A 57671-nucleotide genomic window follows, 5' to 3' on the forward strand; every position below is an offset into this window, starting at 1 on the left:
AGTCAATGGCAGAAAGCAAAGAATGCTGGAAACAGCTCCGAAGTGTTAAATAAGAAGATAAATGAAAAAAAGTATTTTAAATAGTGTTCTAATTATTGCGGCGGTTTGTTTAGCTACCGCTTGTAAGCCGAAGAGAGAAATCGTCGTTGTACCACAAACAAAGTCGGAAACGAAGGTTGATAATTCGAAAGCAGAGGCTTTAACGCTGTTGAATAACAAACAGCTGAAGTTTAATACACTTTCTTTGAAAGCAAAAGCAACACTCGATATTAATGGCGACGCGAATGATGTAACCATGAACTTTCGGATGAAAGACAAAGAAATCATTTGGATAAGTATTACTGCATTGGGCGGCCTGGCAGAAGTTGCGAGGGCTTTAATTACGCCTGACAGCATTAAAATCCAAAACAAGCTAAAGAGCGAATACCTTAAAAAACCGTTTAGTTATATCTACAATTTTACGAATAAGCAGGTCAACTTTAACACGCTCCAATCAATTTTGACTGGTAATGCGATGGGCGAATTCCTTACAGATAAATCAGATGTAAAACAGGAAAATGGTGTTTGGGTTGTATCGGGTACTAAAGAAAATTTAGATTATAAATTACTTTTTAATACCTTATTTAAAGTTGCGGAAACAAATCTTAATGATGCAAAAGGCGGTCAAGCTTTAAAAGTGACATATTCAGATTATCAGAAGCTCAACGACTCGCTATTTCCAGGTGCTTTAAACATCAATACGTTATCTGGTAATAAGAAAATAAATATCGAGTTACAGTATGTAAAAATAGATGGCAATGTTCCTGTCGATTTTCCGTTTACTGTACCAAAGAGATATACATTGGTAACCAGATAGTTTTCTGTTTAACCGTTTAGCTAGGATTTTTAGCTATAGGATGAAGTTTTAGTGAAGAAGCTTATCCATCAGGTATTTGTGCTCCCAGTATATCAATTTTAATATATTTTACTGTAAAATTTTTATACTTTTGGCTTAATGAAGCTACACAAATTTGTATTTATTCTGATTATTAGTGTGTTTTCCGTTGCGGCTTCGGCTCAAACAGCAAACGAACTCAGAAGAAAAAAGGAGGCAATCGAACGCGATATTGAACAACTTCAAAAAAGTCTTACCAAAACTGCAAATGGTAAAAAACTTACATTGCAACAAATTAATGTAATTAATGCCCAAATCAGGTTACGTCAGGATAAAATTGGCGCCATTAATTCCGAAATAAAAAACCTGGATAATCAAATCTCTCAGAACACAAATACCGTACATACATTGCAAGGTCAGTTAGGTGATCTTAAAAAGGAATATGCCGGGATGATTCGTTTCGCACAAAGGAATCGAAATGCTTACGAAAAAATGATGTTCATTTTTGCCGCAAAGGACTTCAATCAGGCGTATAAGAGAATAAAATATTTACAACAGTTTAGTCAATACCGTAAAAAGCAGGCTGGTTATATTGAAAATACACAACAAGACCTGAATGGTAAAATCAAAGTTCTGGATAGGACATTGAGAGAAAAAAGTGATTTATTGAAGGAGCAGGAGCGTGAAAGGGAGCGTTTAGGTAAAGATAAAAGCCAGCAATCGGCAGTTTTAAATAATTTAAGCAAGCAGGAGCGAACTTTTAAAAAGGATATTGCTTCAAAGCAGAGGCAAAGAGCTCAGTATGATAGAATGATCAGGGCGGCGATTCAGCGTGCAATTGAAGAGGCACGAAGAGAAGAGGCTAGGAAAAGGGCTGCAGAGGAAGCCCGGTTGGCTGCGGAAGCCAAGGCTGCTGCAGCTAAAGCGAAAGCTGAAAACAGACCTGCCCCTGCTGCCCCGCCTGCAGCAAAGGTGAAAACGAATAGTGAAGCACTTACAGCAACACCAGAAAGTGCCAGATTATCTGAAGGATTTGAAAATAACCGTGGACGATTACCCTGGCCGGTTGCTACAGGTCAGATAACCGAACGTTTCGGTATGCATAAAGTAGATCAGGCAACATACACAAATGATGGGGTGGATATTACTACTTCTGAAGGTGCAACAGTTAGGGCAGTGTTTAGTGGGACAGTAAAATTAGTGCAGAATTATTTAGGTAAAAACCTGGTCTTAATCAGTCATGGAGAATACTTTACCGTTTATCAGAATTTAAAATCGGTTAATGTAAGTGTTGGTAGTAAGGTTGATACTAAAGACGCAATAGGCACAGTTGCAAATACAGAAGGTTCAGCAGTTCTAAACTTCCAAATCAGAAGGGTTTCAACACCTTTAAATCCTGAAGCTTGGATAAGTAAATAACATTAGGTAATTAAAATGTTTATATTTGTATAAAATAGATTAGTGATGTATCAAGGCACGTTATTAGAGTTTTTAAATATGGGTGGATCTGAGATCGTACTCATTTTAGTAGTCGTACTTTTGTTATTCGGAGGTAAAAAATTGCCTGAATTAGCGAGGGGATTAGGTAAAGGAATCAGGGAATTTAAGGATGCTTCTGATGGTGTTAAGCGTGAAATTCATAGAAATATAAATGCTATGGATTTAGATAAGGAAGAAGAAACTCATACAGTTACAAATAATAATAACTCACATGAACCTGCTGAAAGCCCGGCAACGGAAACCGCAGCACAACACGGAGCGGATGTTCCGTATCCATCAAGCACGCCCATCGACGATAAAATAGTAACTGACAGTCAAAAAGTTTAAACAAAAAATTATGTTAAATACAACAATAGCAGCAATGCTCGGCACTCCGGAAATTATCATTATTGCAGTAGTGGTATTGTTATTATTCGGTGGGAAAAAAATTCCTGAACTTATGCGTGGCTTAGGTAAAGGTGTAAAAGAATTTAAAGATGGTAAAGATGGTGTTGATGGGGAACAAGTGGATCCGTCAAATCGCGATAAAACCGTTTAATAAAGATAGTTTTTAGTTTTGAAGAAATACAATTCTCTAAAAGGGATTCAAGCGCTCATTTCGCAAAAGCAATTAACTTTACCCGATTTATTAGCTTACTATTTTAAGCAAATTAAGGAAAATGAACACCTCAATGCATTCAACGAGGTGTTTTTTTATTCGGCAGAAGTTCAGGCGCAAGCGGTACAGCAGAAGATAGAAGAAGACAGAGCAGGTAAACTTGCCGGGATGGTTATCGGTATTAAGGATAACATCTGTTACAAAGATCATATTGTAACAGCATCATCAAAAATGCTCGACGGTTTTGTGTCGCCCTATTCCTCAACTGTTGTACAACGTTTATTACAGGAAGATGCCGTGATAATCGGTCGTTTAAACTGCGATGAATTTGCTATGGGTGGTTCAAATGAAACTTCTTATTTCGGACCCGCCAGAAATGCGGTAAATCCGGACTTGGTTCCCGGGGGATCTTCAGGCGGTTCGGCTGTAGCCGTTCAGGCAGATATGTGTTTAGCGGCTTTAGGAACAGATACAGGTGGCTCAGTACGACAACCAGCGGCTTTCTGTGGGCAAATTGGCTTAAAGCCTACTTATGGCAGAATTTCCAGATATGGCGTAATTGCTTATGCCTCCTCTTTCGATCAGGTCGGTCCGATTACCTCTTCAGTTGAAGATGCGGCGTTGCTTTTAGAAGTTTTAGCTGGCGCTGATGAAAATGATTCGACAGTTTCTTCTATAAAAGTGCCTGAGTATTTAGTGCATTTAAGCGAATCAAAGCAAAGAAAAATTGCCGTTCTGAAAGAAACACTCGAAAGCGAAGCACTCGATCCGGAAATCAAATCAGCAATATTGAAATCAATTGATGATTTAAAAGCTCAGGGCCATACCGTTGATTACGTTTCCTTCGATTTGCTGGATTACCTCGTTCCGGCATATTATATTTTAACGACTGCCGAGGCTTCATCAAATCTCTCGCGTTACGATGGTGTACACTATGGCTACCGTAATACGGAAGCTAAATCATTAACGGAGTTATACAAACTTTCTCGTGCAGAAGGCTTTGGTGAAGAAGTGAAACGAAGAATTCTTTTAGGAACGTTCGTTTTAAGTGCGGGTTATTATGATGCTTATTATCAAAAAGCGCAGCAGGTGAGACGGTTAATCAGAGCGAAAATGGATGCCTTATTTCAGGAATACGACTTGATTTTGTCGCCTGTTGCACCCACACCGCCTTTCAAAATCGGTGATAATGTTCAAGATCCATTGGTGATGTATATGGCTGATATTTTCACCGTTTTGCCATCGTTAAGTGGTCATCCGGCTATTGCTTTGCCATTGGGCAATAATAAAGCTGGTTTGCCGTTAAGTATTCAGTTTATAGCCAAACATTTTGAGGAAGAACAACTGCTGTCTTTTTCTCAGGCATTTTTATCATAAGTTTTCTTTTCGGGTAGGTAGCAAGCTGGATTTTAGTTTGTGACTACGAAAACCGGTCGCGGTTAACGTAAAGAGATGCTAATCAAGTCAAATAGCCCATGGTTAAAAAATTACTTTTTACTACACTTTATGCTTTAACCGGATTTATTTCCATTTCTAATGCGCAGCAAATTCTAAAAGCCGACAGCCTTTACAAAAAGTCAAATAATATTTTCGTTAACAATGATACTGTAACGGTTCCGCTTGCTATTGAAAATCCATTATTACTTAGCCAGAATTATATTTACAAGCTTCGTTTAGATTCTATTGCTAAAACAGTTCCGCTCCCTCATAATGAATATGTGCAGCAATACATCGATATTTACGCAAAACGTAAAGATATGTTCGGCAAAATGCTCGGCTTATCAAACTATTATTTCCCCATTTTCGAAAAAGCTTTAAAAGATTATAATATCCCGCAGGAGATAAAATATTTGACCATTGTAGAATCCCAAATGAATCCGCATGCGGTTTCCAGAGTTGGGGCAACAGGTATATGGCAGTTTATGTTCGGTACCGGAAAAGCCTATGGATTGAAAATGGATAATTTTGTTGATGAACGTAAAGATCCTGTTCAGGCAAGTTACGCGGCTGCTGCTTATTTTCGTGATGCTTTTGAAGAGCTGGGTGATTGGTTACTGGCCATTGCAGCCTACAATTGCGGCAAAGGAAATGTAACCCGGGCGATTGATAAAGCAGGCTCCAGAGATTTTTGGGTAATCAGACCCTATTTACCTAAAGAGACACGAAATTATGTTCCTGCCTTCATTGCTGCAGTTTATGTGATGAATTATTCTAGTAAACATCAGATTACGGAGCAGGCCTGCAATTTGTTCTTAAAAACGGATACCATGCAAGTCAATCATTTTGTTTCACTGTCTGCGCTTGCGAAAGTTTTAAATCTTGAGGATGAATCCATTTTTGCATTAAACCCGTCCTACAAGAAAAAAATTATCAACGGAACGGTTGATGCGCCTAAAAGACTGGTATTGCCGAAAATTAAAGGTGCTGATTTAGCTGCGATGTATGATGTACTGAACAATGAAGAATTGGAAAACAAAATACAGGTGATACAGGCCAGTACAGACGACTTACGTGAGCTTAGAAAAAGAATGCCTTCAGCGGCAACTCCTTCATCTGTTCTATACCACAGCGTAATCCCAGGCCAAAGCTTAAACGCCGTTGCTAATAAATATGGCATCGAGGTGCAGGATTTAAAGGTTTGGAATAGCCTCAAAACTAAAACCATAGTCCCGGGGCAAAAATTAAAAATCTATAGCAGCAAAGGGAACGTTTTAAAAGTACCGGCGTCTTTTTTAAGTTATAAAGTAAAACGTGGTGATACGTTATCCGAAATCGCAGAAAAATTTGATGGTGCTACAGTCCAAAATATCAAAAGAGATAACCGTTTGGGTAAAGCAGGTTTGCAGGTTGGTATGATATTAAAGATTAGTAAGGGTTAATCATTTTCTGATCGGAAAATATTAAGTTATAATGGTATCGTTTTCTATGTATCTCAGAAACAAACCTACCACTTTATTCATTTTCCTATTTGGTTTCTTATTTATTTCAACCCTCTGTAAAAGAATAGTACCTTTGCGTTGTCACTAGTTTTACAATTAATGAGCAATATAAATAGAAAGCAAGATGCGCTTGATTACCACTCGAAAGGGCGGCCCGGAAAAATACAAGTCGTACCCACCAAACCAACAACTTCACAACGCGATTTAACGCTGGCTTATTCGCCAGGAGTTGCAGAGCCTTGTTTAAATATAGCAGAAAATAAAGAAGACGTTTATAAATATACCGCAAAGGGTAACCTGGTTGCAGTAATCAGCAACGGAACCGCCGTTTTGGGTTTAGGCGACATCGGTCCCGAAGCCAGCAAACCAGTAATGGAAGGTAAAGGGCTGCTTTTTAAAATCTTTGCCGACATCGATGTTTTCGATTTAGAATTAGATACAAAAAATGTTGATGATTTTGTCAAAATCGTGAAAGCTCTGGAGCCAACATTCGGCGGTGTTAATTTAGAAGATATTAAAGCTCCGGAGTGTTTTGAAATCGAGCGTCGCTTAAAAGAGGAAATGAACATTCCGGTCATGCACGATGACCAACATGGAACGGCCATTATTTCTGGTGCTGCATTGCTGAATGCCTGCGAAATTCAGAAGAAAAAAATTGATAAAATTAAAGTCGTGGTAAGTGGTGCCGGTGCTGCTGCTGTATCCTGTTCGAAAATGTACTTATCGCTAGGTGTGAAGCGCGAAAACCTGGTTATGTTCGATATCAATGGGATAATTGACAACAATCGTACGGATTTAGATGAAATGAGGATGAGTTTTGCGACTTTCCGAACCGATATTAAAACCATTGGCGATGCGATGAAGGGTGCCGATGTATTTATTGGTTTATCTGCAGGAAATGTTATTCAGCCTGAAATGCTGGTTGGCATGGCAAAAAACCCGATTGTATTTGCAATGGCAAATCCTAACCCGGAAATTGCCTATGAACTTGCTATAAAAACCCGGAAGGATTTAATCATGGCAACAGGCCGTTCTGATTATCCTAACCAGGTAAATAATGTTCTTGGCTTTCCATATATCTTCCGTGGTGCCCTGGATGTTCGTGCCACAACGATTAACGAGGCTATGAAGATTGCCGCTGTAAAGGCAATCGCGGAACTGGCAAAAAAATCCGTTCCTGAAGCCGTTAACCTGGCTTATAATGCCCGTAATTTAAAATTCGGGCGTGATTACATTATTCCAAAACCGGTCGACTTCAGGTTGATTACAGAAGTCTCTATCGCTGTTGCTAAGGCGGCGATAGAAAGTGGTGTTGCCCGTAAGGCAATTACCAACTGGGATGCCTACAGCGAAGAATTGAGAAAACGCCTTGGTTTGGACGATGCCATCATGCGATCAGTCACCAACAAAGCCAAATCAGATCCGAAAAGGGTGGTTTTTGCAGAAGCCGATAATTACAAAATTTTGAAGGCTGCGCAAATTGTTCGTGATGATAAAATAGCCATCCCTATCCTCTTAGGAAACAAAGAAAAAATTCAGGCCATAATTGATGAACATGCACTTGAATTAGAAGGTGTTCAAATCATTGATCAGATGCAAGAACCTGAAAAGACCAAAACATATGCCAATGCCCTGTATAAAAAGCGCCAGCGTAAAGGAATCTCTGAAAGGGACGCCATAAAATTGTTAAGAGATCGTAACTACTTTGGTGCGTCTATGGTTGAGTTCGGCGAAGCTGATGCGATGATTTCTGGTTTAACAAAGGATTATGGCACAACGATAAAGCCTGCGCTTCATGTAATTGGCGCTGACCCAATGGTTAAACGCGTTGCCGGTATGTACATGATGATGACTAAAAAAGGCCCGGTCTTTTTTGGTGATACTACAGTTAACGTAGATCCAACTGCTGAAGAATTGGTAGACATCACTTTACTGGTTGAGAAATCTGTAAAACAGTTTAACATTAAACCAAGGGTAGCCTTACTTTCATATTCTAACTTCGGTTCAAATGACGGGGTGGTTCCTGAAAAAGTAAGAAAAGCGGTAAACATCCTGCACAAGCAATATCCTGAAATTGTGGTAGATGGTGAAATGCAGGGGAACTTCGCTATAAATAATGAACTGTTAAAAGATAATTTTCCATTCAGTACCCTGGTAAACGCGCCTGCAAATACTTTAATTTTTCCTAACTTGGAATCTGGTAATATTACTTATAAGTTGTTGCAGGAATTGGGTGGTGCAGAAGCTGTCGGACCTATTTTATTGGGATTAAATAAGCCGGTTCATATTGTGCAGCTGGGTAGCTCGGTTCGTGAAATTGTAAATATGGTAACAATTGCCGTGGTGGATGTTCAGGCTAAAGAAGAGTTGGCTGGAACCGCTAAACGGAAGGGGATTTTTGGAAAAACATCAACAAAAAAATAATATATTTTAGATTTTTAACTTAAGGTCTAAAATCGTAAACCTAATCTTATGTACGCCTATATTGATGGTAAATTAACGTTTAAGAATCCGGCCTATGTTGTATTAGAAGCCGGAGGTGTAGGCTACCACATCAACATTTCATTAAATACATATAGCAATCTTGGTGATGCCGAAAGGTGTAAATTGTATACCTGGCTTCATGTAAAAGAAGACGGCCATACTTTATACGGATTTGCTGATGAGGGGGAACGCCGTTTGTTTTTGCACTTGATTTCCGTTTCTGGTATAGGTCCAAATACCGGACGTATGATTTTATCATCCATTACGCCTGTCGAAATACAAACGGCTATTGTAAAAGCGGATTATCCACTGATACAACGAATTAAAGGGTTGGGCTTGAAGACAGCGCAGCGATTGGTACTGGAATTACAGGACAAATTAAAAAAGGAAGGTGTAGATTCGTTAATTTCTATGCCTCAGCACAATACAGTTAAAGATGAGTCGTTATCAGCTTTAGTGATGCTCGGTTTCGCCAAACAAACAGCCGAAAAAACCATTGATCAGATTTTGAAAACAACTGAAGGAACACTTTCGGTAGAGCAGCTAATTAAACAAGCTTTAAAAAATTTATAGACATAACAGCCTTTGAAGAGAATATTTACCCTACTAATTCTCATTCTTACCTTATTTGCTGTAAATAACGCCTCCTCACAGGTCGTTACGGGCAAAGCAGATACCGCCGTGTCGAAAAATAATTTCAGCCTGCGCGAAAAGCAGTTACTTGGCTTAAGTCCAACGACCAATCCCTTCTACCCATTACCAAATGGCATAAAAAGAGTGGTTGAGTATGACGCGAAAAACAAACGTTATATTATCAAAGATCTTATTGGGGATAAATATGTTACTGGCACACAATATTTAACCGTTGATGAATACCAGCGGCTGGTTAACAGTGAAATTAAAAGAGGTAACTGGCGTAGCATTTCGAATGCCGAAGTAAGCGATTTCCGCAATACCGGAATTATTCCGCAGATACAAATAAATAGCAAGGCTTTCGAAAAACTATTTGGTGGAACAACAATCGATATCCAGCCACGGGGTGAAGCTGAACTTACTTTTTTAGGTCGGGTTAATAAAAATGAAAACCCGCTGTTTAATGAAAGGCAAAGGGTTCAGACAAATTTTGATTTTAACCAGCGAATCCAGATGGATTTGATCGGTAATATCGGTACGAAACTTAAAATCAAGACCAATTATAACACAGAAGCTCAATTCGATTTTGAAAATCAGATTAAATTGGATTACACCGGTGGGCCAGATGATATTATAAAAAAAATAGAGGCCGGTAATGTAAGTCTGCCGCTCAATACAAGCCTAATTACAGGAACACAAGCACTTTTTGGCTTAAAAACACAACTCCAATTCGGGAAATTAAATGTAACAAGCGTTTATACGCAGCAGAAGTCGCAGTCGCGGGAAATAAAAATTACAAACGGTGCCCAGTCGAATGAGTTTCGCTTGAGTGCTGATGGTTATGAAGCCAACCGCCATTACTTTTTAGCACAATATTTTCGTAATAATTACAATAAAAACCTGGCGAATGCACCGGTTATCACTTCGCCAATTCAAATTACAAAGATAGAAGTATGGATAACGAATAAATCTGGAAGTACGGCTGATTCAAGGGACGTTTTAGGACTCTTGGATTTGGGTGAGAATACCCCTTACAACACAGCTCAGATAAGCGGCGGCGGCTCCACTCTGCCAGGGGGAACAACTGCTACCGGTTTTACACAGCAATCAAATAATTTACTGCAAAATTTACCGCCAGGCGCCAGATTTACTAATACAAACGATGTAATTGCCTATTTTCAAGCCAATGGTGGTACTGATAACTTCGCTAAATTAACCTATGCCAGAAAGTTAACCGAAAGGGAATTTACCTTTCAGCCACAGCTTGGTTATGTTTCGTTAAATAATCCATTAAATTCAGATGAAGTTTTAGCTGTTGCTTATCGGTATACCTATAACGGAGTAGAATATCAGGTAGGTGAATTTTCTACAGATGTAACTTTTGATGCCGCAAACCCGAAGGTTTTATATGCAAAATTATTAAAGAACGAAACGACGAAAATAAACCTGCCGACCTGGGATTTAATGATGAAAAACATTTATTCCATTGGCGGTTATCAAATAAGCAGTCAAAATTTTAGGTTAGATATTTACCGGATTGATAATGAAACCGGTGTTGAAAACCCGGTAATGACGGAAGGCCAGAATACAGCAAATAAACAGTGGATAAATTTGGTCGAATTTGATAGGTTAAACCAGCAGAACGAGCGTAAGTCCGATGGCATTTTTGATTTTGTCCCAGCAAATAATGCCTTTGGTTCTGCCACGAATGCTTACACAGCGAACAGTTCTGGTACGTTCGGTTCAAATCTTTCAGCCTCAGGTTTATCATCACTAATTACAAATACCAATACAGGTTATATAACCATTGATCCGGCAAATGGGCGCATTATATTTCCTATTATCGAGCCTTTCGGTAAAGATCTCGCTGCTAAATTTCTTCCGTCTGAGCAGGCGTTAATTGATAAATATACATTTACGGCATTATACGATTCAACTCAGGTCATCGCCAGACAGTTATTTCAGAATAAAAACAGGTACATCATCAAGGGTAATTATCAATCGGATGTATCATCAGAATTCAGTTTAAACTCAATTAACGTACCCGAAGGTTCCGTTAAAGTTTTTGCAGGTACAATGCCTTTAACCGAGGGGGTCGACTTTACCGTCGATTATCAGGGCGGCCGGGTGAGCATTATTAACCAGGGGCTTCTAACGTCTGGCCAACCAATTCGAATTACGACCGAAAATAACGAGCTTTTTGGGCTACAGCAACGTTCGCTGTTTGGAACCAGATTGGATTATAGGGTGAATAGCAAGCTTAATCTGGGTGGTACAATCATGAACCTGACAGAAAAGCCTTTAACTCAAAAAGTAAATTTAGGTGAAGAACCTATTTCCAATACCATTTGGGGTGCCGATATTAATTATAGCTCCTCATCAAGATTTTTAACAAAATTGGTCGATAAGATTCCGTTTATTTCTACAAAGGTACCATCCAGTGTAACTTTCTATGGCGAATTTGCACAATTAATTCCCGGCCATCCGAGCGCATTAAATTTTGCAGGAAGTAAGAATGGTGTCAGTTATCTTGATGATTTTGAAGCCTCAAGGTCGGTCATCGATTTAAAAAGTGCTATTGCCTGGCAATTATCCGGTACGCCGCAGCTATTTCCCGAGTCACAATTGGTTAACGATTTAGCTTATGGATACAATCGCGCAAGGCTGGCATTCTACAACATCGATCCGACTTTCTATAATTCCGCAGCAACCACAACGCCGGCTAATATTCGCAACAATCGGGCTGAATTGTCGAATCATTATGTAAGAGAGATTATTGAACAGGAAGTCTTTCCTTTTAAACAAACTGCAACAGGCCAGGCGTTAAATATTGCAACGCTTGATGTTGCCTATTATCCAACAGTTCGCGGTCCTTATAACTTCAGAACGACTGGTTTTAACAGAGAGGGAACATTATTAAATCCACGGAATAATTGGGCCGGTTTTCAGCGAAAAATAGAAACAAATGATTTTGAAGCTTTGAATATCGGGTTTATCGAATTTTGGGTAATGGATCCATTTATTTACAAGCCAAATTCTGCCGGAGGCGATCTTTATTTTAACCTGGGTAACATCTCCGAAGATATTTTAAAAGATGGAAGAAAATCTTTGGAAAACGGGCTTCCTGCAGACGACGACCAGTCGAAATATGACGAAACAAACTGGGGCCGTGTACCAAAATTACAGCCTGTTATACAGGCTTTTGACAATAGTCCGGGCGCGCGTAAAGCTCAGGATGTTGGTTTAGATGGCTTATCCAATGAAAATGAACGGGCAAAGTTTGCGGCTGCAATAAATGCAATTAAGAATCAGTTGAGCCCCGCTGCTGCCGGTTTAATTGATGCAGATCCTGCGTCAGACGATTATAGTTATTTCAGAGGCCCGGCGCTAGACCAGATTAATGCCGGTATTTTAAAGCGATACGAAAGATATAATGGACCGGAAGGGAATTCAAAAACTTCTCAACAATCTCAGGAGGAATTGGGACTTGAGAATTCAGCTTCAACATCTTTGCCAGATGGGGAGGATATAAATCGCGATAATAACATGACCCAAAGCGATGAATACTTTCAATACAAATTTTCTATGCGTCCGGCAGACCTGGTTGTTGGCCAAAATTTTATTACAGATAAAGTAACCTCGCAGGTTAAGTTGGCGAATGGAAATACGCAGGCCGTTTCATGGTATCAGGTTAGAATTCCCATTGGTGATTATCAGCAACGGGTTGGGGGCATTCAGGATTTTAAATCTATTCGTTTCTTTAGATTGTTTATGACAAATTTCGCTGATACTGCCGTGATGCGCTTTGCAAAACTTCAATTAATTAGAGGCGAATGGCGAGAGTTTAATGCGACAAATACAGGCGACCAGGTTATTGTAGACCCATCATTACCACAGCTGACACCCGATAATTCTACCATTGAAGTATCAACCGTTAACATTGAAGAAAATGGCAAACGTTCGCCGATTCCTTATGTCACGCCGCCCGGCATCATTCGCGAAAGGGATTACAGCAATTATAGGGGAGATACCCGTTTAAACGAACAATCTTTATCTGTTACGGTTAAAACCTTAAGAGACGGTTATGGCAGGGCCGCTTTTAAAACAGCCTATAGCGATTTTCGTTCTTACAAGCATTTGGAAATGTTCGTCCATGCCGAAGCGGTTAATAACCAGATTTTAAATGACAGGGATGTTTCCGCTTTTTTAAGAATAGGAACAGACAACCAGGATAATTATTATGAATACCTGATGCCTTTAAAAGTGACCCCGCCAGGTACAACAGATCCTGATGCCATTTGGCCTGAAGTAAACCGAATGGATATTGATTTAACTTTATTTCAGAATGCCAAACTGGCCCGTAATTCTGCAAGACTTGCAAACGGACAACCATGGCCCATCAATGTTCCATTCCCTTATTCCGATGGCGTAAGAACCATTCTGGTTAAAGGTCAGCCCGATATGAGCAAAGTTCGGGTTTATATGCTTGGCGTTAAAAATCCGTTGAGGAGCCAGGTAAACCCTGAAGGTGACGATGGGCTCGACAAAAGTGTATTGGTTTGGTTCAACGAACTCAGGTTAACTGAATTTGATGAACGTGGTGGTTGGGCAGCTACAGGAAGGTTAAACCTGAAGCTCGCAGATTTTGCAGATGTAAATATTTCCGGCAGCAAATCTACAATAGGCTTTGGATCTATTGATTCAAAAGTGAGCGAACGTAACCGGTCCGATAATACACTTTTGGATGTTTCTTCTTCAGTAGAGCTGGGGAAATTCCTCCCTCAAAAATCAGGGGTGAAAATACCAATGTATGTAAATTATTCCAAACAGGTTGCAACGCCTCAGTATAACCCGAAAACGCCTGATATAGAATTGAAAAATGCCCTAAACCAGGCTACAAAAGAACAGAAAGATTCCATCTTAAATTTTGCACAGGATTATACCGTTAGAAGGGGTATCAACTTTACCAACGTTCGTAAAGAACGCACCAACAATAGTAAGCCGGTAAGGCTTTGGGATATCGAAAATTTCTCTGCCAGCTATGCTTATACACAATATAGCCATCGCGATTTTATCAACCAAAGCAGCATTCAGAATAATTACAGGGGCTCATTGCAATACAGCTATTCTAAAGAAGCGAAAAGTTATGCCCCTTTTGAAAAAGTTATAAAATCGAATATGCTGGCGATATTGAAAGACTTTAATTTCAGTATTTTACCAAGTGCCATTAATTTCAGAATCGACGTAGACCGGCTTTATTCGGAAAATACGCTGAGAAATAATGACCCAAATAATGCAATTCCCATTTTTCAAAATGGTTACGGAACTACATTTAATAAAAATTTTAGAATGAGCCGGGTTTATGGAATTGCATGGAACCTGACCCGTTCATTGCAGTTGGATTTCAATGCCACGAATTATTCTATTATAGATGAGCCTGATGGTAGAATAGAGGGATTGAAGCGCGATACAGTTTGGGAAAATTTAAAACGTTTAGGGCGCACAACCGACTACAATCATAACTTAAACGTCACTTATGCAGTGCCTATAAATAAAATTCCGGGTTTGAACTGGATTACTTTGCTAACCAAATATGGTACTAACTTTAACTGGCAAACTGAACCATTATCTACGTTGTTAGATCCAACAATTAATTTAGGTAATACCATTCAAAACAGCCGGAATATTCAGGTAAATCCAACTTTAAATTTAACGACGCTGTATAACAAGTTCGGCTTTATAAGAAATACCTCAAATAATCAGAACGGTGGCCGGTTAACAAATTTCTTCATCAATCTGGTAACAAGTTTGAAAAATGTGAACGTCAATTATGTACAAACAAAAGGTACATTTTTACCCGGCTATTTGCCAAAGACCAGATATCTTGGGATCGACAATGTGAGCGGGGCACCCGGACTAGGTTTCGTTTTTGGAAGTCAGCGCGATATTCGTGATATGGCATTGAACAACGGCTGGTTGACTACGGACACTTTACAAACACAATTATACGTGAATACTTTAAGGGAAGATTTTCAATTGACCGGCCAATTGGAACCAATCAAAGATCTACGGATTACCTTGAGGGCAAACCGTGCGCAAACCAGGAACTTTTCTTCGAACTTCAGGTATATGCCAAGCGTTGCTTCTTTTGAAAATCTGAGTGCCATTACAACGGGTGACTACAGTATTTCATACATTACCTTGGGAACCGCTTTTAAAGAGAGCAACGCAAATACAATATCAGCTCTGTATAACACATTCATGTCCAATAGATTGGTTATATCTCAGCGTTTAGGCGCAAGAAACCCGAATTCATCCGGTACCGCGAATGGATATGCTGATGGTTATGGTAAAGAGAGCCAGGATGTAATTATTTCTGCTTTTCTGGCCGCTTATTCAGGTAAAGATGCAGGAAGTTCCTCAACGAATTCTTTTCCCAGAATTCCGCTACCAAACTGGAGTTTAACTTACAGCGGTTTAATTGGTATTCCGTTTATCGCTGATAGATTTTCTTCAGTTGATATTAAACATGGTTATCGTTCAGCTTATAATATAAACGGCTTTAACTCCCTGCTCCGTTATCAGGAAAATAACGGCTTCTCCAGCACAAGAGATGCAAACAATAACTTTCTACCTCAATACCAGTTTGCACAAGTTACCGTTTCTGAGTATTTTTCCCCTTTGATTGGTGTAGATACAAGATTAAAAAATAACCTGACAGCTACATTCGAATTAAACCGTGCGCGCTTACTAGGCTTGAGTTTGTCGAATAGTCAACTGGCACAGTTATCGGAGAATAATGTAGTTTTGGGTTTAGGCTACCGGACCAATAAATTCCGCTTCCCTTTCGGTTTATTTAAAAGCCTGAAGATGGATAATAACATGGATTTTAAACTCGATGTGGCTGTGCGGGATAATAAAACGGTTATTTACCGTCCTGACGTAACGGAAGCGGAGATTTCATCGGGGGCGAAAAATATTACCTTAAGACCCAGCGTAGATTATGTATTGAATCAGAAATTTAATGTCAGGTTATTTTACGATTCTAATATTACAAAGCCCTACACGTCGCAAAGCTTTAATACTTCATTCAGTAATTTTGGATTTAGTTTAAGGTTTACCCTCAATTAGTATCCGTACAGGTTGTGAAACTGAAATTCCTTCATTTTGCCTTAGTTTACAGAAACCTTTTTGCTTCATGTAATGTTTATAGCTGTATGAAAGAATACATTTACATTCCATTTAACAAGGTCAATAAAAATTATTTAGAAGAAATACAAGCCATCTCCGCTGTTCAGTTTAAAGTGGATGCCGTATTCGGTGCAGATAAAAAATCGCTTAGAATAGACCTTGAAAACCAGAATCTGGTATCCGTTTTTATAAATCCGGTTTATGCTATAGTGAAATTAAGTACAGAGTCCGAACTGGCAAAAGAGATATATAACCTGGTCACTTTACAAACCAAAAAAATCTGTAACTGATAATTGATCATGATAGAAAAAAAAGAACTTCTTTCTGAGAATCTTAAGGATTACCTGGATTATTCGATGGAGGTGATGAATGCTTTAGATGGAGCGCCACATCATAATCAGGAAGAAACTAAAAACGTTAATGACAAGATAGCAACGTTAAAAGAATATCTAAAAAACCTGGAGTTGTCTTATAACGAGACATCGCCATTTGGAAATTCGTTGAGTAATGAAGGGTTGAGCGACGTAATTCTTTAGAAACTTGTTCATAAGACTGTTTTCTTTCCCCTTTCAGCTCAGTTATCTGCTACTTCCCAAAGGTTATGTGACTATTTGGCTTGTTAATCGTATCCATATTGTCCGCCATGTCTTTAGATAAGGTCAGACCAGGTAACTAGTCTGAACGATAGTATGATCATACCTTTGGATTCTATTTATTATACTATTAATTTGGGTCTGCGATTTTCTCATTCAATTATCAAAAAGGGCTAATTTATAGCTTTATCGGTAATTTGGTTAAGTTTGCACTACTGGTTTTGGGGCTGCCATCATCAATTTTCTGATACAATAAAAACTTTCGATTAAGTTCAACCTTATCTTACGCAACATTCATTGCTAATAGCAAAACTAAATTGTATTTTTGGAGCTGTAAACGTTAGCACATATAAATATTTGCAATTTTGTGTACAAGCGACTAGCTACGGATGACTTATCTTATTGACAGACAAATAAATACAAACAAATGAATTTTCCATCAGAATTAAAATATACCAAAGACCATGAGTGGGTTAAGGTAGAAGGCAGTGAAGCATTAATTGGCATTACTGATTTTGCTCAGCGCGAATTAGGTGATATCGTTTATGTCGACATAAACAGTGTGGGTTCGGAAGTTGCGAAAGAAGAGGTTTTTGGTACGGTTGAAGCTGTTAAAACGGTTTCAGATTTGTTTATGCCAGTAACTGGTACAGTTTTAGAAATTAATGCTGAATTAAACGACAATCCTGAACTGGTAAATTCTGATCCTTATGGTAAAGGCTGGATGGTAAAAGTGTCTTTGACTGATTTGGCAGAAATAGAAGACTTGTTATCTGCAGATGCTTATCAGTCTTTAGTTGGCGCTTAATAAAAATACCTTGTTCAAAGCACTAAAACATCAAAAGTGGGCCATTTTGTGGACCTTTGTAATTTTAGTGCTTTGTAACATGCGAATGTCTAACGGGAAAGGCATAGGATTTTTCTTTGAAGGCTTTGATAAGATGGCCCATTTGGGTTTTTTCTTTATCTTATCTGTATTGCTTTTTTATGGGAAGATAAAATATCAGCATAATTTCGGCTTCAGGACATTAACAATCTTTAAAATTATCCTGATAAGTGCTATAATTGGCGGCAGCATTGAGATATTACAATGGAAAATTTTCACCTACCGCTCCGCCGAATGGTGGGATTTCGCATGTGATATGCTGGGTTGTTTTATGGCAGTATTTAGTTACGTTTTGCTTCATAAATTAAATTTTGATGAAAATAAAGATTAGTTTAATCGGTTTAATAGCGCTTATTTCGCTAAGTGGCTGCGGTATTTTCAAAAAAAGCTGCAATTGCCCAAAAGTATATTACAAATCCTATCCTGTAATACGTAACTAGATTTTTTAACTTGGATTTACGGCATAACCATGGATTTTGGCGCTGTATTTAAAATGTTACCTAACTTTCTTTGCTCCACGACAAACCTTTCGACATTCCTGTAGTCTGATAGCATAGTTTGTAATACTTATATTTATAATTTGATGAAAATTTACGTTCAAAGAGCAATATTTCTTGCTCTTCTTTTTTGTGGATACTTCGCACAAGCCCAAAATACAGGTGCTGTTAATGGCCGGGTAATTAATGCCAAAGATAATAAACCTGTTGACTACGCAACAATTGCTATTAAAAGTTTAAAAGATTCGAGTATAGTTGCCAGTGGCCAGTCTAACCCTGATGGTACATTTTCATTTAAAAATATCCCCGCAGGTAATTACAGAATTATTGCCGCCTTCATAGGTTTAAAGACAACCAATAAGAATATAACTATTGCGAAAGCGGCGGTAAATGCCGGCGATATTTCAATGGCAGATGATGGTCTGGATCTTAATACGGTAAATGTTACAGGTCAAGTTCCCACCGTCGTGGTTAAGAAAGATACTTTAGAATACGATGCCAAATCCGTGAAGGTTCGTGAAAATGCAGTTGTCGAAGATGTCCTGAAAAAACTTCCAGGTGTTGAAGTTGCCAAAGATGGTAGTATTAAAGCAGGCGGTGAAACTGTAACACGCGTAAAGGTAGATGGTAAAGAGTTTTTTGGTAGCGACCCGCTTTTGGCGACTAAAAATCTTCCTGCAGACATGGTCGATAAAATTCAGGTAATTGATGAGCTATCCGAACAGGCACAGTTTACCGGTGTTGATGATGGTTCCAGAAGTAAAATATTAAATATTACAACCAAAAGTGGCATGAAAAAGGGCTATTTTGGAAACAGCACGGTTGGATACGGAACAAATGATCGTTACGATGCTAGTTTGAATGTGAACAAGTTTAATAACGACCAGCAGTTTAGTTTTATTGGGCAATTTAATAATGTAAATAAGCAAAACTTCGGTGGCGGTGGTGGGCAGGGAAATGGGTTTGGCGGCGGTGGTGGTGGCGGCCGAGGTTTCAATATTGGTGGAGGTAATTCTTCTGGCGGTGGCGGTATTACAACCACTAATGCTGCCGGTTTAAACTTTGGAGATACTTATAAAGATGGCACACAAATCCAAGGAAGTTATTTCTTTAATAAAGCCTCTGTATTTAATGAGCAAACCAGCAATACCCAAACACTTTTAGGTAACTCATCTCAGAATGTAAATAACTACTTAAACAGCAACAGTGATAGAACGAACCATAGGTTTAATTTCATGATTGATACCAAACTGGATTCTTCTACAAGTATTAAAATTCAACCAAACGTTGCTTATACAGAAAATGATGGCTTAAGTCTTCAAAATTATGTCAGAAATAACGTGCTGGGTAATGGAACTACGAACACAGTCGGTAATCAGAATTTTACAACTAATAATTCTACACCAGCTATCAGCAACAATATCTTGGTTCGTAAAAAGTTTAAACGCAGGGGCCGTACGCTATCATTGAACATAAACACTTCGATTAATGATAGCGACTCTGACAACATAAACTATATTTTAGAGAACAGTGCTGTAAATGGGGTTTCTACTCAGAAACTTACCAATCAGTTAAATGATCTAAGCAGTAGTAATGTTACCAATACCACACGAGTTGTTTATACAGAGCCCTTATCAAAAACAACCAGTTTAGAATTGAATTATCAAAATGGCATTAACAATAGTACTTCTGATAGAAATATCTTGAACTTTAATTCATTAACGGGGAACTTTGATATCGTTGATAATACCTATTCAAATCATTATGAAAATCAAACTTTAACCAATGCAGCTGGTTTAAGTTATACCGTAACGCAGAAAAAATACAACTGGAATATTGGTGTTGCCGGACAACAAACAAACAGAGAAAATACCAATTTAACTACTGGCGTTACTTTTACTCAAAATTTCATTAACCTCACACCGTCAGCACAATTCAGATATAATTTTAGCAACAGCAAAAGATTATTTATTAACTATAGAGGAAATACTCAACAACCTTCTATTGATCAGATTCAGCCAATTCCGGATAATACAAATACACAATCCGTAATTTTAGGTAATCCTGATTTAAAGCCAGCGTTTAATAACACTTTAAGTATCCGTTATAACAATTTTGCATTTGCAAAAATGAGGTTCTTTGCAGTGTTTCTAAATCTAACACAAACATTTAATGCATTTGCATCCAGTCAATCTGTTATTTCTAATCCGAATGACATAAACTTTGGTAAAATTGCATCTACATTCATTAACGTAGATGGTAACTATAATGGTAATGCAAACATTGTACTAGGACAGCCAATATTGCCTAATAACAAGCTAAACTTAAATGCTACGTTAAGCGGTAATTACTCAAGAGGCACGAACATTACGAACGGGATTGACAACATCACAAACAACTGGAGTTTAAATAACAATTATAGGTTTGTAACTAATTTAGATAAGCTTGATTTAACTGCAGGAATTGGAGGTACAGTAACAAGAGCAACCTATTCTGCTACTCCAAATTCAAATACCAGGTTCTTTACTTTAAATCCAAGTTTTGATGTTTCTTACCTTTTTCCTGGAAATATTCGTTTAGCGGTCGATTTAGATTATATTAAGAATACCGGTAGAGGTGAAGGTTTTAACACTGATTTTACTTTAGTGAATGCATACATCAGTCGTCAGTTCTTTAAGAATCGCGGTACATTTAAGGTAGCTGTTAATGATGCATTAAATCAAAACCAAGGCATTAGTCGCACGGCTACAGCCAATACAATTACAGATTTAAATTACAATGTGTTAAAACGTTATTACATGTTCTCCTTTACGTACTCATTAACCCGTATTGGAGGAAGAAACGTTGGGAATGATGTGCCAATACCTGGAATGGGCGGTCAAGGCGCACCCCGGATGAGATTCTAGAAAATTATTTCAATCCTGTAATAAAGGCTTCCCGGTTGTCCGGGGAGCCTTTATTTTTACCTTGTGATTTGTATTTCAAATGTTACCAAGACTGAACAAACCTTCTTTTGTGTTCAGAGTCTTAAGTACAATGCCAAATGTTTTAGCTAAATGAAGATACTTTTTACTTGCTTTTTACTCTTTTCTTTTTCCCTAATATACGCTCAAAAAACCGGCTCTGTAAGCGGTCGTATTCTTCAAAAGAAAGATAAAACACCAATTGACTATGCATCAGTGGCCATAAAAAACCTTAAAGATTCGAGTGTGGTGGGTGCCACAACTACGGTTGCGGATGGTAAGTTTATATTTAAAAATCTTCAGCCAGGTTCCTATCGTTTGTACGCTGCTTTTATAGGTTTGAAAAATGCAAATAAAGATTTCGTAATAACAACAGATAAAGCGGACTTAAACCTTGGTGATATCTATTTGGAAGGAGGAATTATCGACTTGCAAACTGTAGAAATCAAGGCAGAAATCCCTCCGATTGTGGTAAAAAAAGATACACTGGAGTTTAATGCAAGTTCTTTCAAAACGGTAGAAAATGCTGTTGTTGAAGATTTGCTCAAGAAATTACCGGGCGTTGAGGTTGATAAAGCAGGGGCCGTAAAAGCGCAGGGTGAAACCATTACAAAGATAAAAGTTGATGGGAAGGAGTTCTTTGGTAACGATCCGCTTCTGGCTACTAAGAACCTTCCTGCCGATATGATTGATAAAATTCAAATCATTGATGAACTTTCAGACCAGGCACAATTTACCGGTGTTGATGATGGCAGCCGGACAAAAATTATCAATATCACGACAAGAAAAGATAAAAAGAATGGCTATTTCGGCAATACCAGTCTTGGCTACGGTTCTGATGGCAGGTATGATGTGAATGCCAATGTTAACCAGTTTAATAAAGACCGGCAAATGAGTGTGGTTGCACAATTTAATAATGTGAATAAACAAAATTTTGGTGGCGGATTAGGTGGAAACGGTGGTGCAGGTGGCCGAAGCAGTGGTTTAACCACTACAAATGCTTTTGGCTTTAATTTTGCCGACACTTATTCAGATCAAACTCAGATTAATGCGAGTTACTTCTTTAATAAAACAGAAAACTTAATTCAGCGAAATAGTTTAACACAGAATTTGTTAGGAAACATTACCACAGTTTTTAATAATAACCAGAATAATACCTCCGAACGGCTAAACCATCGGCTAAATTTTATGGTCGACACTAAAATCGATTCTTTAACCTCTTTAAGAATACAGCCAACGATTAGCTATACGAATAACGAAAGTGTCAATAGTAGCATTTATACGCGCGATTATAGCACCTATAAAACCAATGGTACGCAGTTGCTTAATAACCATGGTACTGCCCCTTCCATTAACAACAATATTTTGTTAAGGCGCAAATTTATGCGGAGAGGAAGAACACTTTCTTTGAATTTAAATACAAGCATCAACAACAATGACGGAGGCAATTATAACAACATAACGGATAACACAGATAACGGCGGAGTCATCACCCAGAAAATTACCAATCAGTTTGACGATCAAGAATCTGAATCTATTAACCATAGTTCGAGAATTGTTTACACCGAGCCTTTATCAAAAAAGCTCAACATTGAGCTAAACTATCAAAATGGATATAACCACAACACTTCCGATAGGTTTACCTACAATTACAATCCGGTTACTTTGCAATATGATCTGCTCGATTTAACCTATAGCAATTCTTATGAAAACACCATTTTAACCAATAACGCTGGTTTCAGTTTTAGCGGCAATGGTAAAAAATACAATTGGAATATAGGCATGGCCGTGCAAAATACCGATAGAACCAACAACAATTTAACACAAGGCTATGTACTTAATCAAAATGTGTTTAATTACACGCCATCGGCGATGTACAGGTATAACTTTAGCAACAGTAAACGCCTGGTTATAAATTACCGCGGCTCAACAAACCAGCCAACCATACAACAATTGCAGCCTATACCAAATAATACCAATACCCAAAGCATTCCTGTCGGGAACCCTGATTTGAAGCCGGAGTTTAATAATAACCTGCGCATTGCATACAATACTTTTACTGCAGGTAGAAACAGATCCTTATTCATTAATCTAACGCTTACACAAGCATCCAACAGAATTGCGAACAGCAGTAGTCTGATAGAAAGTGGAGTTAATCAGGGTAAGCTAGCGGTGGTACCCGTAAATGTAAACGGTACTTATGCTGGCGGCCTTTCGTCCTCGCTGAGTCTACCCCTGATGGCTGAAAATAAGCTTAATTTCCATATTAACGTGAATGGAAATTACGACCGAGATGTCAATTTTACCAATTCGCTAAAGAATATCACGAACAGCTGGTCAGTTACAAATGGTTTCCGGCTGGTCTCAAACCTCGATAAGCTCGATTTAACAGCAGGTGTAAGCGCTTCGATAAACCGGGCCACTTATTCTGTTCAGCCGACATCGAATACGAAATTTTATACTTTTAGTCCAAACATTAATGTCAGTTATCTTTTTCCGGGCAATATTCGTTGGAGCGTAGACGCCGATTATAACCAAAATACCGGGAGGGGAGCAGATTTTGATACCCATTTCACTTTGGTGAACTCTTATGTAAGCAAACTATTTTTCAAAAACCGGGCTACTTTAAAAGCTTCAGTTAATGATCTGTTAAATCAAAATCAGGGCATAACGCGTACAGCAAATAACAATACGATTCAAGATGTCAGTTATAATGTTTTGAAACGCTATTTCATGTTTTCGTTTACTTACGCTTTAAACAGGATGGGTGGTAAAAACAGGGGTGATTTGCCCGGCAATGGAAATAGGAGAGATGGATTCGGGAGAATAAGAAACTAAATTCATTTTCATGTAAATCCTACTGAATAATCAATAATAGCAACCTTTCTTATTTGGAATAAATCTAAAGAAAGGGTAACTTGCGTCAAATTTAACAGATGAAACTTTCGCAGTTAAAAGTTGGAGAAACAGGTACAATAGTTGCCTTTACAGACTTAGATATGTCGGTAAAGTTGATGGAAATGGGTTGCCTTCCTGGCGAAATCGTTGAAGTCGAACGATTTGCCCCACTGGGTGATCCCATGGCGATTCGGGTGGCGGGTTATCAGCTTTGCCTACGCAAAAGTGAAGCTGCAGTTATCATTATTCAATAAGCTTTTGAGTTTGGATATTAAAGTTGCATTAGTTGGTAATCCCAATACGGGTAAGTCTACGTTATTTAACCGGTTAACCGGTTTAAATCAAAAAATAGGAAACTTTCCTGGAATAACGGTTGACAAAAAAACAGGCTATACCAAACTCGTTGATGGCAAAAATGCCGAGATTATCGATTTACCTGGCACTTACAGTCTTTACCCAAAAAGCAATGATGAAAGCATCGTTTTCCAGGTATTGGCCGATAAAGCCAACAGCAGCCATCCTGATGTTATTGTTTTAATTGTTGATGCTTCTAACCTGAAAAGGAACATGCTCTTGTTCTCACAGGTTGCAGACTTGGGTATTCCCATGATTCTGGCCTTAAACATGACCGATTTATCTGATAAGCAAGGAATTTATATCGATGTAGAGAAGCTGTCAAAAAAGCTTGGTGTGCAAGTGATACCAATTTCAGCACGAAACAATGTCGGTATCGATAAGCTAAAAGCCGCGATTACTTACACCAATAAAGTCGCTACTCAGATCAATGACGTAGAGATAAATTATCTGGCGCCTGAAGCAATCGATGCTATAAAACAGAAAATTAATTCGGATAACGATTACTATGCTTTGCAGATTTTGCATCAGCATGAGCATTTAACTTTCTTTTCAGAGCAAGATCAAATCGAAATAGAAGAAATTGAGCAATCAAATCATTTCGAATCTTCTAAAATTCAGGCCGCGGAAACGATTGCCCGCTATAAGCACCTTAGTACAATTTTAGCTGATGTTGTTATTGACAAAGGCACGGCAGAAAAATTTTCATTCAGCGATAAACTGGATTCAATACTTACACATAAGGTGTGGGGCTTTACAATTTTCCTGCTTGTTCTTTTTATTATTTTTAATGCAATTTTCGCCTGGTCGTCCTACCCGATGGACTGGATCGAAAGCGGTTTTGGATTTTTAACAGAAAAAGGCCACGAATATCTTCCTTCTGGTATGCTTACCGATCTAATATTGGATGGTATTATAGCCGGCTTAGGCGGAATCTTTGTCTTTATTCCTCAAATTGCTATTTTATTTGCCTTTATATCCATTCTGGAAGATACTGGCTATATGGCCAGGGTTACTTTCATGATGGATAAAATTATGAGTAAGGTTGGCTTAAACGGCAAATCCGTTGTGCCTATGATTGGTGGTCTGGCTTGTGCAGTTCCGTCTATTATGGCCGCCAGAAATATTGAAAACTGGAAAGATAGGATGATCACAATAATGGTTACGCCATTAATAAGTTGTTCTGCCCGTTTACCGGTTTACATTCTGTTAATCTCACTTATTATTCCGTCGAAAACTATTTTTGGTATCATCAGCCTACAGGGTTTAGCCTTAATGGTGATGTACCTCATCAGCTTTGTTGCAGCGATTTTGGTGGCATGGGTCATGAAAATTATAATTAAGGCGAAAGAGAAATCTTACTTTATAATGGAGCTCCCTGTATATCGGATGCCAAGATGGAAGAATGTTTTTTACACCATGTATGAGAAATCAAAAACATTTGTTTTTGAGGCAGGGAAGGTAATTATAGCCATTTCGATAATTCTATGGGTGATGGCATCCTTTGGTCCTGGTAATCGCTTCGAAAATATCGAAGCCAAATATCGGAAAGCTTTACTCGATACTACTAAAACCGAACACGTAAAAACCCTTATTGCTACCGAAAAACTTGAAAACTCCTATGTTGGCATCTTAGGGCATTGGATAGAGCCGGTAATCAGGCCGTTAGGTTACGATTGGAAGATAGGCATCGGTTTGATTACTTCTTTCGCTGCCCGGGAGGCGTTTGTAGGCACGATGGCTACTATTTACAGCGTAGACGGTGGCGATGAAGATACGTCAACAATTAGAGAGCGGATGGCTTCATCAGTAAATTCTAAAACCGGGTTACCTGTTTATTCTTTCGCAACGGGTATTTCCCTGATGCTTTTTTACGCATTTGCAATGCAGTGTATGAGTACAGTTGCAATTGTATACCGTGAAACAAAAGGTTGGAAATGGCCGGTTATACAGTTGGTTTATATGACAGCCATGGCTTATTTTGCGGCCTTAATTGCTTATCAGTTGTTAAATTAAATAGTATCAAGTAGCGAGAACCAAGTATCAGGATGTGATCCATTGCTAAATTGTTCCTTAGATAAAGTACATTCTGAATACTCGTTTTTATACCTTAAACTTCCAGGACCTTGTACTCACTAAAATCGCATTTATGCGCTAAAAAAATGATACTATTTAGGCTATTACTTCAAAACCTACTTTGCATATGTGTTCTTTACGCTTTGGCCTTTTAGCTTTAGTCTATTATCTTTGATCTTTATTCTTTTATCCTTGCCCCATTACCCTAATTCAATCTGCCTTTTAATACTTTCTTCCAATGAGATTAATGTTTCTGTACGCTGAATGCCGTTTACGGCTTGTATCTCCTCATTTAAGACATGACGAAGGTGATTTGTATCCCGGCAGATGATCTTTGCAAACATGCTATAGGCACCTGTAGTATAATGCAGCTCAACAACTTCTTTTATTTTGCTTAGTTGTGCAACCGCATCCTTATATTGAATTCCTTTTTCAAGATAAATCCCCAGAAACGCACAAATATCGTAACCAGCTTTTTGGGGGTCAATGATTAGATGCGATCCTTTAATAATGCCCATCTCCTGTAATTTCTTCATCCTGACATGAATTGTACCTCCGGAAACAATCAAATCTTTTGCAATTTCCGTATAAGGTTTTGTAGCATCATGCATTAATTGTTTCAAAATATCGATGTCGAGGTTGTCAATTTCTAAATTGGAATTGTCTTTTTTAAGCATATTTTCTGATTTTGATAAGCAAATTTAATTAAAATTATCAATATTATAAAAATAAAATTAAATGTTTAAAATATTTGCAAGATATTGTGTGTTCCTTTACATTTGTATTAAGCAATTAACAAAAAGAAACGTTCTTTAAAGTTGCTAACATAATGTAGGGTGGTGAAACAGGCAGACACACCTCCTTGTCTCGGTGGTGGAGAATTTGGGAAACCGGCAACGGCTAACTACTCCTTGAAGGTTCGATTCCTTCCCCTACAGCTGTTTCAGTTTGCAGTAGCCAGTATACAGTTAGCAATAACTGATAATTGAAAACTGCTTACTGAATACTTAAAATGTTGGGTGGTGAAATTGGCAGACACGCCTCCTTGTCTCGGTGGTGGGGAATCATGGGACAAACGCAGTTTATTGGGTTGACCACAATTAATTTTTTGAACTGTAGCTAACTACCCCTTGAAGGTTCGACTCCTTCCCCAACAGCATTTTTTATGAATAATAAGTTAGTTAATTGAGCAATCCCGGATGGGTTGCTCTTTTTCTTTTTCAAGTTTTTCCGGAAAATTCTAAAAACAAAAAAGGAGCAAATTTCTTCGCTCCTCAATAATATTCTTAATGTAATTTAAACAGTCATTACATCTTTTTCTTTAGCTTCCGCGTGCTTATCAACTTTAATAATGTAGGCGTCAGTTAATTTTTGCACTTCGCCTTCGCCGGTTTTGATTTCATCATCAGAAACGCCTTCACCTTTTAGCTTTTGAATTTTAGTGTTAGCATCTTTACGTATGTTACGCACAGTTATACGTCCACGTTCTGCTTCTTCTTTGACTTTTTTAACCAGATCTCTTCTTCTTTCTTCGGTTAGTGGGGGTACAACCAGACGAATGACGATACCATCGTTTTGCGGATTAATGCCAATGTTAGCAACCTGAATTGCTTTTTCAATAGCAGTTAAAAGAGATTTTTCCCAAGGTTGAATAACAATTGTTCTCGCATCAGGCGTGTTGATACTCGCTACCTGGGATAAAGCCGTAGCCGCTCCATAATAATCTACGAAGATGCCATCCAGCATTCCTGCCGATGCTTTTCCTGCCCTGATTTTTGTTAATTCAGACTCACAATGATCGATGGCTCTGTCCATTGCAGCTTGAGCATCCATTAATTGTAATTGTATGAGGTCGTTCATAATTGTGTGTATTTCTACAAAAATAATAAATTATAATGCTATTTTACTAAAGTACCAATGGCTTCTCCATTGGCAATTTTCATGAAGTTACCATGCTTATTCATATCAAACACAATAATAGGAACCTGGTTTTCTTCACATAAAGTAAATGCAGTCATGTCCATTACATTTAAGTTTTTTGCATAAACTTCTTTGAAAGAAATTTCTTCGTATTTGGTCGCTAAAGGATCTTTTTCCGGATCAGCAGTATAAATACCGTCTACTCTCGTTCCTTTTAATACTGCATCTGCTTTAATTTCAATGGCACGTAATGCTGCTGCAGAATCTGTTGTAAAGTAAGGGTTACCTGTTCCTGCTCCAAAAATAACAACGCGACCTTTTTCTAAATGGCGAACGGCCCGTCTGCGGATAAATGGTTCGCAAATCTGCTCCATTTTTATTGCTGTTAACAAACGGGTTTTAATACCAACTTTCTCAAGTGCATCTTGTAAAGCCATAGAATTGATTACAGTAGCTAACATACCCATATAATCGGCTTGCGCTCGGTCCATCCCACTTTTTTCGGCACTTAAGCCTCTAAAAATATTCCCTCCGCCAATTACGATTGCTATTTCCAAACCTTTGTCGTGTACTGCTTTGATGTCTTCAGCATATTGCTTAACACGTTCGTTATCAATACCGTATTGTTTGTCGCCCATTAGCGATTCGCCGCTAAGCTTTAGTAGGATGCGTTTGTATTTCATGACCTCAAAAATATTAACAATTTTTTAATACCCCGCTATGGTTTCCAACAAATGATGTAATTATTTAGATTGACAAACTTTCTCCATTAAAGAATACCGTTATTAAATTCAGTTCATTATCCAGCAAGATCATATTTGCCCGTTGGTTGATCTCAATTTTTCCTAAATAACCCGCTTTACCAATTAAATTGGCAGGATATAGCGATGCCATATTTAAGGCCTCCTGTAATTCGATATCACAATGTGAAATACAATTTTTTACCGCCTGTAGCATGGTCAATGAAGAACCGGAGAGTGTGCCGTCAGGCATAACAAATTTATCCCCGTCTTGAATATGCTGATATGGCCCATTATTGCATGCAGTAACTGCATCCGTAATCAGAAATAATCTTTCTTTAACAAGTTTTTTAGCAAATTTTACAACTTCAAAATCTAAATGGCGGCCATCTACTATTATACTGGCCATAGCCTTATCGTGGTTAAAAATAGCTGTTGGAATTCCAGGTTCGCGATGGTGGATCGGACTCATCGCATTAAAAAGATGCGTCGTTGTTTGAACACCCTTATTGTATGCCTTCGTTGCTTCCTCAAAAGTAGCATTGCTATGGCCTAAAGAAACCACCACATCATTATCCAGTAAGTATTGGATAACATCATCATCCTGACATTCCGAAGCAATTGTCATCATCTTAATTACCCCATCTCCAAAATCCAGTAATTCTTTAATTTCGCCCAGAGTCGCCTTTCGCACGAATGACGGAACATGCGCACCCAGGCGTTTTGGATTTAGAAATGGGCCCTCTAAATGCAGGCCTAAGAAATTCCTTGCAGAGGATCGGTATTCCTTCGCTGTCTTTATGCAATCATTAAAAACATCTGGTGTGTTTGTTGCCATGCAGGCTAAAAATCCTGTGGTACCTTTCTTCAGTAAATCCTCTTCCATAATGGTTAATGATTCAACCGTTGGTTTGGCCGAGAACAGGCGGCCACCCGCGCCATATATTTGTAAATCTATAAACCCGGGAACAAGAAAATTCTCCTCAGATATATTTGAATCGCTGGTTTTTATAGAAGAAATCAAGCCATTATGTATTTCAACATCCTGATTTTTGATTAAAGTATCGTTCCTGAAAAGATTTACGTTTTTTACGGTTGTCATATTCTAAGTTTATGCCTCGCTAAATTATGGCTTAAGTGGTCGAAAAAAAAATAGGGCAAAAAAAAAATCCCGATTTTCATCGGGATTCCAGTACTATTTATGAATGCTTATGCACCTAATTGTACACGTTTGAAAGCAGATACAGTTAAACCTTTAGAAGTGTTATCTAAAAATTTACGAACATCTACTGAACTGTCTTTAACAAATTCCTGGTTTAATAAAGTACTGTCTTTGTAGAATTTGTTCAATTTGCCTGCAGCGATTTTCTCAACCATTTCTTCTGGTTTGCCTTCAGCGCGGATAACGTCTTTAGCAATTTCAATTTCACGTTGAATAGTAGCAGGATCAACACCCTCCTTATCAACAGCTACCGGGTTCATTGCTGCAATTTGCATTGCAACATCTTTACCAGCTTCAGTAATATCGGCGCCGTTAGTGCCTTCAAATACTACTAGAACGCCCATTTTACCATTTGAGTGGATGTAAGAAACGATTTTCTCACCAGAAATATTTGCGTATTCCTGAATAACGATTTTCTCTCCGATTTTACCAGTCAATTCAGTAATTGTTTCAGCAACTGTACGTCCGTCTTCCAAAGTAATTGCTGATAATTCTTCAGTGTTAGCAGGATTGTTGGCAACCGCAGCAGCTAAAACAGCTTGAGCAAGATTACGGAAATCTTCAACTTTAGAAACTGGTTCAGTTTCACAAGCCAAAGCAACTAGTTTACCATTTGTGCCATCTGCTGAAACAGCGATTGATACCAAACCTTCAGAAGTTGCATTACCAGAACGAGCGGCAGATACTTTTTGACCTTTTTTACGCAATAAATCAACAGCGGCTTCGAAATCGCCATTTGCTTCTACTAAAGCTTTTTTGCAATCCATCATACCAGCGCCAGTTTGTTGGCGTAGTTTATTTACATCAGCGGCAGTAATTTGTACTGTAGACATTTTATCTTGTTTTTACTAACAAATCCCGATTAAATCGGGACTTGCGAGTGATTAAATAATTTTATGAATTTGAAATTGTAACCTTTTACTCCCCTTTAGGGATTGGGGGTTATTCTTCTGTTTTAGTTTCTTCTGATGAAGGCGCTTCAACTTCTGCTTCTGCAGTTACCTTTTTAGTAGTTGGTCTTTTTTCGCCAGCTGCTCTAGGTTCTTTAACTTCAGGAGCATCAGCTGCAACTTTCGCTGCTACTGCTTCTTTTTCTGCTTCATCATCTTTTTCGCGTTTACGCTCATCTAAACCTTCTTCAATAGCTTTGATAATTACATCAGTAATTAAAGAGATTGATTTTGTAGCATCATCATTCGCCGGAATCGGGAAATCGATGTTAGAAGGATCAGAGTTTGTATCAACCATCGCAAAAGTTGGGATGTTTAATTTTAATGCTTCAGTTACTGCGATATGCTCTTTCTTAACATCAATTAAGAATAAAGCTGCAGGTAAACGGTTTAAATCAGCAATACCACCTAGAAGTGATTCTAATTTAATACGCTCACGCTGAATCATCAAACGCTCTTTTTTAGATAAAATAGCATAAGTACCGTCTTTAGTCATTTTATCGATGGTAACCATCTTTTTAATTGACTTACGAACTGTAGCGAAGTTGGTTAACATACCACCTAACCAACGTTCAGTTACGAAAGGCATATTTACTTTTTTAGCTTGCTCAGCTACGATTCCTTTTGCTTGTTTTTTTGTTGAAACAAATAATACTTTACGTCCTGATTTTACGATTTGTTTAATCGCAGCCGCAGCTTCTTCAGTTTTAGTTAAAGTTTTATTTAAATCTATAATGTGAATTCCATTACGCTCCATGAAAATGTAAGGAGCCATTTTTGGATTCCATTTACGGGTAAGGTGACCAAAGTGTACACCTGCATCCAATAAGTCTTGATAAGTTGTTCTTGCCATTGTTCTTGCCTCCTGTGATTAACGTTTACTGAATTGGAATTTCTTACGAGCTTTAGCACGTCCTGGTTTTTTACGCTCAACCATACGCATATCACGCGTCATTAGGCCTTTAGCACGTAATGCAGGTTTTTTCTCCGCATCTAGTTCAACAATCGCTTTAGCAATAGCTAAACGAACAGCTTCTGCTTGTCCTTTTACTCCACCACCTTGTACATTTACAGTAATATCATAACGACCAGTAAGCTCAGAAACTTCTAAACTTTGGTTTACGATGTATTGCAATGGTAAAGTAGGGAAATATTCTTTGTGATCTTTACCGTTAACGGTAATTGCGCCAGCACCATCTTTTAAGTAGATGCGTGCAACAGCTGTTTTTCTTCTTCCTGAAGTGTTAGTAACTGACATTTCTTAAAGTTTAATGGTTTTTGGAGACTGAGCTGAATGAGGGTGGTTTTCACCTGCATACACAAAAAGATTTGTGTATAATTTTTTGCCCAATTTAGTTTTCGGTAACATACCACGTACCGCTTTCTCGATTACACGTTGAGGGTGTTTTGCCATTAACTCCTTAGGAGAGATAAAACGTTGACCACCTGGATAACCAGTATAAGAAACATATTGCTTTTCGCTGAATTTGTTTCCTGTCAATTTAACCTTGTCTGCATTGATAACAATAACGTTATCTCCGCAATCTACGTGTGGGGTGTACTCAGGCTTGTTTTTACCACGGATGATCATAGCGATCTTCGATGACAAGCGCCCCAAAATCTCGCCTTGTGCATCAACAACAATCCACTGTTTGTTAACAGTTTTCGCATTGGCAGAGACAGTTTTGTAACTTAACGTATTCACTTGCTTGTATTTAATTTATTAAACAATTATTTATTCCCATTAAATTTGGGACTGCAAAGATAGATAGAAAACTTTTATTATCAAATAGTTGACGGGAAAAAAAGTTATGAGTTAAGTGATAAGTTTTATTTCTTCAAGAAAATCGTCCTGCTGAATTTATCTCAACATCTGATAGACTTTGTTTTTTAAGGATTCATAAAGCAAAATCCGCAGTTCTTCTGGCAACTCAACCGGTTTTCCGCTAATTTCTTTGGTTTTCAGCTTTGAAAACTTTCTTTTTACGTCGCTATTGAAGTTGCATAAGCTATAACAGAAAACAAACAGGATACAGCTGTATGGTGATATCGAATGGAATGATTTTGAAATGTGTTTTCGGATTTGGGATTTACATAATGGCAAGCATAAACTCAATCTACAAATCATCAGGCATATAGCCCATTCTTTTTCTCGGCCCGATTTTCTTATCCATCAATTTATCAAGGTAACTGAAAACCAACTCAATATTTTTATCTTGGTTATTCAGTTTCCGCTTAATGTCCTCAATCTCATATTTTAATTCGCCATTTTCGGTTAACCATTGCCGTAATCTTGTAAATATTCTTACAATCTGAATATTTACCTGAATGGCCTGCTGACTTTTTAAAATGCTGGAAAGCATAAGTACGCCATGTTCGGTAAAAACATTAGGTAGATAAGTTCTTCCGCCTCTTCCGATCTTTGAGGTCACAATTTGTGACCTCAAAGATTCCCATTCACTTTCAGTAAGTTGAAACATAAAATCTTTTGGAAATCTTTCGAAATTTCTACGAATGCTTTGATTCAAAACTTTTGTTTCAACTCCATAAAGTTCTGCCAAATCGCTATCCAGCATAACCTTATGACCGCGGATTTCATAAATTTTGTTTACTAGAATATTTTCAGGGATGATAGAGCGCGTTTCTTTAGCCGCCATATCAAATTGGATTTAAGTTCAATATACGAATAAATTTGAGTGTTGTTGCGTAAATTATTGATTTCAAACAATAGCTAAAGCGTGTTGTTATCTACGCAGTTCCTTAACCAACAAATTATTTATGCAATACCTTGATAATATTTTCGGTTATCCAATTCCACTATTCGTAAAAAACATAATTATTGGTTTTATTGCTATTTTGACAGGCATTTTAATCAAATTTATCATCCATAAGGTGTTTATACTCTTATCTCGCTGGTGGGATTTTATCATCATTAAATCAATCATCAAACATTTAAGAAGGCCTGTTGATGTTTTCATTCCTTTATTGTTGCTAAATTTTTCTTTTGATTTGATGGTAATGCCAACTGTAATTCGCCTGCCTTTAGATAAATTGCTGGAAATAGCGTTAACCGTAAATTTTGCATTAATTCTGATAAGGATTATAAATGTTCTGGAAGATTATTTTTACCTCAAGTATGATCTGAATAAGGAAAATAATTTAAAAGAACGTAAAATAAGAACGCAACTTCAATTTGTCCGTAAGTTTATCGTTTCGCTGATTATTTTAATAACAGCTGCTATCATTTTATTAAGCTTCGAAAGTATGCGTAAAATTGGTGCAGGTTTGCTTACTGGTGTCGGTATAGGTGGCATCATTATCGGTTTCGCAGCTCAAAAGTCGCTTGGTAATTTACTGGCTGGTTTTCAAATTGCATTTACCCAGCCCATAAGAATTGATGACGTTCTTGTTGTAGAAGGCGAATGGGGAAGGGTAGAAGAAATTACGTTAACCTACGTTGTAGTAAATATCTGGGACCAACGCAGGTTAATTTTGCCCATAACCTATTTTATTGAAAAGCCCTTTCAAAACTGGACAAGGGTTTCAGCAGACTTATTGGGTACAGTATTTCTTTACCTTGATTATACTATTCCGATTGAACCACTACGACAGGAAATGACAAAGCTTCTAAGCTTGAATCCACTTTGGGATAAACGTGTAAACGTTGTTCAGGTTACGGATAGCACGAAAGATGGATCGATAGAAGTCCGTTTTTTAATGAGTGCTTCTAATTCATCTCGGGCTTTCGATTTGCGCTGTAACATCCGTGAAGCGATGATTGCCTATATTCAAACCAATTACCCTGAAAGTTTACCAAAGAAAAGACTGGAGTTTAAGGATAAGTTTGAGAATATATAATAACCAACTTAGGCACCTAAGACCATTTAAGTACCTTGTTCAGGTTCACCTAAGGTGCCTAAGGTGGTAAAAACTATTTAAACATACCTTTCAACTTCGCTAACTTTTCCTGTAAATCTCCATCAGCATTTTTAGGTTCGTTACGTGGCTTGAAGTTTTGCTTTTGATTATTCGGCTTAAAATCTTGTTTAGCTTTTTCTTCTCCTGGCTTTCTTCTTTGGTCTTTCTGTTTTGGTCTTTCTTCCGTCTTCATCGACAGCGAAATTCTTTTACGCGCGGTGTCAACTTCCATAACCGTAACCTCAACTTTCTGGTGAACTTTAACAATATCATTTGGATTTGCAACAAAACGATTAGCCAACTGACTCGTATGAACCAAACCGTCCTGGTGCACACCAATATCTACAAAAGCACCAAAATTGGTAATGTTTGTTACAATTCCTGGCAATTTCATCCCGATTCTTAAATCAGCGATTTCATTTACACCATCAGTAAAACTAAAAGCTTCGAATTGTTCCCTAGGATCGCGGCCAGGTTTGGCCAATTCTTTCAAAATATCGGTGAGTGTTGGTAAGCCTATTTCATCAGTAACATATTGTTGTGGCTTAATTTGTTTTTGCAGTTGCGTATCTTTCATCAAAGCAGAAACGGTTGTGCCCAAATCTTTGGCCATTTTATCAACTACGGCATAGCGTTCAGGGTGAACGCCGCTGGTATCCAAAACATTTTCTGCGTTGCGGATTCGCAGGAAACCTGCGGCCTGCTCGTAAGCCTTATCACCCAGGCGAGGCACTTTTTTCAAGCTTGCGCGGTTTTTAAAAGCACCATTTGTATTTCTATAGTCAATAATGTTTTGTGCTAAAGTTGGGCCTAAGCCGGAAACGTATGCTAAAATTTGTTTCGATGCCGTGTTTAATTCAACACCAACGGCATTCACAGCACTGATTACGGTATCATCTAAACTTGCCTGTAGTTTACTTTGATCAACATCGTGCTGGTATTGGCCAACACCGATGGATTTCGGATCAATTTTAACCAGTTCAGCCAAGGGATCCATCAGCCGGCGGCCAATCGAAACTGCTCCCCGAACGGTAATGTCCTGTGTCGGGAATTCTTCGCGGGCAACTTCAGAAGCCGAATAAATAGACGCTCCGCTTTCATTTACCATCACAATCGTAATATTTGGTAAGTTTAAATTGCGAATAAAAGTCTCAGTTTCTCTACCGGCGGTTCCATTACCAATAGCAATCGCTTCAATAGCATGTTTTTCACAAAGCTGCTTTATGGTGATTTCAGCATTTTTTATGTTCCCCTGCCCTGTATGCGGGTAAATGGCGGTGTTTTCTAACAACTGGCCTTGTTTATCTAAACAGACTACTTTACAGCCGGTACGGAAGCCAGGGTCGATAGCCAGTACATTTTTTTGGCCCATTGGCGCGGCCAGTAATAACTGACGGGCATTTTCAGCGAAAACACGAATGGCTTCCTCATCGGCTTTCTGCTTGGTTAAAACTCTGAGTTCAGTTTCCATCGCAGGTTCCAGAAGTCGTTTATAACCATCTTCCAAAGCTTGTTGAACTTGTTTTGAAGCTGCATTGTTTCCTAATATGAATTGCTTTTCCAGGATTGATAGCGCATCCTCAGTGGGAGGTAGGACATCTAAACGTAAAATCAATTCTTTCTCGCCACGGCGCATCGCTAAAACGCGGTGAGAGGCGGCCGCTTTCACTGGTTCGCTCCATTCAAAATAATCTTTGTACTTAATACCATCTTCTTCTTTCCCTTTAATTACTTCTGACTTAAAGACTGCTTTTTCTTGAAAATAGCTGCGCATTTTGGTTCTGGCTTCTGCATTTTCTGAAATCATTTCAGCAATAATATCAAGAGCGCCGGCTAATGCTTCTTCCAGGTTATTTACACCTTTTTCTACATCTATAAATTTATCTGCCGAGGCTTCCAAATCAAAATTCTGTTGTTCGAAAATTTGAATTGCGAGTGGTTCTAAGCCTTTTTCTTTCGCTGCCGATGCGCGGGTTTTGCGTTTCGGTTTATAGGGCAGATAGATGTCTTCCAAAAGTGAAATGGTCTCGGCTTCGTTTACTTGTTTTTCAAGCTCAGGTGTCAACTTCCCGAGATCGGTCATTGATTTTAAAATCGCTTCACGGCGCTTGTCTAAATCGCGTAGTTGTAAAACCCTGTCGCGTATTGCGGCAACTTCAACCTCATCTAAACTACCTGTCAGTTCTTTACGGTAACGTGAAATAAATGGTATGGTTGCACCTTCATCCAGCAGGTTTACGGTTGCAGTTACTTGTTTTTCTGCAACTTTTAATTCGGCTGCAATTATTTTATGGTGAGCTAACATATTCGAAAATTAAAGGAGCAAAGCTAATCATGATTTTGCGAAGATTTTTAAGATTCTGGGATTTTATGATGGAACGAATAATGCATTTGCCAGTCTAAGCTGCTGCCCGAAATAAAGCTTCCGGCTGTTAAAAAATAAAACATAACTGGTTTCTTTCGGTTAATATAGTAACGCTCTGCAGAATGATTAACTAAATTTTATAATTATGAAAAATGTAAGCACACCTAAAAACAATCCGACAACACAGGGAAGTTCGATAGCTGACAGAGCAAATCACGATGTTAAAACTGATAAGAAAATGCAGGGCATTACGAATGGCGGCGGGCAGCGGTCAGACCAGACTTCAAATAAGGATAATCAACGTAAACAAGATAATAAGAAATAGTTTAAATATGGAAGATGTTTATGTATTCATTTTTCTATATACATCTTCCATTTTACATTTTTATAAGGGGTTTGCAGCCAAATTAATGATGTCTTTTCCTTCTAAGATTTGCCGCTTATTATTGTGGCTTAGCGCATTTATCATCGCATCACCAAGTTCTGTCATTTTACAAAATCCATTTGGGAAAAACTTTCTTCCAATTGGAAACAGCCAGTTAATGTATTTGTAAAAATTGTGCGCAAATTTTTGTCCTTCAATCGGTTTAATGAAACCTGGTCTAAAGTTGAAAACCTGTTCGAAAGGTAATTTCATTAAATCATTTTCAGTTTTACCTTTAACTCTTTGCCAGTTTAATCTGCCTTTTTCGTTAGTTCCGCTTCCAGATACATAACAGAAAGTCATGTTTTCATTCAACTTACTTAATGTTTCTGCTATATGCATCGTAAGCGTGTAAGTCATTTTGTAATAAACCTCATCGCTCGCACCTACAGAAGTAATTCCTAAACAGAAAAAACAAGCATTGTAACCTGTCAACTGGTTCTCAATTGCCGAAAAATTAAAGAAATCCTGGTGAATAATTTCCTTCAATTTAGGGTGTGTGTAACCACAGGATTTACGGTTGATGACTAATATTGAATTAATCTCAGGACTATTCAGGCATTGTATTAAAACGCCTTCACCAACCATCCCCGTTGATCCGGTAATAATTACATGATTTTCTTTTCTTGTTTTTTCCATGAAATGTCGTATTATGGCTGAATAACTGTTAAAGTTAATCTTTGTTTGGTCTAATAAATTCGGTATAACTTTTCCTTACGTACATCAGTAGTTGATAATCGTTCATTTTTCTGATTTCTGTAGCAGAAGGGCGATATCTTTGAATGAAATTTTGCAGATAATCGCCTTCGAGGGTTGTAATTGAAGCTATTTTTTCAGCGTTAAACCTATGGTCGATATACTTGGTTTCTTCGGCCTTTAATTGTTCTTTTTTTAGTTTTGATAGTGATGATTTGTTTTTTGTGAGCAAACCAATCGTTTTCAATATATCAAAACTCACAATGGAGGATGTAGAATTTGAGACTAAGTTTGAGCCAAAAGTTGGATAGCGCAAACCTTTTTTCACGACAACATCTTTAATTGTTGGTGCTTTATAAGCGAAAACATTTGCGAACTCCTTTCTCATTTTTAGCGAATCGGCAAGGTAATCGCGTTTGGGGAAAATCAGCACATCATCTAAGTTTATAGACGACGGTTTAAGGTAAATCGTAAAGTCTTTAAAATTGCTGGCTAAGTTTAAATCGTAATCCTGATAACCCAGCTTCTTTAGCTCGACAATTTCAATTGAAGCAATTTTTTGAAACGAAAATTTCCCTGTGATTGTGGTAATTATCGTTTGTTGCCCATAGGTAATAACGACATTATCTACCGGTAATTTTGTGTTATAATCTAAAACCAGACCATTAATCTGCTGGGCAGAAATTTTGCTCGTTACAACGGCTAGTAAAAACAGGAAGTAGATTTTCATTATCCGATTGGCTTTCAGCTAAAATAAAACATAATTGTTCGGTAATAGAAAGTTTAACAGAACTTAACTTTTTCCTAATTTGATTAAAAAAAAGGTTCCGATTTTCATCGGAACCTTCGGTCAATATTTCTGATTACCTCATTGTCGGAGGTTTCATCTGGTAATCGTAAGGGGGTTGAGCACCTAACAAATTTTGGACAAAATAATCCCATCTTCTTCTCATCATATATGGTGAATAAGAGCCGTAGCCATGAGCACTATTCGGGAAAATAACTAAATCGAAAGATTTGTTCGCTTTTTCTAACGCCTCAACCACTAACAAGGTATTGTAAGGCGGTACATTATCGTCCATCATTCCGTGAACAAGCATTAGTTTTCCTTTTAAGTTTTTTGCGTAATTCTGATTGGCCTGTGCTTCGTAGTTGGCATTTTCGACTAAGCCATTGTAACGTTCGCCCCAATCGTCCTCATAATTTCTGTTTTCGTGGTTTCCGGATTCAGAAATGCCGACTTTAAAAAAATCAGGGTAACGGAACATGGCTGCTGCTGTTGCGAAACCACCTCCGGAGTGGCCCCAAATCCCGACCTTTGTGGTATCCATCGGGTATTTTTCAGCAAGTTGTTTAATTGCTGTAATTTGATCAGGAAGGGTGTTTTCAGCCATGTTTCCATAACTCATATCGTGGAAGCTCTTTGAGCGGTTGGGATTGCTTGTGCCTTCCATTACCACAACGATAAAGCCTAATTCAGCTAAGCATTGATTATCGCCGCGAGACGCTGCAAACGACCAGCTGCCTACACTTCCGCCTTGCGGACCGGGATAAATATAATCGATAACCGGATATTTCTTTCCTGTTTCAATCTTCGTTGGGGTAAAGACCAATCCATAGATTGCTGTTTTACCATCCGCGGCCTTAACCGAAACTGGTGTTGGTGCTTTCCAACCGGTAGCAGCTAACCTCGAAACATCTGTTTTTTCCAATTCAGTAATTAGTTTACCATCCATGCTGCGGAAAACGCTCGTTGCCGGAACATTTGGTTGAGAGTAAGTGTCGATAAAATATTTACCCGATGGAGATATTGTTACATTGTGGTTTCCTGCTTCAGGAGTTAGGTCAGTTAATTTTTTTCCATCAAAACCAATCTTGTAAAAATGCCCGAAATAAGGATTTATTTTATCCTGACCATTTGCAATAAAATAAAGCGTACGGCTTTTCTCATCTACTTTTAACAAGCGGGTAACTACCCAGTTTCCTTTTGTAATTTGGTTTTTCACTTTGCCTGTTGTCGCATCATATAAATATAAATGCCCCCAGTTATCCCTCTCAGAATACCATAAAATTTCTTTTGTCGCAGGTAAATACCTCCAGTTAATGGCACCCTGCCCGGATTCGTATTGTGTTTTTACGGTTTCTTCAAATACCTCGCGAACGGCACCAGTTGCTGCATTTGCGATGCGGAATTTTTCATTTTTATGATCACGTGAAGTAGATACGAAAGCAACCTCTGAACCATCGGCTTTCCAGTCGATGTCATCGAAAGTTCCGCTGCTGGAGATGTCGTCACTTAAAGTAGCACGGTGTGGATCGGGTGGAATGTTCAAAGAAACCACTTTGGCATTTTCGACATCAATAACAACTCTTCTGATGGTTGGGATTTCTTTATCGCCCGGCAACGGATATTTCCATGCGCTGAGTTTCGGGGAACCTACATTTGTGCTCACCAGGTACATATCTTTGGAGTTTCGCTGATCTTGCTGGAAAGTCGCAATCTTTCTCGAATCCGGCGACCAGCGTAAAATAGCGCCGTCGCTGTGTGTCCAGCCCGCGTTGTCTGTGGCATAGCCGTAATCCTTGATGCCATCGGTTGTGAGTTGCGTCAATTTACCGGAAGCAAGATCTTTTACATAAAGGTTGTATTCTTTAATCAGGATCGATTTTTTTCCATCAGGAGAAACCACTTCTCCACGACCACCCCGGCGGGGATTTTGTGTGCCACCACCATTATTTTTGTAGTCATTAGTCAGGGTTTTGGTTTTTGTCAGCGGATCTACTAAGAAAGTCTGTTCAGCGCCTGCTGTTCTTGTGGTATACCAAAACTTATCACCTTCCAGCCAGTTTGGCTGAGAAAAGCTGTGATCGATATATCTTGCCGTGTTGTAACTTAAAAAGCTTTCGGCATGTTCATAATCTTTCGATGTTAGCGATTTACCTTGCTGCGCGTTAACTGTAATTGCACAGGCGCATGCAGCGACAGATAGTAAATATTTATTCATATTTTAATTATTACTTTTTGATAAAATTAATACTGTTTTTAGGTTTGCAATTAATTTATCAAGAATAATACATAATGATGCATCAATCAAGCCCCTGTTTGAAAGGTAGATAATAGGTGTTTTAGCTGTTTTGAGCAGCAGATCCTTTTATACAACGGAGCGTATTTTCGGCGGTAGAAGGGATTTAGTCCATCCGGTGGCCTTGCAATACCTATAAAAATGGGATAAATTCTGATGCAACCAGCCAGTGTAGGTAATTCTATGAAAAGGTGGAAGCCTTTTCATAGAAACTCAATATACTTTAAAGACTAGTTGACAAAAAACAAATTCCGGGTTATTATGGATTAGTCAATGTAACGTCTAAATAGACCGAATGCCTGCCGTATGTTTCGTAGAAAGGTTTAAAAACCACATCATCTATTGTGAAAAATAATTTCGATGGGTCGCCTTTAATCGTTTTGCTGAGGTCGTCTGCATTGAGCTTTATTTTTCGCCAGTCTTTTCTTGCTTCTGCTTCCTGAGCGGCCAATAGTATTGGCCCGTAGAATAGACTGGCCAGATTTTGTTGATCCATTACCGGAGCGAGATGAAAGGTAAATGGCATTTTCAATTCAATTACATCACCATTTCTCCAGTTTCTGTTAAGTTTCAGGTAAGTTCCCGGCGTAGCGGTTACCTGCTGCCGTTTTCCATTTATAGAAACAAAAAAGCCTTTTTTAGCCCAAGCGGGTACACGGAAATTAATGTCAAAAGTTCCATTACCTGTAATTTTCAGGCGTGTTTCGTCCGCATTTGGAAAATCAGTATTTTGTTCAACAATGATTTTTCTTTCTTGCCAATCCAAAACTGAGGGAACATAAAGATTTACGTACAACGACTGATCATCTTTACTCTTATAATATATCGTGTTTTGAAGTTTAGTGCTGCTTTCAATTGCCGTTCCATTACAGCACGTAAAACCAGTCATGTCGGCATTGCCAAATTGTTTCATTGAGCCCGGACGGAGCGGAACATGATACGTATTACCGGGATCGTTTTCTGCAACGGATGCCAGTATATGGTTGTACAAACTGCGTTCATAATAATCCATTAATTCCGCTCGTTGATCGTAAAGAAATAGGTCGCCTGTTAATTTAAGCATGTTGTAAGTTGCACAGGTTTCGTTTTGTCCCCCTTCTGAAAATCCATTTTCATACAAGCTTGATGGCTGGGCAGTAAAGCATTCGGCATTTGCCGGGTTTCTGGCACCTGCTACGCCACCAATACTATACGTATAGTCATCTACCATTTTATGCCAGAAATTATCGGCTATTTTGTAGTATTCCGGATTATTTGATGCACGGTACATTTCGATACTGCCCACAATTTGAGGTATATGCTGGTTGGCATGAAGTCCCCGGAATAAATCAACGTTTTTGGCAAGGCCGCTGGAATGACTCGTATCGCCGTAAAAAACCTTAATATTGTCAAATAAACTTGCTGTTTTAAGGAAAACTGGTTTTTTGGTGATTCTATACAAGCGAGCCATCGATTCATTCATCCCGCCATATTCGCCAGCGATATAGGTATTCCACATTTTGATGAGGGTATCTTGCGGCAAAGCATTTAAGCGGGCATAAACCCAGTCGCCCATACCAGTGGCCACATCCAGCGCTTTCTTATTGCCAGATGCTTCATAAACATCAATTAGTCCCGCCAGAATTTTGTGCAGCGTATAGTATGGTGCCCAAATCTGGTTCTTTTGTCCACCATATTTTGCACCGTGCTCTAACATAATAAATTGATCCGGCGGATACGCACTAATGAAGCCCTTGCCCCAATTCCAGTAATCTGTACGAATACCTGCACTGCTTAAATCAGAATCATAATTCTTTTTACCCGGACCTGGTAAAACCGCTGCTGGACTTGCAACAAAGGGTGCACCTGGTTTTTGCGCTTTTCCGGATAATTGTGCTAAATCATAAAGAGCATTGACCATGTAATCCATCTTTTTTGCAAAATTGGCTTTCAGGTTTTTATCATAGCCTGTGCTGGAATAAGCCTGTGCAATGGCAGAAAGGTAATGTCCTGTAGCGTGGCCCCGTAGTTTGGTATCTTCCGTATCCCAAACGCCTAAAGGCTTAGCCCCGGCGGGTTGTTTTTGGCCAAAAGCATGGCGGAACATGTATAAGAAGGCGTTTGGATCTGTTTGCGCTAACGTATTGATGAACTTATTCCGATTCTGGATAAATTTGGTCTCACGATGCTCAACGTCTGTTTTCATGCTTACCCGGTTAAGGGCAAAAGGTTCGAGTTTTAGCGTAGGTGTTGAATTAGGTTTGGTTTGGGTAACAGTAACTGTAGCTATAGGCTTAAAGGTTGTTCCCGGAACATGCCCCGTTATTGTATATTTTCCGATAGTTAGCACGGATGTGTTATCGGTTGGAGCAGGCCAAATCACCCTAACTTCCGGGCCGCTTTCTTTGTTTTTATAAGCTCCATTTAAATATGCGGGTAAGCGGGGGAGGTTTCCAATGCTTGTGGTCACTTCCACATCTTCAACTTTAATTAGGTTGGCATTATAAAGCTGTGGAGCCGATGCCGGGAATTTTGGCAGTTCGTCTTCCCTTTTAGAGTTAACATTTGGCTGTGCGTCCTGACCGCCTTTGCCAGCATTTTTAAATATTCCTGAGACCTGCCTTCCACTTAGCGGTATCCGATAAATGCGGAAATCGTATAGCATGGCATTAAGGAATGAATCACCAGCTGATAACGATTTACCAATATTCAGACTGTTGCGTTCTTTTGCCGATGCGGAGAAAATGGCTGTCAAATCAATTGGTGTATTTTGGATTGTCGCTACAAGTTGACCATCTACATAAGTGGTGATCGATTTAGCCGCAACATCTAACACCACCGCTATATGCATCCATTTATTGAGTTCGATACCCGGCAAAACTGAAATGTGATCCTTATTATTTTCAGCAGCGTATATAACCTGCGGGCTACCATTGATATCGAGACTGGCAAAGAAATGTTTGCCCGGGTTCTTGCCAAAATCGAAGAAGTATTGTCCTGGTTTTTTAGACTGAAGACAAATCCATCCGCTAATGCTGATCGACTCCAAATCAGCAGCAGCTTCTCCCGGTAAGGTTAGGTAAGCATTATCGCCAGCAAGTGAAAGAACAGTTCCAAAGCGTTTGTCTTTAACAAATTTTGCCCCTTCACCATTTAATTTAGCGTGAAAATTATTCCGTGACCAGTCTTTTACGTTTCCATCAAATATGTATCTGGCGTTTAAACTGGTTTCACCAATCCCATCCAATATCTGATCGCCGTTTTGAGCACGGGAAATATTCCGGCTGAACAGGCATCCTAGAATAATGCCCACAACCACTAGCTGTCGGATGCAAAAGGAATATGGTGCGAAAGTTAGAATATGTTTTGCTTTACGGTTCATTTTTTTTAGATATCATTTCCTCCCGGAAACTTGTATTAAATCTTTGTTAATTTATGAAAGGAGAGGTAAAATTAAAAAGATGCAAGTAGCTTTTATGATCCATTTTTAGCTGATAGAGGCTGAATATTAACAAAATACGTACTAATTAACTTAGTTACAACTGCTAGGTAAGGTCATAATTTGTTTTTTGCAGCATAGGCTTGGCTGAAGTATTCAGCAGCGACATGATATAAATCCATTATTCTACCGGGCTCAATATCGCGCACCAACCGCCACCTTTTTTCATTGAAATTATATATTTATCGCCTTTTTTAACCTTTTGTCTGTCCATCCGGTAATCAGCCGCATGCCTTTCAGCATTTACGCCATCACTGAATATTTCCATGTTATAGGTGCTTCCATCAAGAAAAAATAAATTCTGCGAAAGCGCTCTGGCCGTCCAGTTTGTCATTCCGGATATATACCAATTTTTCCCTTGTTTACGGGCAATAAGTGCATACTCGCCAACCTTCCCATCTAAAGCGATCGTTTCATCCCAAACCGTAGGAATCTTTGAAATAAAGCTGGTGCACAGACTATCCTTCAGATAATTGGAAGGGTTGTCGGCCAGCATTTGTAGTGGGCTTTCATACATCACGTACATGGCCACCTGATGCGCCCGGGTACCCATACTCATCGGTTCGCTGTATACGATGCTGAAGTTTTTTTGATTCGCATTTATCATGGCTCCTGGCGTGTAATCCATAGGGCCAGCAGCCATCCTGATGAATGGCAGGGTTACATTGTGTATTGGGGTAATGTCTTTACTCCATTTGTTATTCTCCGCTCCCCTTACACCTTCGTAGCTTAAAACGTTTGGATACTTATGGTTTAAACCAACAGGTTTATAGGCGCCATGCAAATCAACCATTAATTGATATTTTGCCGCGGTAGATGCCACACGCTCGTAGAAGTTAACCATATACTGGTCAGCCCTGGCCATAAAGTCTACCTTTATTCCCACAGCCCCCCAACTTTTATATTCCCCGAGTATTTTATCCATATCCTGGTCTAGTGGCCCCCAGAGCGTCCACAGCCAAACGCCAACCTTTTTTTCTTTCCCATAATCTATGATCTCCTTGATATTAATGTCAGGAGCGGTGTGTGTGAGATCTGTGGTTGTCTTGGTCCAACCTTCATCAAGCATGATGTATTCAAGTCCGAATTTTGATGCAAAATCTATATAGTACTTATAGGTTTTGGTATTTATTCCCGCTTTAAAATCGACCCCATATATGTTGTTGTCATTCCACCAATCCCATGCTACTTTGCCGGGCTTTATCCAATTCGTTGCTTTTAAAACAGATGGTGTAGACAATTTGTAGGTAAGATTATTGGTTAATAGGTCTTTGTCCTCAGCACAGATGGCAATACTCCGCCATGGAAACTTACGGAAGCCATTTGTTTTTGCGATATTATTTTCCAGCCTGGTAATTTTTATGCCTCTATCCCCAACAGGGGTGCTTGCAGCAATATTTTTGGGGAAACCGGCAGTTAATTTATTGCCTCCGGTACCAAAAAGGAACATATTAGGGTAATCATATAAATCAGATTCACTCACCAGCATTTTAATGGCCGACTTTGAATAGACCAACATCGGCAATGCTGCGTGTTGACTCTTTTGAAAGGCGTTAATAGTTGAATCTTTATACAAACTTTCAAAATGTGATAAAAAATCGGGATCGGCCTCCACAGGCCAAAATACCCGGTCGTTGCCCGCAAAGTTAAAGTCGGAAATTTCGTTTTCTACTTCAATAACTTCATTTTTAAATTCTGTTATAAACCGGTAAGCCACACCATCATTATATGCCCTGAAGATTATTTGGTAATTGCCTTTAAAACGAAGTGTTAATTCATTGTATTGGTCTACGATTACTTTACTTTTTACCGGTACATCGGCTTTTAAAACGTCATTGTGTGCAATTGTTTTATGCGCAATCAATATGGGGGCTATGCCGAGCTTCTTGTTATTGAGCAACAAAGCAATCTGACTCTGATTTAAAATGTTTTCCGAATTGTAGTTAATCCCCCAGGTGATGTTTTCACCAATATTTATGCTGATTTTTATTTTTCCATCGGGAGACAAAACATTTACTTGCTTACCGATAACACGGTTGCAAAAAACAAGGGTTGCTGCGAAAAATAACAGGACAAATTTATTCATAATGGCATTATATTATGTAATAAAATTACTTAAAAGCGCGGTATAGTGCATATTATTTTTTGCTGTTTACTTTGCATATTTTGCCTGATTTTTTTTCATTTCTAGTGCCCCGGCGGGAAACCCTATTAGAAATTAGCGTTTGCTGGCTTGAAGGAGCTGTAACTAGATTAAACTTATTATTAATTCAAAATAAGCCGATGAATCGCCTGACGAATGTTGGTTAAAATACTTCTGCTATCTATTAAAATATAGCGGTTATTTATATTAATGGTCATTTATATTTACTGATTGATTCAGTTTAGATGGAAATTGGGTTTTTTTGTGAGGCACGTTTCGAATGGTTTGCCTCGAGCCAGGAATGCGTTGAATCCTAAATTTATAAATGCACAATTAATATTTCGCCCAAAGCCAGATTAATATGTCGATGAAAAATCTTAATTTAAAATTACTCTTCACATTAATTATGATTAGCATGGGCAGCGGCGTGATTGCTCAGTCGTCGCATTTGCTTAAAGGAAAAGGGAATCCACTATTACCGGGTTACTTTGCCGACCCTACCGTAAAGAAATTTGGTGATACGTTTTACATCTACGCAACGACAGATGGTAACGGGGGAGGGTTCGGCCCCTCGCAGGTGTGGACATCAAAAGATTTCGTAAACTGGACATTTCAGGATATGAATTGGCCAACCACGCATCATTACTGGGCACCGGATGTTACACAAGGGGCAGACGGAAAATATTATTTATATTATTGCCAGCCGGTGGAAATTTTTGGTGCATCCTCCGAAACACCGATAGGTCCATGGACCTCATTGCTGCCCCCGGGGAAACCGATAGTGCCGAATTTTCTTGTGCCAAATGTCATCACTTTAGACGGGCAAACGTTTAAAGATGATGATGGTAAATACTATATGTACTGGGGTACCTGGGGAATATATCCGAATCACGGCTGCGGCGTTGGTTTACTAAATGACGACATGAAGTCGTTCGCAAAACTGGCTCAGATTCCAAATACCGATGCAAAGGATTTTTTTGAAGCGCCTTTCGTTTTTAAAAGAAAAGGGATTTATTACCTCACTTATTCATCAGGATATTGTGAGGATGGTACCTACCGTGTGCAGTATGCAACCGCGTCTAACCCCATGGGGCCCTTTAAATATGGAACCAATAATCCAATATTGGCGACAAATGCCGACGGGACCGTTCATGGGCCGGGGCATCAGTCTGTTTTGCAGCAGGGCGATGATTTTTATCTTGTTTACCACCGTCATAATAATCCGCATAACGATGGCGGGTACCATAGGCAGGTGGCTGCTGATAAAATGATATTTGATGAACAGGGGAATATCCTTAAGCTGGAACCCAGTCATTCGGGAATTGGTTACCTGGCTAAAAATGCCAACCCTCATCCAAACTTAACCCTTGGGAAGAAAACCATCGCATCTTCGTTTTACGATGCTAATTTCAAACCCGAATACGCTACTGATGATAATAATGGCACACTCTGGAAGGCAAATAACAATGTCGGACCGGCCTGGCTACAAATAGATTTAGGGAAAGAGCAGGACATCCGAAGCGTGCATACACAATTTGAATACGCCACATGGTATTATCAGTATAAGATAGAATCATCCTTAGATGGGAAAATCTGGAAATTGTATGCGGACCGGAGCAGAAATACAAAACATGGAAGTCCGATGATTGATTTCGGGAATGTAAAAGCCCGGTATCTGCGCATTACAATTCTGCACACGGAGTACCCGGGGCTTAATAAAGCATTGTGGAATATCAAAGTGTTTGATAATTCAAGTTACCATCCTGTGGCGAATACGGTATCAAAACAGTGGCAATCCTTGGAGACCTTTCAATCGAAAGGTTTGCTTGTTGATTTGGATTTAAGCCAACTTAGATTGGGAAGTGTGGCCGATGTATTGCCCAATACTGGTAATCTGGCTGGAAGCTTCAAAGCGAATGGCGCGCATCAACCCGTTGTAAAAATGATTGACGGAAAAAAGGCGCTGGTATTTTCGGGGCGGGAAAGGCTGGAATCTTCCATGAAGGCGCCAATGTCATTAATGGGGAACAGCAGCTACAGTGTGAGCATGTGGGTGCTCAATCCCGAAATAGAAAAAGAAGAACTCATTGCATCATGGACCTCGCGGGGAGGAGATAACTTAACGAATCTGGCTGTTGGCTATGGTAGCAGTAAATCATCAGGCGCTGCGGTACATGCTGGTTGGGCTGATTTAGGATTTAAAAATTTACCGAAGGCCGGACAGTGGCATTTTATTACGATGGTTTTTGATGGTACCATGGAACGCATTTATGTTGATGGAAAACCCGACCGGGCGGAACGGAGAATGTTATTTGTTAAAAATTTAAAACATTTTTTAATTGGAGGCAATGAAGATGGTACATCCGGGTTTTCAGGTGCTTTGGCTGGGCTGAAAATTTATGATTACCCCTTAACTGCGAAAAAAATAACAGATGATCATTTTAAAGGTATTTCAAACCCCGTAAGCGTATTTTTAGATGTTACGACCCTTAATTATGGAGACTTTGACACCTGGAAAAACAACGGCGCATTAGGTGGTGAACTTGCCGTAGAAGGAAAGGCTAAAGTAATGGACGTGAAGGGGAAAATTGCCGCTGTGCTCACTAATGAAACGAAGCTTAGGTTTAGCGGAAATATAACGGATAACCTTCATCAATCAGAAGCTTTCAGCGCCATTTTATCGCTATGCTCATCCCCGGGTGCGAAAACAGATTTGCATTTTGGTCAAAAAGTATCATTCAGAATTACAGGGACGGGCGAATGGCAACAGGTAATTTTTAGTTATGACAATGGTAAACCTTGGCTATTTATCAATGGCCGGTTGGAGAAAATTCAAAAGATAAATAAACAGCAAAAGGATTTGCGCAATTTCCTTGTTGCTGTTAGTGGTGAAACCGCTGTTTCGAATCTGGAAATACTCGACAACGCTTTATCTGCAAGTGCCAGTACAGGTGAATATCGTTTTTGGAAACAAACCATTGGTAAACCTAATGCAACTGCCACATTAGACACCGAATCGCGGGCGATGACACCCAATCTCCTTTTCATGTCGGCCAATAAACCGGATTTGCCGGGTACCCGTTTTGAGTATTATTTAACAAATGAAGGCGATGACGATAGTGAAGGGCGATGGATAGAATCGGCTAACTTTTTCAACTTTGCGGTTGAGCCAAACCGTAGTTATACTTATTCGGTGAAAGCGAGAGACAACTACGGTAATGTAACGCTGATGTCAAAACCTGTAACGGTACGTACCGACACATTCCTGTTCGTGGTGAAGAAGCAAAGTGGGAGCATGCATGCAACGGTTGTAAACCCGGCTGTTTTTTCCGGAACATCATGGGATGGTCTCCTGGGCAAAGCGGATACCATTATCCAACAGGCCGGTGTTTTAAAAATGGTATCTCACAACAGCACCTGGGATGGGACCAAAGAAACAGGACCTTTTGCGTATCAGCTAATCAAAGGCGACTTCGTTGCAGAAGTGGAACTGGCAGACATGATAGGCCTGTTGCAAAAAAAGGCTTATGGCGCTAATGAAACCGGTCTGATGGTTAAAGCAGCTGATGAAAATCGAAAGTTCGTACAAAATGGCATTATGCCCGGTTGGGGTGTTGGCAACATCGTGACGAATTTCGATTCAGGCGATCGGAAGCAAACAAACAACATGTCCGGCTGGTCGTTTTACAGGCATTTACAAATCCAGAAGCTGGGCAATACTTTTTTCCTAAGGGGAAGTAACGACGGCAAACATTGGTTTGAACTACCGGGTAGTCCAATGAAAAGGCCTGATCTTGAAAATGTTCCCTTGCAGGTTGGCGTTTATCATGCTAGCTATGGCGAAGCAGCGGGTTACGGCGCATTCAAAAACTTCAAGCTTATCCAAAGGAAATAAAATGAATGATGATTATCCTCATCTAAATCAGGAACTATTTTTTCGGTTGAGTTACAGGTTTGGAAAAAGGAATATTTTTACTGTAGTAAATGTCAGCGGGGATGTGGTGTCCGGGGTAAACCTGCGAGAGTATCTGATACAATTCAGGATCGTAAGATTTTAAATCATCAGGGCTTTGAAGCCTGGTGCTGCCATCCATAAACTCATAATTAGACCAAAACCACCATTGGCTGCCTTCGGCCCAGTATTCCTCAACCGTATTAATGGCATATTGATCTTTGTAAAGTCCTTTGTTTTTTGCGGCATCGTAGGCAATCTTAATTTGTTTAAAAAGTTCAGGATCTGCTACCCGCAGGGCCGCCATAACATTGTGGCTCCACTCATGAACCAGGATATTTTCACCGAAATATTTTGTTCCGGGATAACCCAGGATATTTTCTTCAGCACAGGAGGTTTGTATGCCACCCATGCCTCTGGCTCTTTGGTTCCAGTAGCCTTTATCGGTCATGCTGGCAATGCCGCCAGTCTTATTGTAATTTTCCCTTTCTGCAGGCGTTAAACGGCCATCACTTAAAGCCGGTTTTTTCCAGTTGCTGTATTCCGGGAGATCGGTTTGCATTTCCGTTGCAGCCATGATGGATAGACGCGCTTTCAATTTGATCATCGCTTTGCGGACATCGGGTCTTTTGAGCAACATGTAATTGATTACATCGCGTCCAACGAGTAAGGCAGCATCGCTCACTTTTGCTGATGAAACGACAGGAATACCAAAGGCATCGGCATATTTCTGATAAAAGGCAGGATACCCTAAGGAATCAGGTGGCCGAGTGATGATTAAAGATTCGAAGCTGGATACCAAAGGTGCCTGCTGTGCCCTAACCTGGTTTAACAATAAAATTAATACTAAAGCACAGGCTGTCTTTATTAAATAAGCATTATAATTAGCCATTTTGATGAGTTTAGGTTTATTGAGCAGTTTAAATCAGGCGAAATGATTAAATAATAGCATAAATATGTTTAACTATTATTCAATTTTGCAGCCTTTGCTCTATATTTTATAAAGTTCCTTTAATTGATGGAACGAATCTTTACTTATTTTCACCCTATGCCACCATATATTACCCGATTTAATATTGCTGTACTTTCACTGACTGAGATTAATTGTCGCTTTTGTTATTTTTGATTTATAAAATGACTTACAAGGAAAAACTTAAGGCCATAAGAACCATCATGGCTGAATCGGGAATTGATGCCTACATCATTCCGTCATCAGATCCGCACATCAGCGAATACGTTCCTGAACGCTATAAAAGCATTCAGTTCCTGTCTGGATTTACAGGTTCTGCCGGCACACTAGTGATTACAGCGGATTTTGCTGGTTTATGGACCGATTTCCGTTACTTTGAACAGGCCACTTCGCAGCTCGAAGGAAGCGGGTTTGATCTGGTGAAATTGAAAATTCAGCATACGCCCAAAAACATCCAATGGCTCGACGCAAACCTGCTGACGGGCGCAAAAATAGCCTTCGATTTTAAAGTGGTATCCGTGTTGCTGGGAGAAGAAATCCTATCGTCGCTGTCTGCAAAAGGAATTACATTTGAAAACATAGATTTACTGGAACAAGTATGGCCCAACAGACCAGCACTTCCGGATAATGAAATCATACTCTTGCCAGAATCGGTCTGCGGGCATTCTTTTACCGATAAGCTTGCGGATCTCCGCCTAGAGCTGAATAAGCAAAAAGCAGATGTCCATCTCATTTCCAGTCTTGATGATTTAGCCTGGCTGTTTAACATGCGGGGAAGCGATGTCAATTATAACCCTGTGGTGTTGTGCCATGCATTGATTTCTGCAACCCAGGTTGTGCTTTATGTAGATGAAAATAAATTAAATAGAGCAAACCGGGCTTTATTAAGCGAGCGCGAGGTTAAGCTTAAACCTTATGATGGCATTTACACCGATATCGCTGAGCTCGAAGATTGCTCCATCTTGATTGACGACAAGCGCAGCAATTTTATGTTGTTTAATTTAATAACCGAAAGTGTTAGGGTTGTCCGCTCAACAAACCCGGTGGTGTTTTTAAAATCGATTAAGAATGCGACAGAAATTGAAAACATCCGCAGGGCCATGGTCGCGGATGGTGTCGCATTAACACGTTTCTTTAAATGGCTGGAAGAAAACGTTGGAAAGGCAGAAATTACAGAGCTATCTGCCGCTGCAAAACTCCAGTATTTCCGGGAAATGGATCCAGGTTTTGCTGGCTTAAGTTTCGCTACCATTGCGGGCTATGCTGCGCATGCCGCCCTTCCACACTATACAGCCAACGAAGAAACTGATGTGGCTTTGCAGGCAAAAGGCTTGTTTCTGCTGGATTCAGGGGGACACTACCATTACGGCACAACCGATGTTACCCGGACCGTTCCACTTGGTACAACCACGGATGAAGAAAAAAGGGATTATACTCTGGTGCTTTCCGCTTTTATATTCGGCGCTGCAGCAAAATTCCCACAGGGAACTAAAGGTTATCAAATCGATGGCATCGTACGCCAGCAACTCTGGCAACAGGGGATTAACTATGGCCATGGAACCGGCCATGGTGTTGGCTATTATTTAAACGTACACGAAGGACCGCAAAATATTGGTCCTGCCAATGTCCCAATCGCTGTGGATTTGTGCATGGTAACTTCCATCGAGCCCGGTATTTACCGGCCCGGGAAACATGGCGTCAGGACGGAGAATTTAGTGCTTACCACCACGGCTGAAACCACGGAGTTTGGTTCTTTCCTTCAATTCGAATCCTTAACACTGGCGTACATAGATACATCAATTATCATAAGTGATTTACTGTTGCCGCAACAGCTGTATTGGTTAAACAATTATAATGAAATGGTTTATCAAAAGCTTAAAGCAAAATTGACTGATGAAGAAGCGAGGTGGTTAGCAGTGAAATGCAAAGCGATTTAAAACATTTAAAAAATTATGTTTATTTATGTTAGCGGTTAATTGTTACGTTGAGCTCAGGCAGTGCTATTTTGCAGGAGCACCGAAATGCCAATAATTAGTTTTGTATGTCCTTCGACAGGCTGCCACTACACCACTATCTTGTCTCGGCTCACCGCCGCCGAAGGGCTCTTTCTTTTTGGCATCAAAAAGAAACAAAAACCGAAGCACTGCTGAGCTCATTAATGCAGATGAAAACAAGAAAAAACCATTAATTTGTTAGGCCGGATTTAAGCATAACGGGGATACTGTGCTACGGCCTAGCTGGATGGAAATGCGAATTTTTTAAAATGCTCACACGCCACTCATATTAATTCTTATAAAATAAATTATCCTCAAGATGACAGGTTTAAAATTATGTTATGGTGTCCAACGCCTCGGTTCGTATCCCCTCGAATCGAAAGTATTATATTGGTTCGTGAGGACGCGAACCAGGGCTTTGGATTTTTTTTTAAAATCCGCCCGCTGATTACGCTGACGACGCAGATTTTTATTTCATCTGTGTATATCTGTGTAATCTGCGGGAGACATTTTTTCTTTCCTTTTGGAAGGCGTGGCGGAAAGCAGCATTTTTTATATACTCTTTTTGCTTTAGATTATTTTTTAAAATCCGCCCGCTGATTACGCTAATGGCGCAGAATTTTTTATTTCATCTGCGTATATCTGTGTAATCTGCGGAAAACATTTTTCTTTCCTTTTGGAAGGCGTGGCGGAAAGCAGCATTTTATATACTCTCTGCTTTAGATTATTTTTTAAAATCCGCCTGCTGATTACGCCAATGGTGCAGATTTTTGATTTCATCTGCGTATATCTGTGTAATCTGCGGGAAACATTTTTTCTTTCCCTTTTGGATGGCCTGGCAGAAAACAGCATTAAAAAACTAATTTTTGCTTATCATAACGATTTCTATTTTTTGCGTTAGCAACCGTTATTTTTGCTAAAATCACGTTTAAAAAGCACCTTACCATTTTGCTCTATATAATCACCCGAAACAATCAGATAAGGATGATTGGGCGAATAGCCTGCGCTGTGGCTTCTTAAAATTATTTTGTCGTTAACTTTCAGGCCATTTAACCGCTCAAAATCCTTGTGTGTATATTGCATCATATAGTCTTCACCATTAATGCGAACGATAAGCCATTTTGGTCCTGATGATTTCGCATTTGCGCGTTTAAAAGTAACAGAGGTGACCACAGCCTCCATATTGCTAAAATCCGTTATGTACTTCCTTATTTTATCATGACTGGCGTACACCTTTTTACCTTCAGGAGAAATTGCCCATTCTTTATACTTTATGCCGTCAGGTGAAGTCTCCCATTTTTTCCTTTCATCCAGGATGGCTTTTCTCTCAGCAATAGATAAGGGTTTAGGTTCTTTCTTAATTTCACGATTGGCAAATACCAATCCGCTCACTACAACCAGTGGTAAGATGAGCGCATAGATGAGATTTTTTTTATTTTTCATATCCTTAAAATTGATTCAACAAATCTAAATTGATCTTTTTCGGATGGTGTGATTTGGATTGTAAATAAAAATGTAAATTTTGTAAAAATTTAATGGGAAACTGTCAGTTTTTGACGGATTAGGATAGAAATCAGGCATCCTTTATTCCCCGTGGTTTAGCGCAATCAGTAGCTTTGGTACTAAGCCGAAAGTAGCGATTCAAAGTTGAGAAGGAGATTACCAATATAGCAAGAATAAAAAAATTCGGGCATACTTAATATAGAGAAGGATCTCAAATATTTAAAACATATAGGAGGGTAATGCATCAAACTAGAGATTACGGATTGCTCAACCAATTAAACTTATAGTTTAGTTGTATTTATTTAAACAAATGATTAACTTGTGTTGTGAGCACTTGTTAGCTAGTACATCGATTTTATGCAACAATATGAAACCGTTATAATCCTGACCCCATCGTTATCTGAGGAAGCCTCGAAAGAGGTAATTGCCAAATTCTCTAAAATCCTTGCCGATAACGGAGCCGTAATTATTCAAGAGGATAATTGGGGTCTGAGAAAATTAGCATATCCAATTCAGAAAAAATCCACTGGGTATTTTCACCTAACTGAATACAAGGCACTAGGTGATTTAATTAATAAATTAGAGATTGAACTTAAGAGGGACGAAAGGATAGTTCGATTCCTAACAATAAGGCTTGACAAGCATGCTATAGCTTATAATGATAAGAAGCGTACAGGTGCGTTTAATAAAACGCTACAGAAAGTAGGTGGCGATGGTGACACTGGCCCTGGTAAAAAAGGTGGTAATGCAGAATCTGGTAATTGGTAGTAGATCATAATTATGGCAGATCAAAAAAGTTTAAAATCCTATTGGGAAGAATTTTTCGCCGCAAGCGCGAAGGTTAGTGAATTAAACCGAAATTTGTCTTTGGGAGGGATTGCTATAATTTGGATTTTTAACAAATCAAACTTAATTGGAAGCCCTAATTTTAATTCTCTTTTGCCCAGGGATCTTTTTTTGCCTTTAATTATTATAGTTGTTTCATTAACTTGTGATTTGCTTCAGTATCTATGGCGTACCGTAACACTCTATATTTTTTATAGAATACAAATAAAAAAATTAAAGAATCACTCTATTACAGAAGCTAAAGCCGATAAGCTAGACGCTCCTTTTTATATTCGTTATGGAGGCTGGACATTCTTTGTTTTGAAGATATTAGCTATGATCACCGCGTATAGTTTGATCTTTAAATATCTGTTAAAGTTTTTAGCATGATCGGTCTTGCTATCAATAACTGGAGTAAGCCACTATCCTGGACGTATATAAGAAAATGAATTTTTTTGCTTTAAAGAAAATAGTTAAATTCTCTCTCTTATAGGCTCAATTGTAGAATATTGATATTATTTTAAATAATACTTCTTTGGTCATTTAGATAATAATGACAATTTATTCCTTAATAGATTTCATCATGTCTTATCTGAATAAATTTGTTCTTCTTGAGTTGCCTTTGTTCTTCTTCCATCACGAGCATGGATAGCGAAGCTGCCGGATTTTTTTGTGCTTTGGAATGGCTTTTCTTTTAGACAGCGACTCTTATAGGCTAGCTTATCCGGCGTGGTACCTCTGTTAGTTTTAAATTTTGTCTCTGGCATAATTTTTATTTGCCAAAGATTGGTGCCGGGTTTTGGAGAGTTTTCCAACTTAGGAATGAATTGGGAGTTTGCATTATGTGGACGAGCTTCAATTAATTTTGGTAGTTTTATAGCTTAACCTTACCAAATGCCAAAGCAAGTCACCCCTATAGAAAACTACACAGCAGATCGCCCTATCAAGGACGCAAAAGAAGATAGGTTTCAGCGTTACAGTTTTTCAAAACGCATTGCAGAA

43 protein-coding genes and 2 tRNA genes (2 of these 45 running past the window's edge) are annotated in these 57671 nt (G+C 39.0%); 27 read left to right on the forward strand and 18 right to left on the reverse strand.

Going from position 1 to position 57671, the window contains the following annotated elements:
* The 18 genes from ASF92_RS02330 to feoB all read left to right on the forward strand — a co-directional run.
* On the forward strand, positions 1-84 hold the final stretch of the coding sequence (locus tag ASF92_RS02330) for a tetratricopeptide repeat protein (protein ID WP_056087237.1). The gene continues 1611 nt to the left of window position 1, outside the view; 84 of the gene's 1695 nt are visible here — the last part of the coding sequence; the start codon falls outside the window, past its left edge; the stop codon is at positions 82-84.
* Entirely contained in the window at positions 62-856 is a 795-nt protein-coding gene (locus ASF92_RS02335; RefSeq protein ID WP_056087239.1) for a DUF4292 domain-containing protein, read from the forward strand. The genes ASF92_RS02330 and ASF92_RS02335 overlap by 23 nt, the downstream gene beginning before the upstream one ends.
* A 138-nt stretch (positions 857-994) precedes the next feature.
* Complete coding sequence (locus tag ASF92_RS02340) at positions 995-2293, forward strand: murein hydrolase activator EnvC (protein WP_056087241.1); 1299 nt, start codon at positions 995-997, stop codon at positions 2291-2293.
* 45 nt (positions 2294-2338) lie between these two features.
* Positions 2339-2701, forward strand: a complete 363-nt coding sequence (locus ASF92_RS21560) for a twin-arginine translocase TatA/TatE family subunit (RefSeq protein WP_056087244.1) — start codon at positions 2339-2341, stop codon at positions 2699-2701.
* Positions 2702-2711: 10 nt separating this feature from the next.
* Complete coding sequence (locus ASF92_RS02350; protein WP_029287719.1) at positions 2712-2912, forward strand: twin-arginine translocase TatA/TatE family subunit; 201 nt, start codon at positions 2712-2714, stop codon at positions 2910-2912.
* Between the two features lie 18 nt (positions 2913-2930).
* Positions 2931-4349 carry an Asp-tRNA(Asn)/Glu-tRNA(Gln) amidotransferase subunit GatA gene (gatA, locus tag ASF92_RS02355; protein WP_056087247.1) on the forward strand — a complete coding sequence of 473 codons (1419 nt, stop codon included), beginning with the start codon at positions 2931-2933 and terminating at the stop codon, positions 4347-4349.
* 98 nt (positions 4350-4447) lie between these two features.
* Positions 4448-5851, forward strand: coding sequence for a lytic transglycosylase domain-containing protein (locus ASF92_RS02360; protein ID WP_056087250.1), 1404 nt, complete (start codon positions 4448-4450; stop codon positions 5849-5851).
* Positions 5852-6010: 159 nt separating this feature from the next.
* Positions 6011-8335 (forward strand): NADP-dependent malic enzyme, encoded by a 2325-nt coding sequence (locus ASF92_RS02365; RefSeq protein ID WP_056087252.1) that lies wholly within the window; start codon positions 6011-6013, stop codon positions 8333-8335.
* 48 nt (positions 8336-8383) lie between these two features.
* Positions 8384-8968: a Holliday junction branch migration protein RuvA gene (ruvA, locus tag ASF92_RS02370; protein ID WP_056087254.1), complete on the forward strand. Its 585-nt coding sequence runs from the start codon at positions 8384-8386 to the stop codon at positions 8966-8968.
* Between the two features lie 12 nt (positions 8969-8980).
* A complete protein-coding gene (gene sprA, locus ASF92_RS02375; protein ID WP_056087257.1) occupies positions 8981-16159 on the forward strand; it encodes a cell surface protein SprA in 7179 nt (2392 codons plus the stop codon).
* An 86-nt stretch (positions 16160-16245) separates the two neighbouring features.
* Positions 16246-16509: a hypothetical protein gene (locus tag ASF92_RS02380; protein WP_056087259.1), complete on the forward strand. Its 264-nt coding sequence runs from the start codon at positions 16246-16248 to the stop codon at positions 16507-16509.
* A 9-nt stretch (positions 16510-16518) separates the two neighbouring features.
* A complete protein-coding gene (locus tag ASF92_RS02385) occupies positions 16519-16755 on the forward strand; it encodes a hypothetical protein (RefSeq protein ID WP_056087261.1) in 237 nt (78 codons plus the stop codon).
* 484 nt (positions 16756-17239) lie between these two features.
* Positions 17240-17620, forward strand: a complete 381-nt coding sequence (gene gcvH, locus ASF92_RS02390; RefSeq protein WP_056087263.1) for a glycine cleavage system protein GcvH — start codon at positions 17240-17242, stop codon at positions 17618-17620.
* An 85-nt stretch (positions 17621-17705) separates the two neighbouring features.
* A complete protein-coding gene (locus tag ASF92_RS02395) occupies positions 17706-18029 on the forward strand; it encodes a VanZ family protein (protein WP_197413214.1) in 324 nt (107 codons plus the stop codon).
* Positions 18030-18281: 252 nt separating this feature from the next.
* Positions 18282-21101: an outer membrane beta-barrel protein gene (locus tag ASF92_RS02400; protein WP_056087267.1), complete on the forward strand. Its 2820-nt coding sequence runs from the start codon at positions 18282-18284 to the stop codon at positions 21099-21101.
* 150 nt (positions 21102-21251) lie between these two features.
* On the forward strand, positions 21252-23996 hold the full coding sequence (locus ASF92_RS02405; RefSeq protein WP_056087269.1) for an outer membrane beta-barrel family protein: 2745 nt from the start codon (positions 21252-21254) through the stop codon (positions 23994-23996).
* Positions 23997-24094: 98 nt separating this feature from the next.
* Entirely contained in the window at positions 24095-24310 is a 216-nt protein-coding gene (locus tag ASF92_RS02410) for a FeoA family protein (RefSeq protein ID WP_056087272.1), read from the forward strand.
* A 4-nt stretch (positions 24311-24314) separates the two neighbouring features.
* The gene (feoB, locus tag ASF92_RS02415; protein WP_056089097.1) at positions 24315-26426 is read left to right on the forward strand and encodes a ferrous iron transport protein B; all 2112 of its coding nucleotides are present in this window, start codon (positions 24315-24317) and stop codon (positions 26424-26426) included.
* Positions 26427-26686: 260 nt separating this feature from the next.
* On the opposite strand, the gene ASF92_RS02420 is transcribed toward feoB, so the two are convergent.
* Positions 26687-27163 carry an Lrp/AsnC ligand binding domain-containing protein gene (locus ASF92_RS02420; protein WP_056087275.1) on the reverse strand — a complete coding sequence of 159 codons (477 nt, stop codon included), beginning with the start codon at positions 27161-27163 and terminating at the stop codon, positions 26687-26689.
* Positions 27164-27316: 153 nt separating this feature from the next.
* Here ASF92_RS02420 and ASF92_RS20925 point away from each other — a divergent pair.
* A tRNA-Asp gene (locus ASF92_RS20925) sits at positions 27317-27424 on the forward strand.
* A 75-nt stretch (positions 27425-27499) separates the two neighbouring features.
* Positions 27500-27643: transfer RNA gene (locus ASF92_RS20930), tRNA-Asp, on the forward strand.
* 139 nt (positions 27644-27782) lie between these two features.
* Here the strand turns inward: ASF92_RS20930 and frr are convergent.
* The 8 genes from frr to ASF92_RS02460 form a co-directional block, all read right to left on the reverse strand.
* Positions 27783-28346 (reverse strand): ribosome recycling factor, encoded by a 564-nt coding sequence (gene frr / locus ASF92_RS02425; protein WP_056087279.1) that lies wholly within the window; start codon positions 28344-28346, stop codon positions 27783-27785.
* Positions 28347-28384: 38 nt separating this feature from the next.
* Positions 28385-29089, reverse strand: a complete 705-nt coding sequence (gene pyrH, locus ASF92_RS02430; RefSeq protein WP_056087284.1) for a UMP kinase — start codon at positions 29087-29089, stop codon at positions 28385-28387.
* A gap of 64 nt (positions 29090-29153) precedes the next feature.
* Positions 29154-30248, reverse strand: coding sequence for an N-acetylglucosamine-6-phosphate deacetylase (gene nagA / locus ASF92_RS02435; protein WP_056087286.1), 1095 nt, complete (start codon positions 30246-30248; stop codon positions 29154-29156).
* Positions 30249-30355: 107 nt separating this feature from the next.
* Complete coding sequence (gene tsf, locus ASF92_RS02440; protein WP_056087290.1) at positions 30356-31201, reverse strand: translation elongation factor Ts; 846 nt, start codon at positions 31199-31201, stop codon at positions 30356-30358.
* 109 nt (positions 31202-31310) lie between these two features.
* Positions 31311-32171, reverse strand: a complete 861-nt coding sequence (gene rpsB, locus ASF92_RS02445; protein ID WP_056087293.1) for a 30S ribosomal protein S2 — start codon at positions 32169-32171, stop codon at positions 31311-31313.
* An 18-nt stretch (positions 32172-32189) separates the two neighbouring features.
* Positions 32190-32576, reverse strand: coding sequence for a 30S ribosomal protein S9 (rpsI, locus tag ASF92_RS02450; protein WP_010602006.1), 387 nt, complete (start codon positions 32574-32576; stop codon positions 32190-32192).
* A gap of 3 nt (positions 32577-32579) precedes the next feature.
* Positions 32580-33023 (reverse strand): 50S ribosomal protein L13, encoded by a 444-nt coding sequence (rplM, locus tag ASF92_RS02455; RefSeq protein ID WP_029287677.1) that lies wholly within the window; start codon positions 33021-33023, stop codon positions 32580-32582.
* 412 nt (positions 33024-33435) lie between these two features.
* Positions 33436-33975 carry an ORF6N domain-containing protein gene (locus ASF92_RS02460; RefSeq protein ID WP_056087296.1) on the reverse strand — a complete coding sequence of 180 codons (540 nt, stop codon included), beginning with the start codon at positions 33973-33975 and terminating at the stop codon, positions 33436-33438.
* 121 nt (positions 33976-34096) lie between these two features.
* Here ASF92_RS02460 and ASF92_RS02465 point away from each other — a divergent pair, with 121 nt between their 5' ends.
* A complete protein-coding gene (locus ASF92_RS02465; protein WP_056087299.1) occupies positions 34097-35176 on the forward strand; it encodes a mechanosensitive ion channel family protein in 1080 nt (359 codons plus the stop codon).
* 73 nt (positions 35177-35249) lie between these two features.
* On the opposite strand, the gene ASF92_RS02470 is transcribed toward ASF92_RS02465, so the two are convergent.
* Entirely contained in the window at positions 35250-37541 is a 2292-nt protein-coding gene (locus ASF92_RS02470; RefSeq protein WP_056087302.1) for a Tex family protein, read from the reverse strand.
* 205 nt (positions 37542-37746) lie between these two features.
* Between ASF92_RS02470 and ASF92_RS02475 the strand changes: the two genes are divergently transcribed.
* Positions 37747-37926, forward strand: a complete 180-nt coding sequence (locus ASF92_RS02475; RefSeq protein WP_056087305.1) for a hypothetical protein — start codon at positions 37747-37749, stop codon at positions 37924-37926.
* A 60-nt stretch (positions 37927-37986) separates the two neighbouring features.
* Here the strand turns inward: ASF92_RS02475 and ASF92_RS02480 are convergent, their stop codons facing one another.
* The 5 genes from ASF92_RS02480 to ASF92_RS02500 all read right to left on the reverse strand — a co-directional run bounded on the left by ASF92_RS02480 (position 37987) and on the right by ASF92_RS02500 (position 47368).
* The gene (locus ASF92_RS02480; RefSeq protein ID WP_056087307.1) at positions 37987-38664 is read right to left on the reverse strand and encodes a hypothetical protein; all 678 of its coding nucleotides are present in this window, start codon (positions 38662-38664) and stop codon (positions 37987-37989) included.
* A gap of 34 nt (positions 38665-38698) precedes the next feature.
* The gene (locus ASF92_RS02485) at positions 38699-39451 is read right to left on the reverse strand and encodes a hypothetical protein (RefSeq protein WP_056087311.1); all 753 of its coding nucleotides are present in this window, start codon (positions 39449-39451) and stop codon (positions 38699-38701) included.
* A 133-nt stretch (positions 39452-39584) separates the two neighbouring features.
* Positions 39585-41726 carry a S9 family peptidase gene (locus tag ASF92_RS02490; protein ID WP_056087314.1) on the reverse strand — a complete coding sequence of 714 codons (2142 nt, stop codon included), beginning with the start codon at positions 41724-41726 and terminating at the stop codon, positions 39585-39587.
* Positions 41727-42063: 337 nt separating this feature from the next.
* Entirely contained in the window at positions 42064-45165 is a 3102-nt protein-coding gene (locus ASF92_RS02495) for a beta-L-arabinofuranosidase domain-containing protein (protein ID WP_056087317.1), read from the reverse strand.
* Positions 45166-45403: 238 nt separating this feature from the next.
* Positions 45404-47368, reverse strand: a complete 1965-nt coding sequence (locus tag ASF92_RS02500) for a glycoside hydrolase family 97 protein (RefSeq protein WP_056087320.1) — start codon at positions 47366-47368, stop codon at positions 45404-45406.
* A 424-nt stretch (positions 47369-47792) separates the two neighbouring features.
* On the opposite strand from ASF92_RS02500, the gene ASF92_RS02505 reads away from it, so the two are divergent.
* Entirely contained in the window at positions 47793-51320 is a 3528-nt protein-coding gene (locus ASF92_RS02505; RefSeq protein WP_056087323.1) for a family 43 glycosylhydrolase, read from the forward strand.
* Between the two features lie 34 nt (positions 51321-51354).
* On the opposite strand, the gene ASF92_RS02510 is transcribed toward ASF92_RS02505, so the two are convergent.
* Positions 51355-52269 carry a hypothetical protein gene (locus ASF92_RS02510; protein WP_056087326.1) on the reverse strand — a complete coding sequence of 305 codons (915 nt, stop codon included), beginning with the start codon at positions 52267-52269 and terminating at the stop codon, positions 51355-51357.
* Between the two features lie 242 nt (positions 52270-52511).
* On the opposite strand from ASF92_RS02510, the gene ASF92_RS02515 reads away from it, so the two are divergent.
* Positions 52512-54284: an aminopeptidase P family protein gene (locus tag ASF92_RS02515; protein ID WP_056087329.1), complete on the forward strand. Its 1773-nt coding sequence runs from the start codon at positions 52512-52514 to the stop codon at positions 54282-54284.
* A gap of 954 nt (positions 54285-55238) precedes the next feature.
* Here ASF92_RS02515 and ASF92_RS02530 read toward each other — a convergent pair.
* Complete coding sequence (locus ASF92_RS02530; protein ID WP_056087338.1) at positions 55239-55784, reverse strand: hypothetical protein; 546 nt, start codon at positions 55782-55784, stop codon at positions 55239-55241.
* A gap of 417 nt (positions 55785-56201) precedes the next feature.
* Between ASF92_RS02530 and rpsF the strand changes: the two genes are divergently transcribed.
* Both rpsF and ASF92_RS02540 read left to right on the forward strand, forming a co-directional pair.
* Positions 56202-56612 (forward strand): 30S ribosomal protein S6, encoded by a 411-nt coding sequence (gene rpsF / locus ASF92_RS02535; RefSeq protein WP_082489428.1) that lies wholly within the window; start codon positions 56202-56204, stop codon positions 56610-56612.
* 12 nt (positions 56613-56624) lie between these two features.
* The gene (locus ASF92_RS02540) at positions 56625-57059 is read left to right on the forward strand and encodes a hypothetical protein (RefSeq protein WP_056087342.1); all 435 of its coding nucleotides are present in this window, start codon (positions 56625-56627) and stop codon (positions 57057-57059) included.
* Between the two features lie 191 nt (positions 57060-57250).
* On the opposite strand, the gene ASF92_RS02545 is transcribed toward ASF92_RS02540, so the two are convergent.
* Entirely contained in the window at positions 57251-57436 is a 186-nt protein-coding gene (locus ASF92_RS02545; RefSeq protein ID WP_056087344.1) for a hypothetical protein, read from the reverse strand.
* A 127-nt stretch (positions 57437-57563) separates the two neighbouring features.
* Here ASF92_RS02545 and ASF92_RS02550 point away from each other — a divergent pair, with 127 nt between their 5' ends.
* Positions 57564-57671 carry the 5' end (the start) of a P-loop NTPase fold protein gene (locus tag ASF92_RS02550; protein WP_056087347.1) on the forward strand. 2046 nt of this gene lie beyond the right edge of the window, so the window shows 108 of its 2154 coding nt (coding positions 1-108); its start codon is at positions 57564-57566; its stop codon lies beyond the right edge, outside the window.

The sequence above is a fragment of the Pedobacter sp. Leaf176 genome (assembly GCF_001424305.1).
In the GTDB taxonomy this organism is placed as follows: Bacteria; Bacteroidota; Bacteroidia; order Sphingobacteriales; family Sphingobacteriaceae; genus Pedobacter.

Excerpts from the sequence above, each read along its gene's own strand:
- ASF92_RS02540 (WP_056087342.1), top strand. The coding sequence starts at position 56,625 with ATGGCAGATCAAAAAAGTTTAAAATCCTATTGGGAAGAATTTTTCGCC.
- frr (WP_056087279.1), bottom strand. The coding sequence starts at position 28,346 with ATGAACGACCTCATACAATTACAATTAATGGATGCTCAAGCTGCAATG.
- ASF92_RS02395 (WP_197413214.1), top strand. The coding sequence starts at position 17,706 with ATGTCTAACGGGAAAGGCATAGGATTTTTCTTTGAAGGCTTTGATAAG.
- ASF92_RS02465 (WP_056087299.1), top strand. The coding sequence starts at position 34,097 with ATGCAATACCTTGATAATATTTTCGGTTATCCAATTCCACTATTCGTA.
- ASF92_RS02335 (WP_056087239.1), top strand. The coding sequence starts at position 62 with ATGAAAAAAAGTATTTTAAATAGTGTTCTAATTATTGCGGCGGTTTGT.
- tsf (WP_056087290.1), bottom strand. The coding sequence starts at position 31,201 with ATGTCTACAGTACAAATTACTGCCGCTGATGTAAATAAACTACGCCAA.
- rpsI (WP_010602006.1), bottom strand. The coding sequence starts at position 32,576 with ATGTCAGTTACTAACACTTCAGGAAGAAGAAAAACAGCTGTTGCACGC.
- ASF92_RS02545 (WP_056087344.1), bottom strand. The coding sequence starts at position 57,436 with ATGCCAGAGACAAAATTTAAAACTAACAGAGGTACCACGCCGGATAAG.
- ASF92_RS02530 (WP_056087338.1), bottom strand. The coding sequence starts at position 55,784 with ATGAAAAATAAAAAAAATCTCATCTATGCGCTCATCTTACCACTGGTT.
- ASF92_RS02480 (WP_056087307.1), bottom strand. The coding sequence starts at position 38,664 with ATGGAAAAAACAAGAAAAGAAAATCATGTAATTATTACCGGATCAACG.
- ASF92_RS02475 (WP_056087305.1), top strand. The coding sequence starts at position 37,747 with ATGAAAAATGTAAGCACACCTAAAAACAATCCGACAACACAGGGAAGT.
- pyrH (WP_056087284.1), bottom strand. The coding sequence starts at position 29,089 with ATGAAATACAAACGCATCCTACTAAAGCTTAGCGGCGAATCGCTAATG.
- ASF92_RS02510 (WP_056087326.1), bottom strand. The coding sequence starts at position 52,269 with ATGGCTAATTATAATGCTTATTTAATAAAGACAGCCTGTGCTTTAGTA.
- ASF92_RS02495 (WP_056087317.1), bottom strand. The coding sequence starts at position 45,165 with ATGAACCGTAAAGCAAAACATATTCTAACTTTCGCACCATATTCCTTT.
- rpsF (WP_082489428.1), top strand. The coding sequence starts at position 56,202 with ATGCAACAATATGAAACCGTTATAATCCTGACCCCATCGTTATCTGAG.
- ASF92_RS02515 (WP_056087329.1), top strand. The coding sequence starts at position 52,512 with ATGACTTACAAGGAAAAACTTAAGGCCATAAGAACCATCATGGCTGAA.
- rpsB (WP_056087293.1), bottom strand. The coding sequence starts at position 32,171 with ATGGCAAGAACAACTTATCAAGACTTATTGGATGCAGGTGTACACTTT.
- ASF92_RS02505 (WP_056087323.1), top strand. The coding sequence starts at position 47,793 with ATGAAAAATCTTAATTTAAAATTACTCTTCACATTAATTATGATTAGC.
- ASF92_RS02400 (WP_056087267.1), top strand. The coding sequence starts at position 18,282 with ATGAAAATTTACGTTCAAAGAGCAATATTTCTTGCTCTTCTTTTTTGT.
- ASF92_RS02380 (WP_056087259.1), top strand. The coding sequence starts at position 16,246 with ATGAAAGAATACATTTACATTCCATTTAACAAGGTCAATAAAAATTAT.
- nagA (WP_056087286.1), bottom strand. The coding sequence starts at position 30,248 with ATGACAACCGTAAAAAACGTAAATCTTTTCAGGAACGATACTTTAATC.
- ASF92_RS02460 (WP_056087296.1), bottom strand. The coding sequence starts at position 33,975 with ATGGCGGCTAAAGAAACGCGCTCTATCATCCCTGAAAATATTCTAGTA.
- ASF92_RS02490 (WP_056087314.1), bottom strand. The coding sequence starts at position 41,726 with ATGAATAAATATTTACTATCTGTCGCTGCATGCGCCTGTGCAATTACA.
- ASF92_RS02385 (WP_056087261.1), top strand. The coding sequence starts at position 16,519 with ATGATAGAAAAAAAAGAACTTCTTTCTGAGAATCTTAAGGATTACCTG.
- ASF92_RS02420 (WP_056087275.1), bottom strand. The coding sequence starts at position 27,163 with ATGCTTAAAAAAGACAATTCCAATTTAGAAATTGACAACCTCGACATC.
- ASF92_RS02350 (WP_029287719.1), top strand. The coding sequence starts at position 2,712 with ATGTTAAATACAACAATAGCAGCAATGCTCGGCACTCCGGAAATTATC.
- ASF92_RS02360 (WP_056087250.1), top strand. The coding sequence starts at position 4,448 with ATGGTTAAAAAATTACTTTTTACTACACTTTATGCTTTAACCGGATTT.
- ASF92_RS02365 (WP_056087252.1), top strand. The coding sequence starts at position 6,011 with ATGAGCAATATAAATAGAAAGCAAGATGCGCTTGATTACCACTCGAAA.
- ASF92_RS02340 (WP_056087241.1), top strand. The coding sequence starts at position 995 with ATGAAGCTACACAAATTTGTATTTATTCTGATTATTAGTGTGTTTTCC.
- gcvH (WP_056087263.1), top strand. The coding sequence starts at position 17,240 with ATGAATTTTCCATCAGAATTAAAATATACCAAAGACCATGAGTGGGTT.
- ASF92_RS02405 (WP_056087269.1), top strand. The coding sequence starts at position 21,252 with ATGAAGATACTTTTTACTTGCTTTTTACTCTTTTCTTTTTCCCTAATA.
- ASF92_RS02485 (WP_056087311.1), bottom strand. The coding sequence starts at position 39,451 with ATGAAAATCTACTTCCTGTTTTTACTAGCCGTTGTAACGAGCAAAATT.
- ASF92_RS02500 (WP_056087320.1), bottom strand. The coding sequence starts at position 47,368 with ATGAATAAATTTGTCCTGTTATTTTTCGCAGCAACCCTTGTTTTTTGC.
- ASF92_RS21560 (WP_056087244.1), top strand. The coding sequence starts at position 2,339 with ATGTATCAAGGCACGTTATTAGAGTTTTTAAATATGGGTGGATCTGAG.
- ASF92_RS02470 (WP_056087302.1), bottom strand. The coding sequence starts at position 37,541 with ATGTTAGCTCACCATAAAATAATTGCAGCCGAATTAAAAGTTGCAGAA.
- ruvA (WP_056087254.1), top strand. The coding sequence starts at position 8,384 with ATGTACGCCTATATTGATGGTAAATTAACGTTTAAGAATCCGGCCTAT.
- ASF92_RS02410 (WP_056087272.1), top strand. The coding sequence starts at position 24,095 with ATGAAACTTTCGCAGTTAAAAGTTGGAGAAACAGGTACAATAGTTGCC.